45 protein-coding genes (1 of these 45 running past the window's edge) are annotated in these 57,671 nt (G+C 59.1%); 30 read left to right on the top strand and 15 right to left on the bottom strand.

Features of this window, described 5'->3' with window-relative positions:
• From ADM64_RS10320 to ADM64_RS10295, 6 genes are all read left to right on the top strand, one after another.
• Positions 1–1,174 carry the 3' portion of a THUMP-like domain-containing protein gene (locus ADM64_RS10320; RefSeq protein ID WP_049194092.1) on the top strand. 11 nt of this gene lie to the left of the window's left edge, so the window shows 1,174 of its 1,185 coding nt (coding positions 12–1,185); its start codon lies beyond the left edge, outside the window; it ends in the stop codon at positions 1,172–1,174.
• A 337-nt stretch (positions 1,175–1,511) separates the two neighbouring features.
• Positions 1,512–2,297, top strand: a complete 786-nt coding sequence (locus ADM64_RS10315; RefSeq protein ID WP_049194091.1) for an electron transfer flavoprotein subunit beta/FixA family protein — start codon at positions 1,512–1,514, stop codon at positions 2,295–2,297.
• Between the two features lie 54 nt (positions 2,298–2,351).
• Positions 2,352–3,296, top strand: a complete 945-nt coding sequence (locus tag ADM64_RS10310) for an electron transfer flavoprotein subunit alpha/FixB family protein (protein WP_016422471.1) — start codon at positions 2,352–2,354, stop codon at positions 3,294–3,296.
• A 252-nt stretch (positions 3,297–3,548) separates the two neighbouring features.
• Positions 3,549–4,700 carry a cysteine desulfurase family protein gene (locus ADM64_RS10305; RefSeq protein ID WP_049194138.1) on the top strand — a complete coding sequence of 384 codons (1,152 nt, stop codon included), beginning with the start codon at positions 3,549–3,551 and terminating at the stop codon, positions 4,698–4,700.
• A 63-nt stretch (positions 4,701–4,763) separates the two neighbouring features.
• On the top strand, positions 4,764–5,903 hold the full coding sequence (gene mnmA / locus ADM64_RS10300) for a tRNA 2-thiouridine(34) synthase MnmA (RefSeq protein ID WP_048735286.1): 1,140 nt from the start codon (positions 4,764–4,766) through the stop codon (positions 5,901–5,903).
• Positions 5,900–6,952, top strand: a complete 1,053-nt coding sequence (locus ADM64_RS10295) for a methionine synthase (RefSeq protein ID WP_049194090.1) — start codon at positions 5,900–5,902, stop codon at positions 6,950–6,952. The genes mnmA and ADM64_RS10295 overlap by 4 nt, the downstream gene beginning before the upstream one ends.
• A gap of 5 nt (positions 6,953–6,957) precedes the next feature.
• Here ADM64_RS10295 and ADM64_RS10290 read toward each other — a convergent pair whose 3' ends face one another.
• Both ADM64_RS10290 and ADM64_RS10285 read right to left on the bottom strand, forming a co-directional pair.
• Positions 6,958–8,118 (bottom strand): ATP-binding protein, encoded by a 1,161-nt coding sequence (locus tag ADM64_RS10290; protein WP_049190099.1) that lies wholly within the window; start codon positions 8,116–8,118, stop codon positions 6,958–6,960.
• Between the two features lie 139 nt (positions 8,119–8,257).
• A complete protein-coding gene (locus tag ADM64_RS10285) occupies positions 8,258–8,926 on the bottom strand; it encodes a 3'-5' exonuclease (protein ID WP_049194088.1) in 669 nt (222 codons plus the stop codon).
• A 96-nt stretch (positions 8,927–9,022) separates the two neighbouring features.
• Here ADM64_RS10285 and ligA point away from each other — a divergent pair, with 96 nt between their 5' ends.
• Complete coding sequence (ligA, locus tag ADM64_RS10280) at positions 9,023–11,143, top strand: NAD-dependent DNA ligase LigA (RefSeq protein ID WP_152907557.1); 2,121 nt, start codon at positions 9,023–9,025, stop codon at positions 11,141–11,143.
• Between the two features lie 39 nt (positions 11,144–11,182).
• Here ligA and ADM64_RS10275 read toward each other — a convergent pair whose 3' ends face one another.
• On the bottom strand, positions 11,183–13,549 hold the full coding sequence (locus ADM64_RS10275; RefSeq protein WP_049194086.1) for a glycogen/starch/alpha-glucan phosphorylase: 2,367 nt from the start codon (positions 13,547–13,549) through the stop codon (positions 11,183–11,185).
• A gap of 144 nt (positions 13,550–13,693) precedes the next feature.
• Positions 13,694–14,359: an amino acid-binding ACT domain protein gene (locus ADM64_RS10270; RefSeq protein ID WP_048735304.1), complete on the bottom strand. Its 666-nt coding sequence runs from the start codon at positions 14,357–14,359 to the stop codon at positions 13,694–13,696.
• A 227-nt stretch (positions 14,360–14,586) separates the two neighbouring features.
• On the opposite strand from ADM64_RS10270, the gene gatC reads away from it, so the two are divergent.
• From gatC to ADM64_RS10235, 7 genes are all read left to right on the top strand, one after another.
• Positions 14,587–14,880, top strand: a complete 294-nt coding sequence (gene gatC / locus ADM64_RS10265) for an Asp-tRNA(Asn)/Glu-tRNA(Gln) amidotransferase subunit GatC (RefSeq protein WP_049194084.1) — start codon at positions 14,587–14,589, stop codon at positions 14,878–14,880.
• A gap of 15 nt (positions 14,881–14,895) precedes the next feature.
• Complete coding sequence (gatA, locus tag ADM64_RS10260) at positions 14,896–16,410, top strand: Asp-tRNA(Asn)/Glu-tRNA(Gln) amidotransferase subunit GatA (RefSeq protein ID WP_049181171.1); 1,515 nt, start codon at positions 14,896–14,898, stop codon at positions 16,408–16,410.
• Between the two features lie 115 nt (positions 16,411–16,525).
• Positions 16,526–17,593 carry a FecCD family ABC transporter permease gene (locus ADM64_RS10255; protein ID WP_080985638.1) on the top strand — a complete coding sequence of 356 codons (1,068 nt, stop codon included), beginning with the start codon at positions 16,526–16,528 and terminating at the stop codon, positions 17,591–17,593.
• Complete coding sequence (locus ADM64_RS10250) at positions 17,594–18,394, top strand: ABC transporter ATP-binding protein (RefSeq protein ID WP_049194082.1); 801 nt, start codon at positions 17,594–17,596, stop codon at positions 18,392–18,394.
• Between the two features lie 10 nt (positions 18,395–18,404).
• Positions 18,405–19,529, top strand: coding sequence for an ABC transporter substrate-binding protein (locus ADM64_RS10245; RefSeq protein ID WP_049172092.1), 1,125 nt, complete (start codon positions 18,405–18,407; stop codon positions 19,527–19,529).
• A gap of 53 nt (positions 19,530–19,582) precedes the next feature.
• On the top strand, positions 19,583–20,614 hold the full coding sequence (locus ADM64_RS10240) for an ATP-dependent 6-phosphofructokinase (protein WP_038628534.1): 1,032 nt from the start codon (positions 19,583–19,585) through the stop codon (positions 20,612–20,614).
• Positions 20,615–20,771: 157 nt separating this feature from the next.
• Positions 20,772–22,235: a membrane protein gene (locus ADM64_RS10235; RefSeq protein WP_049172094.1), complete on the top strand. Its 1,464-nt coding sequence runs from the start codon at positions 20,772–20,774 to the stop codon at positions 22,233–22,235.
• 9 nt (positions 22,236–22,244) lie between these two features.
• Here the strand turns inward: ADM64_RS10235 and ADM64_RS10230 are convergent, their stop codons facing one another.
• Positions 22,245–23,078 carry a class I SAM-dependent methyltransferase gene (locus ADM64_RS10230; RefSeq protein ID WP_049194081.1) on the bottom strand — a complete coding sequence of 278 codons (834 nt, stop codon included), beginning with the start codon at positions 23,076–23,078 and terminating at the stop codon, positions 22,245–22,247.
• A gap of 53 nt (positions 23,079–23,131) precedes the next feature.
• On the opposite strand from ADM64_RS10230, the gene gatB reads away from it, so the two are divergent.
• Positions 23,132–24,640, top strand: a complete 1,509-nt coding sequence (gatB, locus tag ADM64_RS10225) for an Asp-tRNA(Asn)/Glu-tRNA(Gln) amidotransferase subunit GatB (protein WP_016422487.1) — start codon at positions 23,132–23,134, stop codon at positions 24,638–24,640.
• A 12-nt stretch (positions 24,641–24,652) separates the two neighbouring features.
• On the opposite strand, the gene ADM64_RS10220 is transcribed toward gatB, so the two are convergent.
• On the bottom strand, positions 24,653–25,729 hold the full coding sequence (locus ADM64_RS10220) for a glucose dehydrogenase (RefSeq protein ID WP_224783716.1): 1,077 nt from the start codon (positions 25,727–25,729) through the stop codon (positions 24,653–24,655).
• 76 nt (positions 25,730–25,805) lie between these two features.
• Here ADM64_RS10220 and ADM64_RS10215 point away from each other — a divergent pair, with 76 nt between their 5' ends.
• Together ADM64_RS10215 and ADM64_RS10210 are read left to right on the top strand one after the other, a co-directional pair.
• Positions 25,806–27,209, top strand: coding sequence for a DoxX family membrane protein (locus ADM64_RS10215; RefSeq protein ID WP_224784247.1), 1,404 nt, complete (start codon positions 25,806–25,808; stop codon positions 27,207–27,209).
• A 75-nt stretch (positions 27,210–27,284) separates the two neighbouring features.
• Complete coding sequence (locus tag ADM64_RS10210) at positions 27,285–28,169, top strand: hypothetical protein (RefSeq protein WP_224784246.1); 885 nt, start codon at positions 27,285–27,287, stop codon at positions 28,167–28,169.
• Between the two features lie 15 nt (positions 28,170–28,184).
• Here ADM64_RS10210 and ilvD read toward each other — a convergent pair whose 3' ends face one another.
• The 3 genes from ilvD to ADM64_RS10195 all read right to left on the bottom strand — a co-directional run bounded on the left by ilvD (position 28,185) and on the right by ADM64_RS10195 (position 32,425).
• Entirely contained in the window at positions 28,185–30,029 is a 1,845-nt protein-coding gene (gene ilvD / locus ADM64_RS10205; RefSeq protein ID WP_049194077.1) for a dihydroxy-acid dehydratase, read from the bottom strand.
• 134 nt (positions 30,030–30,163) lie between these two features.
• Entirely contained in the window at positions 30,164–30,712 is a 549-nt protein-coding gene (locus ADM64_RS10200; protein WP_049194076.1) for a PH domain-containing protein, read from the bottom strand.
• 57 nt (positions 30,713–30,769) lie between these two features.
• Positions 30,770–32,425: a mechanosensitive ion channel family protein gene (locus ADM64_RS10195; RefSeq protein ID WP_049194136.1), complete on the bottom strand. Its 1,656-nt coding sequence runs from the start codon at positions 32,423–32,425 to the stop codon at positions 30,770–30,772.
• A 360-nt stretch (positions 32,426–32,785) separates the two neighbouring features.
• Between ADM64_RS10195 and ADM64_RS10190 the strand changes: the two genes are divergently transcribed.
• From ADM64_RS10190 to serA, 5 genes are all read left to right on the top strand, one after another.
• On the top strand, positions 32,786–34,696 hold the full coding sequence (locus tag ADM64_RS10190) for an acetolactate synthase large subunit (protein WP_049190120.1): 1,911 nt from the start codon (positions 32,786–32,788) through the stop codon (positions 34,694–34,696).
• Positions 34,697–34,730: 34 nt separating this feature from the next.
• On the top strand, positions 34,731–35,234 hold the full coding sequence (ilvN, locus tag ADM64_RS10185) for an acetolactate synthase small subunit (protein WP_048735338.1): 504 nt from the start codon (positions 34,731–34,733) through the stop codon (positions 35,232–35,234).
• 53 nt (positions 35,235–35,287) lie between these two features.
• Complete coding sequence (ilvC, locus tag ADM64_RS10180; protein WP_049194075.1) at positions 35,288–36,304, top strand: ketol-acid reductoisomerase; 1,017 nt, start codon at positions 35,288–35,290, stop codon at positions 36,302–36,304.
• Between the two features lie 281 nt (positions 36,305–36,585).
• Positions 36,586–38,310 carry a hypothetical protein gene (locus ADM64_RS10175; protein ID WP_049194074.1) on the top strand — a complete coding sequence of 575 codons (1,725 nt, stop codon included), beginning with the start codon at positions 36,586–36,588 and terminating at the stop codon, positions 38,308–38,310.
• Between the two features lie 238 nt (positions 38,311–38,548).
• Entirely contained in the window at positions 38,549–40,144 is a 1,596-nt protein-coding gene (gene serA, locus ADM64_RS10170; protein WP_049194134.1) for a phosphoglycerate dehydrogenase, read from the top strand.
• 121 nt (positions 40,145–40,265) lie between these two features.
• On the opposite strand, the gene ADM64_RS10165 is transcribed toward serA, so the two are convergent.
• A complete protein-coding gene (locus tag ADM64_RS10165; protein WP_049172105.1) occupies positions 40,266–41,768 on the bottom strand; it encodes an acetyl-CoA hydrolase/transferase family protein in 1,503 nt (500 codons plus the stop codon).
• Between the two features lie 151 nt (positions 41,769–41,919).
• The gene (locus ADM64_RS10160; protein ID WP_049172106.1) at positions 41,920–42,996 is read right to left on the bottom strand and encodes a GTP-binding protein; all 1,077 of its coding nucleotides are present in this window, start codon (positions 42,994–42,996) and stop codon (positions 41,920–41,922) included.
• A gap of 289 nt (positions 42,997–43,285) precedes the next feature.
• On the opposite strand from ADM64_RS10160, the gene ADM64_RS10155 reads away from it, so the two are divergent.
• From ADM64_RS10155 to ADM64_RS10145, 3 genes are all read left to right on the top strand, one after another.
• Entirely contained in the window at positions 43,286–44,800 is a 1,515-nt protein-coding gene (locus ADM64_RS10155; protein WP_049194073.1) for an acetyl-CoA hydrolase/transferase family protein, read from the top strand.
• Positions 44,801–45,001: 201 nt separating this feature from the next.
• Positions 45,002–46,531, top strand: coding sequence for an HNH endonuclease signature motif containing protein (locus ADM64_RS10150; protein WP_049194072.1), 1,530 nt, complete (start codon positions 45,002–45,004; stop codon positions 46,529–46,531).
• A 68-nt stretch (positions 46,532–46,599) separates the two neighbouring features.
• Complete coding sequence (locus tag ADM64_RS10145) at positions 46,600–47,616, top strand: 3-isopropylmalate dehydrogenase (RefSeq protein WP_141744336.1); 1,017 nt, start codon at positions 46,600–46,602, stop codon at positions 47,614–47,616.
• A gap of 28 nt (positions 47,617–47,644) precedes the next feature.
• Here the strand turns inward: ADM64_RS10145 and ADM64_RS10140 are convergent, their stop codons facing one another.
• Positions 47,645–48,298, bottom strand: coding sequence for a DUF664 domain-containing protein (locus tag ADM64_RS10140; protein WP_049172112.1), 654 nt, complete (start codon positions 48,296–48,298; stop codon positions 47,645–47,647).
• A 61-nt stretch (positions 48,299–48,359) separates the two neighbouring features.
• On the opposite strand from ADM64_RS10140, the gene ADM64_RS10135 reads away from it, so the two are divergent.
• The 3 genes from ADM64_RS10135 (at position 48,360) to ADM64_RS10125 (ending at position 51,683) form a co-directional block, all read left to right on the top strand.
• The gene (locus tag ADM64_RS10135) at positions 48,360–50,234 is read left to right on the top strand and encodes a DUF294 nucleotidyltransferase-like domain-containing protein (protein ID WP_049172113.1); all 1,875 of its coding nucleotides are present in this window, start codon (positions 48,360–48,362) and stop codon (positions 50,232–50,234) included.
• 7 nt (positions 50,235–50,241) lie between these two features.
• Positions 50,242–50,829 carry a 3'-5' exonuclease gene (locus tag ADM64_RS10130; RefSeq protein ID WP_048735364.1) on the top strand — a complete coding sequence of 196 codons (588 nt, stop codon included), beginning with the start codon at positions 50,242–50,244 and terminating at the stop codon, positions 50,827–50,829.
• Positions 50,830–50,894: 65 nt separating this feature from the next.
• Positions 50,895–51,683, top strand: coding sequence for a fumarylacetoacetate hydrolase family protein (locus ADM64_RS10125; RefSeq protein ID WP_049194071.1), 789 nt, complete (start codon positions 50,895–50,897; stop codon positions 51,681–51,683).
• Between the two features lie 12 nt (positions 51,684–51,695).
• Here the strand turns inward: ADM64_RS10125 and ADM64_RS10120 are convergent, their stop codons facing one another.
• Positions 51,696–52,928: an isochorismate synthase gene (locus ADM64_RS10120; protein WP_049194070.1), complete on the bottom strand. Its 1,233-nt coding sequence runs from the start codon at positions 52,926–52,928 to the stop codon at positions 51,696–51,698.
• A gap of 56 nt (positions 52,929–52,984) precedes the next feature.
• Complete coding sequence (locus ADM64_RS10115) at positions 52,985–53,707, bottom strand: SDR family oxidoreductase (RefSeq protein ID WP_049194133.1); 723 nt, start codon at positions 53,705–53,707, stop codon at positions 52,985–52,987.
• Between ADM64_RS10115 and ADM64_RS10110 the strand changes: the two genes are divergently transcribed.
• Positions 53,706–54,419 (top strand): TIM barrel protein, encoded by a 714-nt coding sequence (locus ADM64_RS10110; RefSeq protein WP_241486364.1) that lies wholly within the window; start codon positions 53,706–53,708, stop codon positions 54,417–54,419. The two genes, ADM64_RS10115 and ADM64_RS10110, sit on opposite strands and share 2 nt — an antisense overlap.
• A gap of 56 nt (positions 54,420–54,475) precedes the next feature.
• Entirely contained in the window at positions 54,476–55,963 is a 1,488-nt protein-coding gene (gene gltX / locus ADM64_RS10105) for a glutamate--tRNA ligase (RefSeq protein WP_048735378.1), read from the top strand.
• Here the strand turns inward: gltX and ADM64_RS10100 are convergent.
• Positions 55,947–57,356, bottom strand: a complete 1,410-nt coding sequence (locus tag ADM64_RS10100) for a hypothetical protein (protein ID WP_241482129.1) — start codon at positions 57,354–57,356, stop codon at positions 55,947–55,949. The genes gltX and ADM64_RS10100 overlap by 17 nt on opposite strands.
• Between the last annotated feature and the right edge of the window lie 315 nt (positions 57,357–57,671).

The following is a 57,671-nucleotide window of genomic DNA, read 5'->3' as shown; positions in this document are numbered from 1 at the left end:
CGCTGCAGAGGTGGCCGCTGTTGCTGCTCACCCGAAGTGGCTAGATGAGGCCGACCAGCTCGCGCTCACTAAAAAGTCTCTGATTGCAGACTCCGCGCATCTACGCCAACACTGTGGCGAGTTTGGTCGCGCGGTCATTGAGGTCGCGGCAGCTCGGCGTTCGGCGGTCAGCAAACTGCCAGGGGACTGGATCTTCTCTTCCGAAGCAGCGCAACAGGCCACGCCCTTTGTCGTCGCGATGGCTCGCGCCCGTAGGCTTGCGCATCTCGGTGTCGAAGCAGTGGCCGATGTGACCTGCTCCATCGGTACTGAAGTGGCAGCAATTGACCACCTGGGCCTGACCGTTGTCGGGTCTGATCTCGACCTTGCACGGCTGGCCATGGCGCGGCATAACGTCGGCAAGAACATTTTCGCGCAGGCCGATGCTTTGCAACCGGCCTTTGACGCACCCGTCATTGTCGCTGACCCTGCACGCCGCTCCGGGGGCCGCAGGATCACCAACCCGGAGGACTTGCTCCCGTCGCTGCCGGCGCTCATAGCCGCCTGGCCCGACAAAGAACTAGCTATCAAATGTGCGCCGGGCCTCGACTTCAGCGAGTGGAGCGGGGAAGTGGCTGTCACTTCGGTGGACGGTGCGGTCAAGGAGGCGTGTCTATATACGCCGGGGCTGGCCGGAGTTACCGATGGGCAATCCGTAACGCGATCGGCGATGGTTATCCAGACCGTCGATAAGCACAGGCCGTTAGAGTTGTCGGCGGTGGACGTGCAGACCTACGACGACACCATGCCTGACGACGTCGATGTGCGCGCTGCCGGCCGGTACATCATTGATCCGGATGGGGCGATTGTGCGCGCCGGGCTGGTGCGGCATTTTGCGGCGGCGCATGGGCTCTGGCAGCTCGATGAGCGGATTGCGCACGTCAGTGGCGATGTTTTGCCGCAGGGGATTGCCGGGTTCGAAGTTATTGAGCAAGTGGGGTTGAAGCAGGTTCGCAAGGCACTGGCAGCGTTGGATTGCGGATCGGTGGAGATTCTCGTGCGCGGGGTAGACGCCAACCCCGACGCGTTGCGCAAGCAGTGGAAACTTAAGGGCTCCAGGGCATTGGCGGTGGTTGTCACGCGCATCGGACGGAGCGCGACGGCGTTTATCTGTCAGCCCCGGGAGATCGGTTAAGGACCGCTTTACGACGGAAAACTGGTGGGGGTAGCCCGTTGGGGATCGGTGTTTGCTGTCGGCGAATACTGCGGAGATAGCTGCAGTTGATTGCGTACTATTAACGTCTGACATGCGGAAATAGCATGTTGGCGGGCGGGCTGTGCTCGTGGTGTAGAAAAAAATTTAAAAAAATAACGACATTGTTATCTGGATCACCTTCGCATTGGCGATAGGTTCTGTTATCTTCAACACAGACGACCTAGAGCGTGGCCTGGTTCACTTTATTGTGAGGCGGCTTGCGAAGTAAGGTCAGATAAACGTTCACCAGTAATCAACCAGTAAGGACGACAGAAAAATGCCGAACATCGTGGTTCTGGTCAAGCAGGTTCCGGACACCTGGTCCGAGCGTAAGCTCACCGATGACAAGTTTGTCCTCGATCGTGAGTCTGCAGACGCAGTTCTCGACGAAATTAATGAGAACGCTGTTGAGGCTGCCCTGCAGCTGAAGGAAGAGCACGGCGGAAACGTTACCGTCGCAACTGTTGGCCCGGATCGTGCCATCGAGGCACTGCGCAAGGCTCTGTCCATGGGTGCAGACGACGCCGTCATTCTTTCGGACGACGCACTTGAAGGTTCCGACGCTGTTCAGACCGCATGGGCTCTGTCCAACGTCATTGACACCCTCGAAGATGTTGACCTCATCGTCACCGGTAACGCCTCCACCGACGGTGGCACCGCTTCCGTCCCGGCTATCCTCGGTGTCTACCGCGACCTTCCGGTTCTGACTCACCTGCGTTCCGTCGCTATCGACGGTGACTCCATCACCGGTGAGCGCGAGGTCGAAGACGGCATCTACCAGCTCAAGGCATCCCTGCCGGCAGTCGTTTCCGTCACTGAGAAGGCTAATAGCCCGCGCTTCGCATCCTTCAAGGGCATCATGGCCGCTAAGAAGAAGCCGGTCACCGAGCTGACTCTGGACGATGTTGCTGCTGAGGCAGAGCAGGTTGGTCTCGAAAACGCTGCTACCGGTGTCACTGGCTCCACTCCGAAGCCGGCTAAGACCGCTGGTGAGCGCATTAACGATGAGGGAGACGGCGGCGCCAAGCTGGCCGAGTACCTCAAGGCCCAGAAGTTCATCTAAGGCGCTTGACGCGAATAGAAGACAAATAGAGATACAAGTAGGAGAAAGATCACTATGACCGACGTCCTCGTTCTCGTCGAGCACGCAAATGGCGAGCTGAAGAACACCACCGCTGAACTGCTGACCGCTGCTTCCGCATTCGGCACCCCGGCCGCAGTTGTCGTGGGTACCCCGGGTACCGCTGCTGGCTTCGCAGACACCCTGGCCTCCTACGGCGCTGGCGAGATTCTCGCTGCTGAGTCCGACGATGCCGACAAGTACCTGATCACCCCTGAGGTTGACGTTCTCGTCGGCCTGGCCTCCGAGCGTGAGGTTCCGGTGCTGGTTTCCGCTTCCGCAACCGGCAAGGAAATCGCTGGCCGCGTCGCTGCGCTGACCGGTTCCGGTCTGCTGTCCGACGTTGTTGCTATCAACGATGACGCTTCCGTTAAGTACTCCATCTTCGGTGGCGAGTACATCGTCGACGGTGTCGGCTACGGCGCATCCCCGGTCTACGCTCTGCGTCCGGGCTCCGTTGACCCGGAGGAGAAGTCCGGTTCCGCTGACGTTACCGAGATTGCATTCCCAGAGATCGGCAACAACGCTGTCGAGATCGTTTCCTTCGCACCGGCTGAGGGCGGCGACCGTCCGGAGCTGACCGAGGCTAAGCTGGTTGTTTCCGGTGGCCGCGGTGTCGCATCCGAGGATGGCTTCAAGAACGTTGTTGAGCCGCTGGCAGACGTTCTCGGCGCAGCTGTTGGTGCTTCCCGTGCTGCTGTTGACGCTGGCTACTACCCGGGTCAGTTCCAGGTTGGCCAGACCGGTAAGACCGTTTCCCCGGACCTCTACGTTGCTCTGGGTATTTCCGGTGCTATCCAGCACAAGGCAGGTATGCAGACCTCCAAGACCATCGTTGTGGTCAACAAGGACGAAGAGGCTCCGCTGTTCGAGATTGCTGACTTCGGTGTCGTCGGTGACCTGTTCGACGTTGTCCCGCAGGCTATCGAGAACCTGAAGTAATACGCACTTGCCTTAAGGCTGCTAGTTGCGTAAGGCTGCTGGCCGAGAGTCAACTCGGCTAGCAACTACCCGCTCGGGGTGGGCACAGATTTCCTGTCTGTTCCCGCCCCGAGCATTTTTTGGTCCTACTCATCTGTTCGTGCAGACAGTGAGGTTTAACTATGGCGGATAGTGAGCATAAGGCGCACGCAGCGTTATACTGCCTGCATGCTTAATGACCACATCGTTGCCGCTCCGGACGAGAAGAGTGAAATGAAGTCTGCTGCGAAGACCCGTTACTTTGTGGATCATGCCGCGACTACACCATTGCGCCCAGAAGCGCGCACGGCAATGGTCGAGAACCTAGGTCTGGCCAACCCCTCGGGGCAGTACGCCACCGCACGCATTGCGAAAAAGGTTCTGGAAGAGTCCCGAGAAGAAATTGCAGAGCTGCTCAGTGCCGATCCCATCGAGGTAGTTTTTACTTCCGGTGGAACTGAGGCCGACAATCTAGCGATTTCAGGCCTGTACTTCAAGGCCTCTGGCTCGGACATTGTGGTTCCACCAATCGAGCACGATGCAGTGTTGAAGACATGCCACCATCTGGAAAAGGAACACTGGGCCAAGATTGTTGAGGCTCCTGTAGGTGCTGATGGTCGCGTTGACATGGTGCAGTTCCCGGAGATGAGTCGGCAGAACACCGCGCTGGTGACGTGCATGTGGGCGAACAATGAGACCGGCACCATCCAGCCGGTGGAGGAGATTGCCAAGCGGGCGAAGGATGCTCGCGTGCCTTTCCATATCGATGCTGTGCAGGCAGCCGGACATCTGCCCATTGATTTCCACGCAAGTGGCGCCACTACAATGGCCATCTCCGCGCACAAGTTCGGCGGTCCCCGTGGGATTGGGGCGCTGCTTGTTCGTCGTGAAGCGAAACTTACCCCGCATAACAACGGCGGCGGGCAGGAACGCGGACTGCGTTCGGGCACGCAGGACGTGGCGTCGGCGGCGGGCATGGCGGCAGGACTGCGCGCGGCGGTGGACACGATGGCGGCGGACGATGAGCGAATCCGCGGTCTGACGCAGCAGCTCATCAGGGCAATCATGCACATCGACGGTGCGATTATCCACACCAGCGAGCTCGCTTTGCCGGGGCATGTCTACGCCAGCTTCCCGGGCGCGGAGGCCGATAGTTTGATCATGCTGTTCGATGCGGCGGGAATTGACTGTTCTACGGGATCGGCATGTAGCGCGGGCGTTAATCGTCCCTCGCACGTGCTGATGGCGATGGGCGTTTCGGAGCCGGAAGCGCGGTCGTCGATTCGTTTTACGCTGGGGTACACCTCGACGCAGGCGGATGTCGACGCCGTCATTTCGGCGCTGCCGGAAACGGTCGAGCGGGCGCGGCGTGCTGGCATGGCTTAGTTTTTGCCCCGTGGTGGTACGGTGACACGTGCACAAAATCTAGAGGGGAAAGGTTGCAACGCAATGCGAGTTCTTGCAGCAATGAGCGGTGGTGTGGATTCGTCCGTGGCTGCGGCGCGTGCATTGGCCGCAGGTCACGAGGTCGTCGGCGTGCACTTGGCGCTGTCGAAAGATCCGCAGTCCGTTCGCGCCGGATCCCGCGGCTGCTGTTCGCTAGAGGACTCCGGCGATGCCCGCCGCGTCTGCGATGAGCTGGGCATTCCTTTCTACGTCTGGGATTTCTCCGAGCGCTTCAAGGAAGAGGTCATGGATGACTTCTACGACTCCTACGAGCGCGGCGAGACGCCGAACCCATGCCTGCGCTGCAATGAACGCATCAAGTTCGCCGCTCTACTAGAGCGCGGCATCGCGCTCGGCTTCGACGCTGTGGTCACGGGGCACTACGCTTTGCTTGGCGACGACGGCCTGTTGCGCCGCGGCCGCGATGCGAAGAAGGACCAGTCCTATGTCCTGGGCGTGCTGGATCGCGAGCAGCTGCAGCGCTCGATGTTCCCGGTAGGAAACACCGAGAAGCCAGAGATTCGTGAAGAAGCCCGCGGGATGGGACTAGGCACTGCCAACAAGCCGGACTCTTACGACATCTGCTTCATCCCGGATGGCAATACCAAGGCGTTCCTGGGCGCGAAGATTGGCCGTCGCCCGGGCACCATTGTGGATAAGGAAACTGGCGACACCGTCGCTGAGCACGACGGTGTCTACGGTTTCACCATTGGTCAGCGCAAGGGGATTGGCCTGGCGGGGCCGATGCCGGATGGCAAGCCGCGCTATGTCACCGGCATTGATGCAGAGACCGGCACGGTGACAATCGGCACGGCTGCGGACTTGAATGTCAACGTGCTCGAGGCCGACCGTGCCATCTGGCTGGCCAACCCGGATGAGGTACTCGCTGCCTCGGAGGCCGGCAAGCTGCAGGTGCAGGTGCGTGCGCACGGTCGCCCCATCGACTGCCGCATTGAAGTGCTGGCAGGACCTGACGATGACGTCACCGGACGCGGTGGCGCCTTCCGGCTGCACCTGAGCGATCCGCTTCGTGGTGTCGCGCCTGGTCAGGCCGCTGTTTTGTACCACACTGACACTGCGGGCGACTACGTGCTGGGCTCCGGCACGATTGTCTCGACCGCCCGTGAAGAGGACTTGTCGTGACCTCCTTTGTCGGCCTTGGCCCGATGCCGGGCCGCAATCCACACGAGGCGGCAGAGATTGTCATTGGCGAATGCCTGGAAGGTCACCTCACGCTACCGACGTTGCCCGCCCGTGGGTTCGGCGCCGATGCCGTCGGTCGCACGGCCGCCCTCATGGCTGACCTCGTCGTCGACAGGGGAGCGCGCTCCTGGAAAGTCGCCGACCGTCGTGGTCGCGCGAGTGCCTTGGCCACTGATTATCTCCACCGAGACATCGACGCGTGCGAGGAAGCGTGGGGACGCACCCCGCAGAAGATTCGCCTGACCGCTCTCGGCCCATGGACGATGGCAACTTCGGTGGAAAATGCCGCAGGCCATCTCATCGCCGTTGACCGCGGCGCCGTGAAGTACTTCGCGCAGTCGCTGGCCGCGGGATTGGCTTCCCACATCGCCGATGTCCGTCGGCGTTTCGACAGCGACATCGAGGTACTTCTGGCAGAACCCGCACTCGACGCAGTCGCACAGGGCAAAATCAAGGCCCCGTCCATGCTGATGGGCAACGCGGGCTATCTCCCCGCCCAGGGGCACCGCGAGATTGCGGAGATCTTCCTCGAGGTCACGGGGCCGCTGCGTGACGACGACATCGAAGTGACCATCGCGCTGTCGAGCCCCGATGGCCTGGCTGTTCAGGCCTTGGCGGATTCCGGTGCGGCCGGAGTGTGGCTACCTCGCAAAGAACTGACAACCACGCAGCAACTGGATTTTGCGGCTGCCGTGGTCGGTGCCGATATGTCCCTGGAGCTGGGTATTGTGCCAGTGACGGTCACGGAGCGAGAAGAGCACACGGGCGTCCCGGTGGCGACACCGGCTCGAGCACTCGCTGAGCAAGCAGCGCTGTTCTGGGATGAGCTGGGCTATTCGCGCCTACAGATTGCTGAGAGCCTGAATCTGGCGCCGATGGGCGGCTTTGCTGCCAGCTCCAATGGAGAAGCACAGGCGCAACTCGGCGCAGGCCGTAATGCCACGGAGCTTCTTCGTCGGGCAGCCGGTGACTTGGCTCGCGACGAATAGCGACCTTATTCCACCAGCGTATTGAGGTAATCGGCGAAGTAGGGAAGTGTGAATTCCACGTATCCCGTCGACGCTGACACAATCAGCTCGCGGTAAATCAGGTCATGGCGAAGCTGTGAGATGCCAGAGAGTTTGCGTCCCATGGTCTCTGCGATGGCGCTCGTGGCCACGGGCTTTCCATTGGGGGAGAGGCTCGCCATCGCTTTGAGAAAATCAATCTGGCGAGGTGGTACTTTTCGCAGGCTGGGCGCATGAACTTGCAGCCCGATGCGGCGGATTGATTCCGCTGCCGCATCCGAGACATGCTGAGCGGTAATGGTGTCCGAGTGGGCCAACCTGGCCTTAGCCCAAGCGACTGAGCCAATGGTCTGTATGAGATACGGGTAGCCGTGGCTGAGTTCAGCGGCCAGCTCGACGGCATCCTCAGTCATCGCACGTTCGCCGAGTTCTGCAGTTCTGCGAATGATGTCCTTGGTGGTCTCCACGTCCAATCGGCCCAGAGACACGCGCTCGGCACGGCGTAAGAATGTTGCGCCCTCTAGCTGGAGCAAGTCTTCGATACCGCTGGGCAGCCCGGCTGCGACAAAGGCAATCTCCGCATCGTCGCGATTTAGGTCCTGGATTGCATGGGCAATTTCGTTGAGCTGTGCGGGGTCTGCACTTTGAACCTCGTCGAGAGTGAGCAAGATGCCGGATCCCTGTGGCATGAGGAGAGCCGAGAGATCCTGAAGTTGGCTGAGCAGATTCCTGCCGGGCTCGGGCTGAGAAGTGCTGACTTCCGTCTTAAACCCGCCAATGCCGGCGATGGACAGGCCGGTGAGGTGACGGCCCTTGCCCGTCGGTGCACTGTCAATGGCACTGAAAGTGCGCGGAATGGTGACATCGGTGAGTTCAGAAATCATTTCAGAGCCGATGTGAGCACGCAGCACAATCCATCCCAGTTGCTTTGCTGCGGCTTCAAACTCGTTGAGAAGTACCGTCTTACCGATTCCGCGGGTACCGGAAATTAGCGCGGTTCGCCAGGGATTACCGGGGCCTTCCGCCAGAGCCAGCTCAAACGAGTCCAGCTCGACATCGCGCCCACCGATGATGGCCGGGGATCGGCCGAATGTGGGGTGGAAAGGATTGCGTGGGATGGAGATGGCCTTGTCGCCGCGAGTGGTCACGCATCAATCATAGCAATGGATAATCCACATCGGCTTGGATAACTTGGATATTCCGCCGAATTTTGGATATTCGATTTCCATTGGATAATCACAAAACTCTGGATATTGGGAGAGCCGGGGAGGGTGAGGGGGCCGCTGCTCAGTCCATCGGCCACCCGAAGGTGAAGTCCGACGTATCCTTACCTTTTTCGGTCAGGTACTGCTGCAGGTTCTTCTTGTACTGGTAGTACGCGACGGCCTGCAGCTCCATCAGCTCTTCTCCCGATTTTTCGGTTAGCTCCCGGTAGTGGCGCGCCATCACCCATGCGATGCGCGCAGCCGCCAGAGCATCTTCGGTGGCATCATGTGCCCCGTCCAGGCGCACCTGATAATGGCGGGAGACATCAGTCAATGTGCGTTTTTCACGACGTTCCGGATCAAAATAGTGGTCCAGCACAAAGGGGTCGACGACGAGGCCGTCAACGGTAAAACTGGGATCCTGCGAGCGCAGTACCGTCAGATCATAAGCCGCGTTATAGGCCACTACGGTCAGACCATCGCGCCAGGCAGCTCGAAGGCCGGCAATGGTATCCGCTAGCACTTCATCGTGCGGGCGCCCCTCCGCGCGAGCTTTTTCAGTGGTGATGCCATGCACATCAGACGCAGCTTGCGGAATTTCGACACCGGGATTAGCGAGCATGATGGTGGAATCTTTGCCCTGCTCAGTCAGTCGGACCAGTGCGGAAGTGACAATCTTGCAGGTGCGAGGATCCGTGCCGGTAGTCTCCAGATCAAACGCGAGCATGCGTCGCGGATCGAAATTATGCATGTCTCAACTGTAGCGGAGAGTGCGGATTCGCTGAGGGGCAGGAACAAGGTCAAGAGAATTTCCGTGTCCCCCGGCGCATCCGGGCAATGACATAGAATGAGCGACGTGACTTCCTCGACCGATGAGAACTCCGACCTGTCAACCTCCGATTTGTCTTCGTTTTCCAGCGCCCCCGCCTCCGAGCCGGCGCCGGCGGACGTCCGGGAGAAGTGGCAAGATCTAGCAACTCGCATTCGTGAAAACGCTGCGCTGTACTACACCGCGCAGCCGGTTATCTCCGATGCTGAGTACGACGAGATGTTCCGTCAACTGCAGCGGTTAGAGGAGCAGTGGCCCGATCTGGTGGTGCCGGACAGCCCCACCCAGCAGGTCGGTGCGCAGGTCGACACGCCTGCCGACGGGGAAGTGTTCGAGCCTGTTGAGCACCTCGAACGCCTCTACAGCTTGGACAATGTTTTCGATGAGCAGGAGTTGCGCGGCTGGCTGGCCCGCACCCCGGCCAGCACGTATCTGACCGAGCTGAAAATCGATGGCCTGTCTATCGACCTGGTCTATGAGAAGGGCCGCCTTGTCCGGGCGGCCACCCGCGGAGACGGCCGCGTGGGGGAGAACGTCACCGCCAATGCGCGCACTATCGAAGATATTCCGCATGAAATCAGTGGCGAGAACATTCCCGACGTGCTCGAGGTGCGTGGTGAGGTCTTTATCTCGTTGGAAGAGTTCGAACGCATCAATGCTGATCGCGTCGACGCAGGCCAGAAGCCGTTTGCCAACCCCCGTAACGCCGCCGCCGGTTCCCTGCGACAGAAGGATGTTGCAGAAGTGGCGAAGCGTCGCTTGTCCATGATTTGCCATGGAATTGGTCATATCGAGGGCTGGCGTCCACAGTCTCAGCACGAGGCCTATCGTGCCTTGGACGAGTGGGGTTTCCACGTGTCGCCGTATACAAAGCAGGTTCATTCCGCGGATGACGTCGTCAAGCAGATGCAGTACTGGGGCGAGCACCGTCACGATGCCATCCACGAGATGGACGGGCTTGTGGTCAAGGTTGACTCCCTTTCCGAGCAGCGCGCGCTGGGCGCGACCTCGCGGGCGCCGCGCTGGGCGATTGCCTACAAGTATCCGCCGGAAGAGGTCACGACTGATCTGCTGGACATTAGAGTCTCCATTGGACGAACTGGTCGTGCGACGCCATATGCCGTGATGAAGCCGGTTTTCGTGGCCGGGTCAACTGTCGAGATGGCGACGCTACACAACCCTTCTGAAGTGCACCGAAAGGGTGTGCTTATCGGGGACCGTGTGACTATCCGCAAGGCCGGTGACGTGATTCCAGAGGTGCTCGGTCCCGTGGCCGATCTCCGAGATGGTAGCGAGCGAAAGTATATTTATCCGACTCTCTGCCCGGAGTGCGGTACTCGTTTGGCTCCGGCAAAGGACAGCGATGCCGATTGGCGTTGCCCCAATACCCGCTACTGCCCAGGTCAGCTGCGTCGTCGAATTGAATTCCTCGCCTCCCGCTCCGGGTTTGATATCGAAAACCTGGGGGAGAGGGGCGCTGCCGATTTGATTCATCGCGGCGTGCTTGACGACGAGTCCCGCCTCTTCGACCTCACCGAGGAAGATTTGCTCGGCACTGAGGTCTACACTACGGCTTCGCGGAAAACCCTGAACGCCAATGGTAAGAAACTGTTGGCCAACATCGAGGCAGCTAAGGATAAAGAGCTGTGGCGCGTATTGGTCAGCCTGTCCATTCGTCATGTGGGCCCAACAGTGGCGCGGACCTTGGCACAGAAGTTCGGCTCGATGGAGGCGCTGCGCGCTGCGAGCCGCGAGGAGATTTCGGCCATCGATGGCATTGGCGAGATCATCGGCGATTCCGTGGCTGACTGGTTCGAGGTGGACTGGCACCGCGAGGTTGTCGAGCGCTGGGAAGCTGCCGGTGTGCGTATGGCCGATGAGGTCGCCGATCGTCCAGATCAGGTGCTAGAGGGATTGACCGTGGTAGTCACCGGCTCTTTGGAGGACTTCACTCGCGACAGCGCGAAGGAAGCCATTATCTCCCGTGGCGGTAAGGCCGCAGGGTCGGTGTCGAAGAAGACCGACTACGTGGTGGTTGGCGAAAACGCCGGTTCCAAGGCCACAAAGGCCGAGGAGCTGGGCTTGCCCATCCTCGACGAGGATGGGTTCAAGCGGTTGCTGGAAACCGGGCAGGCCTAGCTGGGGCTTGGCCCAGCCAGGATTTGGTCCAGCCGGGGCCTAAATCTTGGTCTCTTCCAGCTTCCAGACCTCATTGGCGTAATCGCGGATGGTGCGGTCGGAGGAGAAGCGGCCCGAACGGATGATGTTCAGGAAGCACTTCTTGGCCCATGCCAGCTCGTCGCGGTAGTCTTCCGCCATGCGGTCGCGGGTCTCGCGGTAGTCAGCGAAGTCGCCGAGGACGTAGTAAACATCGGCCGGCTCGTACCCGTTGGACTCCAGCAGCGAGAAGTGCAGGTCGTGGAACATTCCGCTGCCACCGTCAGAAAAAGTTCCGTCGACAAGCGAATCGACAGCGCGCTTGAGCCCCGGCACCGTTTCGTAAGTGCCACGCGGGCTGTAGGTGCGGCGCAGCTCCGGCAGTTCCTCTTCCAGCGCACCGAAGATGTAGGCGTTCTCTTCGCCGGCGGCGTCGACGATTTCGACGTTTGCGCCGTCCATGGTGCCCAACGTCAGTGCGCCGTTCATCATGAATTTCATGTTCGAGGTACCCGAAGCCTCCTTACCGGCAGTGGAAATCTGCTCGGAGACGTCGGTGGCCGGGATGATGTGCTCTGCCGGGGTGACGTTGTAATTCTCAACGAAAGCGACCTGCAGGCGACCGTCCATGTCCGGATCGTTATTGACCTTGTCCGCGATAGCGTTGATGAACTTAATGATGGCCTTCGCGCGAACGTAGCCTGGGGCGGCCTTGGCACCGAAGATGAACACGCGCGGTGGCACGTCCAGCGCTGGGTCTTCCTTGATGCGGTAGTAGAGATCGAGGATGTAGAGCGCGTTGAGAAGCTGGCGCTTGTACTCGTGCAGACGCTTAATCTGGGTATCGAAGATGGCGTCCGGGTTCACCGAAATACCCTGGCGGTGCTCCAGCCAGGTGGCGAAGTCCTTCTTGTTCTCGTGCTTGATGTCGAGAATCTCACGCAACACGGCCTCGTCGTCAGCAAACTTTTCGAGCTCAGCGAGCTTGTCCAAGTCAGTGACCCAGGCGTCCGAACCCGACAGGCGAGTCAGCAGTGCCGACAGGCGCGGGTTGCACTGGTTGAGCCAGCGGCGCGGGGTGACGCCATTGGTCTTGTTGTTGAAGCGCTCCGGCCAGATATCGTGCCAGTCCTTCAACGTTTCGCGCTTAATGATCTCCGTGTGCAGGGCAGCAACACCGTTGATGGAGTACGCGGCGTAGCAGGCGATCCACGCCATGTGGATGCGACCGTGAGAAATCGGCGCCATGTAGTCAATCTTGCCCTGGTCGAAGCCGCGCTCCGCCAGGTCTTCGCGGAAGCGGCGGTCAATCTCGCGGGTGATCTCCAGAACGCGGCCGAAGAGACGGTCAAAAATGGAGTATTCCCAGGTCTCCAACGCTTCTGCCAGAACGGTGTGGTTGGTGTAGGCGAAGGTGTTGGACACGACGTTCCAGGCGTCGTCCCAGCTCATATCGTGCTCATCCAGGAGCAGACGCATCAGCTCTGGGATAGCGAGCACCGGGTGGGTGTCATTGAGCTGAATGGAGTTGTACTTGTGGAAATCGCGCAGGTCCTCGCCGTGATTCTCGATGTAAGAATCGATCATCGTCTGCAGCGAAGCGGAGACGAAGAAGTACTGCTGGCGGACACGCAGGACCTTGCCGTCATAGGTCGAGTCATTCGGGTAGAGCACGCGGCACAGGTCATGGACGCGCTCCCGTTCGACAATGGCGTCGGTGAAGCGCTGCGAGTTGAAGGCGTCATAGTCGAACTCACGCATCGGCTCCGAGTGCCACAGGCGCAGCGTGCCGACGTTATCGGTGCCGTAGCCGGTAATTGGCATGTCATATGGAACAGCGCGCACCACCAAGTCATCAAAGGTGACAATCTTGGACAGTTCCTCGCGACGAATGACGAAGGGGTAGCCCTCTTCCATCCACGGGTCCGGGTGCTCATCCTGGAAGCCATCTTCGAAGGTCTGCTTGAACAGACCGTAGCGGTAGAGGATGCCATAACCGGTCACCGGCAGATTCTGCGTGGCACAGGAATCCAGGAAGCAGGCGGCCAGACGACCCAGGCCACCGTTACCGAGAGCGGCGTCATGTTCGGCCTCGAGCACGTCTGTCAGATTCTTGCCGTACTTTTTCACGGCAGCAGAGGCCTCATCCACCAGACCTGCATTGAGCAGGTTATTCAGCAGGGCGCGACCCATGAGGAACTCGGCGGAGAAGTAGTGCTGCTGGCGGGTAGCAGCGTATGCCTCTGTGGTGCGCTGCCAGTTGTCCGCTAGGTTATCGACAACAACCCGTGACAGACCGGACCAGAATTCCATCTCAGTGGACGACTGGGGGACACGGCCGGACTCGGCACGAATGTGGGATCCGACGAGGTCACTCAAGTTCGACATCAAAGAAGCTCCTTATTGACTGGTATCATTTCCAGACTTTACCGCTAAGCGTGAATCACTGCGCTCCATAGGGGAGGAGCCTTAGGGTAAGAGCTTCGAGCGGAAGGGAGCTGCCCTCAGAAGAGGGCAGCCCATTAGCCGCTGCTAGTCGATAATCGCGCCGACAATCGTGCCAATCCGTCCCAAGTGCTCAACCTCACTTGGTAGGAAGTCCGGCCCGCCGGGCCGGCCAATAACGAGAACGAGGCCCTTGCCCATCGGAGTGGCGGCAATGGAGGAGTCCATAACTGTCCAGTCCTCCGGCAGCCACGTTTCTTCGTCCGGATCGAGGTTTCGCGGCGAGTCAATTGGGGCTTCCGGCAGAGTCCGGCCGTTATCCTCTGGAGCAGCGGTAGAGGAAGCGCGACGTACCCAGCGGCCATCGCTCTGTTCGCCGAGGACGATAGCCCAGCCGGCAGTCATAGTCTGAGGCAGGCCGTCGACGACATCTCCGAGGGCACGATCTAAGTTTTTCGTGTGCTGCGAGAACTTGGCCAGCAGTGCAATCTGTCCGCGGCGGTCGACCGAGCCGGAGAAAGGCCTAATTGAATCGACTTCCACTCCGCTAATGGACTGAGCCGCTGTAATCAGTGTGTCTGGGAGCAGGCCCATGGGCAGGTCAACCACGATGTCGTCAACAACAACGCCATTAGCGCCGTAATCTACGACATCGACACTGCGAATATCACCTTCTACTTCGCCCAGGGCAGCCGCGACGTAGCCAAGTGCGCCTGGTTCGTCGGGAAGCTGGATGCGAAGGAGGTAACTCATGGCTGTGTGCACAACCTTTCGAATAATTGATAGTGATTGTTGCGGTGTAACTATAGAAGTAGTGATTTAGGCTACAGGGTAAACCTTTGAAATGTAAGACCCTGCGGACAACTGCTTGGCGACAACGACTACTGTTGGCAAGTACAGCCCGCTCGCGCGGTTCAAAATCAGTTTCAACTAAACTTCTGTGCACTAGCTTCGTACGAAGAAATGAAAGGGGTACTAGCGTGCCAGCTATCTCACGCGATGAGGTCGCCCGCCTAGCGCGATTGTCCCGTCTGGCTCTGACTGACGCGGAACTCGACGAGTTCGCCGGTCAGATCGACGGCATTATTAACCACGTCCAGGCCGTTCAAAAGGTGGCTGCGGATGACGTTGAACCGATGAGTCACCCCTCTTCGCTGTCCGGTGTGATGCGCGAGGACGTCGTCAAGCCGACGCTGACTGCGGAGCAGGCGCTGGACCAGGCGCCGTCGCAGGACCGCCAGCGCTTTGAAGTTCCCCAGATTCTTGGCGAGTAGGAGTACGTGGAAGAAATGACTGCAGCTAACCCGAATCTGCATGCCGCTGTTGCTGAGGACCCGATTCTGGGGCTGAGCGCTTTCGAGCTCGCACAGAAGATTCACGCTCGTGAGCTGACCTCGGTAGAGGTCACCCAGGCGTTCCTCGACCGTATCGCGGCAATTGATGAGGACATTCACGCATTCCTGCACGTCGGTGCCGAAGAGGCCCTGGCTGCAGCTCGCAAGGTCGATGAGTCGCTGGATGCTGGCGAGGAGCCGGCCTCCGCGCTGGCCGGTGTTCCGCTGGCGCTGAAGGATGTCTTCACTACCACCGATGCGCCGACCACCTGCGCTTCCAAGATGCTCGAGGGCTACATGAGCCCTTACGACGCAACGGTTACTGCCAAGCTGCGTGCAGCTGGCATCCCAATCCTGGGTAAGACCAACATGGATGAGTTCGCCATGGGCTCGTCGACTGAAAACTCCGCTTACGGCCCGACTCACAACCCGTGGGATGTTGAGCGCACCGCAGGCGGTTCCGGTGGTGGCTCTTCTGCAGCCCTGGCCTCCGGTATGGCTCCGCTGGCTATCGGTACTGACACCGGTGGCTCGATTCGTCAGCCAGCAGCTCTGACCGCAACGGTCGGTGTGAAGCCGACCTATGGCACGGTATCCCGCTACGGCCTGGTCGCTTGTGCCTCCTCGTTGGACCAGGGTGGCCCGACCGCGCGTACCGTTTTGGACACCGCGCTGCTGCACGAAATCATTGCTGGTCACGACGAGAATGACTCGACTTCCACGGAGCAGCCGATTGCCGATGTGGTTGCTGCTGCCAAGGAAGGTGCTACCGGTGACCTCACGGGGGTTAAGGTCGGCATCGTCAAGCAGTTCGACCGCACCGAGGGTTACCAGGCCGGCGTACTGGACAGCTTCCACGAGGCCGTCGACAAGCTTAAGGAAGCTGGCGCAGAGGTGGTCGAGGTCGATTGCCCGAACTTCGACCACGCACTGAGCGCGTACTACCTGATTCTGCCGTGTGAGGTCAGCTCCAACCTGGCTCGTTTCGACGGCATGCGTTACGGCCAGCGTGTTGGTGATGACGGTTCGCACTCGGCCGATGAGGTCATGGCTATGACCCGTGCCGCTGGTTTCGGCGATGAGGTTAAGCGACGCATCATCATTGGTACCTACGCGCTATCGGTCGGTTACTACGATGCCTACTACATCCAGGCACAGCGCGTCCGTACCCTGATTCAGCAGGACTTCGAGCGGGCCTTCGAACAGGTGGATGTCCTGATCTCGCCGACCACTCCGACCACTGCGTTTAAGTTGGGCGAGAAGGTTGACGACCCGCTGAGCATGTACATGTTCGACCTGTGTACTCTGCCGCTCAACCTGGCCGGCATGTGTGGCATGTCCGTGCCGTCGGGCCTGGCTGAAGACACGGGTCTGCCGGTAGGCCTGCAGATTATGGCTCCGCGCCACGGTGACGATCGTCTGTACAAGGTCGGCGCTGCCTACGAAAAGGTTCGCGGCTCGATTGCATAAAAGCGCTCAATAAGCGTTAGTCGGTTTTCTGCAACCGTCGTTTTCTCACTGAAGTGGGAGAGCGGCGGTTGTTGTCGTGTCACGGGAAGTTTCATACATGCGCAGGAACGCAAACATGGAGAGAGTCAGAATTAAAAACCCACCACGATTTATGCCTTGGATCTATGGGCTGGTCATTGTCATAGCCATTGCCGTCAGTCTGGTCGCTGCGGTGGTCTTCGGCTCGGCGGATATCACCTGGTCCACCACGACACAGGTCATTTCGCATCACATCTTCGGCACTGAGCTCGATGAATCTGTGCCCGCCAGTTCGGACACCATCGTCTGGAATCTCCGCGCTCCCCGGGGAATTCTCGCAGCGATTGTAGGGGCGGGGCTAGCTGTCTCCGGTGTGGCTATGCAGACATTGGTCCGTAACCCGTTGGCAGACCCATATCTGCTAGGTATTTCCGCCGGCGCCGGTGCCGGTGCGACCGCGGTGATTATCTTTGGTGCTTTCTCCGGTAGCCCCATCGCGCCGCTGACATTCGGTGCACTCCTCGGTGCAGTAATGGCCACCCTCGCGGTCGGTGCTTTCGCCACTGCAGGCGGTGGGCTGACTCCGCTGCGTTTGGTGCTCTCCGGCGTTGTGCTCTCCGCTGCGTTTTCCGCGCTGAGTAGCTTCATGGTCTTCGCTGGGCCAGACCCGAGGGCCGCGCAGTCCGTGATGTTTTGGATGCTGGGCTCTGTTGCCGGTGCGACATGGCTGAAGACGCTCTTCCCGCTCATTGTCCTCATCGCAGTACTGTTGTTTTTCCTGGTCAAAGCCCGTCATCTGGATGCGCTGGCAACTGGTGAGAGCACCGCAGCGGCCGTAGGTATTGATGTTTCTCGGCTACGCACACAGGTATTTGTGCTCCAGGCTGTCCTCGTTGGCACGCTCGTTGCGGTCTCTGGCGGCATCGGGTTTGTCGGCCTGGTGATTCCACACTTGACCCGCATCTTGGTAGGGGCCACGCACCGCGTTGTCCTACCGGTTGCTGCCCTCATGGGTGGACTGTTTCTCATCTGGGTGGACATCATCGCGCGCGTAGTGGGCGGAAGCCAGGAAATGCCGCTGGGAGTAGTCACGGGATTGGTTGGCGCACCACTTTTCCTCTACCTCATGAGCCGCTCGCACTACAGCTACGGAGGTGCTGAGTAAATGAGCGCTCTACAAAAATCTGTACTCGCCGCTAAAGATGTGCGCTGTGATATCGCTGGGCGCACGATTGTCAGCGGAGTCAACCTCAACTTCGGTGCAGAACCCATGACCGCCATCATTGGTGTTAACGGCGCGGGTAAATCCACGTTGCTGCGTGCGCTCGGTGGAATCACGAAACCGGCCACGGGCGAGGTCGAGATTAACGGCAAATCGATGAGCTCAATCAGCTCGAAGCACCGCGCCCGCGATTTGGCTTTCGTCGCGCAAAACGAGGTTCCACCCGCCGAAATGCGCGTGCGCGACTTTGTCTCCCTGGGGCGCTTGCCCTACCAGCGCCTTTTTGGTGGCAACACTGCCGAGGACAATTCCCACGTCGACCGTGCGCTGGAGCTCGTAGGTCTGGAAACGGTCGCGCAACGCCTGTGTGGGCAACTCTCGGGTGGGCAACGTCGTCGCGTGTGTCTGGCGCGTGCCATCGCCCAGGACTCGCCAATCATGCTTCTCGACGAGCCCACTAACCACCTCGACGTGCGCCATCAACAATCCGTCCTCCGCCTGGCCCGCTCCAGCGGAGCGTGTGTCATTGCCGCGATCCACGACTTGGATCTGGTGATGAACCACTTCGACCGCGTCATCGTGGTCGCGGACGGCGGTATCGCGGCCGACGGCATTCCCGCAGAAGTGCTTACCCGCGACTTTGTCGCCCAAATCTTTCAGGTTGAATCCTGTCAGCTCAATTCCCCCGCTGGCCGCCGCCACCTCGCAATCGATAGCGAGCTGGATGCTGCCACCATCAACTAGGAGTACTCCCTTGAATAACGCACATGCTTTCCGACGTCCCCTTCGTGCCTCAGCAGCTGGTATCGCTGTGGCTGCTCTGGCATTCGGAGCCGCCGCCTGTGGCTCTGATGAGGGAACGCAGGCCTCGTCGTCAGGCCTTACCCTCACCAACTGCGGTGAAGAAGTCAGCTACCCGGGTGTAGCTAAAAAGCTGCTGATTAATGACGGCAATATTGCTTCGCTGGCGCTGGCTGTCGGTGCTGCGGATGAGATCACAGCGGTGAGCTCTATGGCCTCGCATCTGCCGGTGTTGACCGCAGCTTATGGCGATGCAATTGCGCAGAAGCCAGAAGTTGCGAAGGAATACCCGAATCTGGAGCAGGTCATTGCGGCCGAACCGGATGTGATGCTGGCGGGCTGGGGCTATGGCTTTAGTGAAGACAAGGGCATTACCCCGGAATCGCTTTCCGAGCACGGTATCGGTGCCTACACCCTGACGGAATCTTGCCGTACTGGTGACGCAGCCTCGGCGGGCAAGGAAGGCAGTGGCGACCCGGGGCATACTCGTGGTCTGGTGGATCCGTGGGAAGCTGTCAAAATTGATTTGAAGAATATCGCTACCTTGACCGGACACGACGGTGAGGGCGACAAGGTTATTGCAGATATTGATAACCGACTGCAAGCCCTGGATGCCGCGCCAAAGGGAGATAAGAAGCCAGTGGGCTTCCTCTTTGATTCTGTCGGTGAAGCACCAATTACCTCGGGTTCCTTTGGCGCACCGCAGGGCATCCTGGAAAAGGCCGGTGCAATCAATGCGACCGAGTCGATTAAGGACACTTGGACTACGACCTCCTGGGAGCATGTCGCGGAGATGAATCCTGACTTCATCGCGCTTGTGGACTACCCAGGTCAGACCTTCGAAGAGAAAATCAAGGTTTTGCGCACGAATCCGGCAACGAAGGATCTCGAGGCGGTCAAGGAGAACCGCTTTATTAACCTGCCGATTGCATTGTGGACGGAGTCTCCGCTGAACGTCGATGCCGCAGAGTACGTGCGCAAGGCGCTCGAGGAATATGGTCTTGTGCCGGCGTCGGAGGTGACGACGAAGATGGAGCTACCGTCTGAGCTACCAGGGCAGGAGTACCTGCAGAAGTAGTTTCGACCAAGGCCGTCAAGCACGAACTGACTAACGCGACTAAGGTGGGCATCATGCGAATTGCGACCCTTACCTCCGGTGGAGATTGTCCCGGTCTGAATGCCGTTATCCGTGCAATTGTCCGTACCAGCTCGAGCGAGTACGGCTCAACCGTCGTCGGTTTTGAGGACGGTTGGATTGGTCTTATGGAAGACCGTAGGGTCCAGCTTTACGACGATGAGCGGATTGACCGTATGCTGCTGCGTGGCGGCACGATGCTGGGCACCGGCCGCGTGCATCCGGACATTCTCATGTCTAACCTCGACCGCATCAAGGAAAATCTCTCTGATGCGGGCATCGATGCCCTGATCCCAATCGGTGGCGAAGGTACGCTGAAGGCCGGCAAGTGGCTTTCGGACAATGGGGTGCCGGTCGTCGGTGTTCCGAAGACTATTGATAATGACGTCAACGGTACGGACTACACCTTCGGTTTCGACACGGCTGTGGCTGTTGCCACCGACGCGGTTGACCGTCTGCACACCACTGCGGAATCCCACCAGCGCGTCATGATTGTTGAGGTCATGGGTCGACACGTGGGCTGGATCGCTTTGCATGCGGGTATGGCCGGCGGTGCTCACCACATTGTCATTCCGGAAAAGCCATTCGACATCAACGAGATTGTGAAGTCGATGGAGCGCCGTTTCCAGATGGGTGAGAAGTACGGCATTATCGTCGTCGCTGAGGGCGCCACCCCGAAGCCGGGCACCATGGAGTACGAAGAGGGCGGTGTCGACCAGTTCGGCCACCAAACCTTCAACGGCATTGGTCAGGTTATTGGTGCGGAGATTAAGAAGCGCACCGGGTACGACGTTCGCACCACGGTGCTGGGTCACATTCAGCGTGGCGGTACGCCGACTGCGTACGACCGCGTGCTTGCTACCCGCTACGGTGTCCACGCCACCCGAGCAGTACACGAGGGGGACTTCGGCAAGATCGTCGCTCTGCACGGTGAGAACATCGAGCGTATCGACATCGACGATGCGGTTGCTGAGTTGAAGGTTGTGCCGGATGGCCGTTACCGCGCAGCTGCTGCGCTGTTTGGTTAAACGCGTCGGTTAAGCACGCGTTGCTAAACATTTAGGCACATCTTCGTAACAAAATAGGCATACTGCCCGAGCTGGTGTATCAATCACCAGCTCGGGCAGTATGCTTTGTAAGGTTCCGGTTTTTGAAAAATAGACTTATATTTAGGATTTTCTCGTTATGTGGAAAAGAGCCACAACAATCGCGATGGCCTTTGTCGGCCTAACTGTCGGTGCCGGATTCGCATCCGGCCAGGAAATGATGCAGTACTTCGTGGCATTTGGCACTAACGGCTTGTGGGGCGTGGTACTTGCCTCCGTCGTGATGATTGCCAGTGGCCTGGCAGTGCTGTCAATTGCCAGCTACTTGCAGGCTGATGAGCACTCCGAGGTCTTCGACGTAATCACCCGCAGTTGGGTTTCGAAGATTTTGGATATCGCCGTGATGATCACGCTGTTCTGTACCGGCTTCGTCATGTTCGCCGGTGCCGGTGCGAACTTGAACCAGCAGTTCGGACTTGAGGTGTGGATTGGCGCCGTCATCATGGTTGCCCTGACTTTGGGTGTAGGCATGCTGGATGCCGACAAGGTCAGCCGCGTGATTGGCATGATCACTCCATTCATTATCGTGTTCCTGCTTGGAGCCGGTATCTACACTTTGTTCACCACCGACACGTCGATGTCGGAGGCCGCGCAGTACACCAATGAACTGTCGACATCGCTGCCACACTGGTCTATTTCTGCCCTGAACTATGTCGGTTTCTGTGTGATGGTGGCCGTATCGATGTCGATTGTCATCGGCGGTAGCTACCTGAACCCGCGTGAAGCTGGCATCGGTGGTCTCATGGGCGGGAGCATCTATGCAGGTCTGCTGACGCTGGTGACCTTTGCCCTCTTCTTCAAGGTCAAGGATGTTGGCCACGAAGATATGCCGACCCTGGCAATCGTCAATGACATCCACCCGGTCCTGGGTACCGTGATGGCAATCATCATCTACGCCATGATTTTCAACACGGCCATTGGCATGTTCTACGCGCTGGGCCGCCGCCTAACACGCAATACCCCGCAGCGTTTCCGCCTGGTATTCATCGTGACGGTGCTGATTGGTTTTGGCCTAAGTTTCTTTGGGTTCAAGGCCCTGGTTGGCTCCATCTACCCGGCCCTTGGCTACGTCGGTATCGCTCTTATCGTGATTCTGTGTGGTGCGTACCTGGCTGGACGTAACAAGCTGATGGAGGAGTCGAAGCGTCGCGGCCGTATCCGTAAGCTCGCACGCCGGAAGATGCACCCGAACAAGAAGTTCACCACCGCCGATCAGAAGAAGCTCGACCGCGCTTTGGCCAACTCCAACATTTCCAACGTCGATCTTCAGGAGAGCGTCCGCGACGACATCGTCGAGGAACTGGTCAGCGACGATAATGTTGAATTCACCGAGGATGACGCCGAGCGCATCGTAGAAAAGGATAATGAGCGCCTGGAGAAACTTTCCGAAATCGAGGAAGCCTCCGATGATGACAATCCTCGCGAGACCGCGAGGGACTCCTTCCCAGGCGAGGCCACAGCCACTGCGCCGAAGAAGCTTGCCGGACAGACTAAGAATGCATTCAAGCGCGTGGCTCACCCTAAGCCGAAGAAAGAAAAGTAACTAGCGCGACTAGGCAGCTCGAAAATAGAAGGCATCGCACCGGTAGGGAAGGGCGATGCCTTCTTCGTATGTGTGCCCCAAGTGTTCGTGGAGATACCAATGCAAGTTCGCCTCCACCTTGGCGCGAGTGGCGGGCTTGGAACGAAGCCAATAGGAACGGGTTCGTGCCAGCAGCACGATGTCCTCGATGGTCAGTGTCTGCTCCCAGGCCAGACGCACCTCATCGACTAGCTCCAGCTCCGGGCCAACCTCGGGGTAGAAGCCGGGACGCAACACGTCGCCGGCGTGCATTATGCGGCTGAGCCGATGCACCCACGGTACGGAAACATCCAAGGTGTTCCACACCAACATAGCCACGCTATCCGCGCGTAGCACCCGAGTGAGTTCTTTACTTGCAGCTGTCGGGTCCACCCAGTGCCATGTCTGCGCACATGTTGCTACATCGACGCTGTTGGACTCCAGTCCCGTGCGCTCCGCAGTGCCTTCCAGGCATTCCGCCGCTGGCACATTGTGCATCAGTGCTTGCCGCATCGCGGTGGAGGGATCGAGTGCCAGCAGGGTGGCATCGCGGTAGACGTCGGCAAGCGAGGCGGTGAGCTTCCCAGTGCCGGCGCCGATATCGGCGACTACCTGTGGGTGCGGTGCGAGACGGGTAAGCGCTTCGATGACGGTTGGAGGATATCCGGGGCGCACGCGGTGGTAGCCCGTGGCTCCGTCGGCGCTTTCCTGCAGGTCGTTGTCGAAAGTAGCGCCTGCGCGGTGGCGGTCAGCGGCGTCGCGGAACGTTGGCGTATCGCGTGCTGACGTCGGTGGAATCGGTGGGTGTTCGTTAACTCCGGGCACGACTTATACCCTAGGGCACGCCTGCGGGGCCATCGCTAGTAGACTCTACAAACATGACCGCTGCATACGCTGATGACTTGATGGACTTTGATGAGGTCCTCGAACGTTTTGACCCGGTAATGGGCATGGAGGTTCACGTCGAGCTCTCGACGAATACCAAGATGTTCTCCTCCTCCTCGGCGCACTTTGGTGCCGAGCCGAATAGCAACGTCGATCCCTGCAGCCTCGGCCTACCTGGCGCGCTGCCTGTGGTTAACCGTCAGGGCGTTGAGTGGGCCATCAAGATTGGCCTGGCGCTGAACTGCGAGATTGCTGAGTCCTCCCGCTTCGCGCGCAAGAACTACTTCTACCCGGACCAGCCGAAGAACTACCAGATTTCGCAGTACGACGAACCAATCGCCTACGACGGATATCTTGACGTTCAGCTTGACGACGGCACGGAGTTCCGTGTCGAAATCGAGCGCGCTCACATGGAAGAAGACACCGGCAAGCTGACGCACTTGGGCGGTGCCGATGGTCGTATTCACGGCGCCACGCGTTCGCTGGTGGACTGCAACCGCGCAGGTATTCCGCTGATTGAGATCGTTACTAAGCCAATTCTCGGTGCAGGGGAGCGTGCCCCAGAGGTTGCTCGTGCGTACGTTTCTGCGCTGCGTGACCTGGTGAAGTCCCTCGGTGTCTCCGATGCCCGCATGGACCAGGGCTCGATGCGTGTGGACTCCAACGTTTCCCTGCGCCCAATCGGCCAGGAGGAGTTCGGCACTCGTACCGAGACTAAGAACATCAACTCCCTGAAGTCGGTTGAACAGGCTGTTCGCTACGAGATGCAGCGCCAGGCTGCTGCGATTACTAATGGCGAGGAGATCGTTCAGGAAACCCGCCACTACCAGGAGACCGACGGCACGACCTCCAAGGGCCGCCCGAAGGAATCGCAGTCGGATTACCGCTACTTCAACGACCCGGATCTGCCACCTGTGATTGCGCCGCGTGAGTGGGTGGAGGAAATCCGCGCAACTCTGCCGGAGCTGCCGTGGGTGCGTCGTGCCCGTATTCAGGAAGAGTGGGGTCTGAAGGACGAGGAAATGCGCGACCTGGTTAACGCCGGCGCTCTCGACCTGATTGTCGACACCGTTGAGGCTGGTGCCGGCCCGGCTGAGGCTCGTTCCTGGTGGGTCGCTTACCTGGCGCAGAAGGCCAACGAGGCAGGCGTGGAGCTGGCTGAGCTCGCGATTACCCCGGCACAGGTTGCACGTGTGATTGCACTGATTGAAGAGGGCAAGCTGACCAACAAGCTGGCCCGTAAGGCCGTTGACGGCGTGCTCGCAGGCGAGGGCGATGTTGATGAGGTCGTTGCTGCCCGTGGCCTGGAGGTCGTTCGCGACGACGGTGCTATTGAGAAGGCCGTCGACGATGCACTGGCTGCTAACCCGGACATCGTCGAGAAGTACCGAGCTGGCAACAAGAAGGTCGTCGGTGCCATCGTGGGGCAGGTCATGAAGGCCACCCGCGGCAAGGCAGACCCGGCTCAGGTCAACCAGCTGATTGCGAAGAAGCTGAGCTAGCCTCCCTGAAAGCTAATCCGGGGAACCGCCGGCGGCACCATCGCTCGGCAGTCTGACGACGCGCTCGTCGGACTCCGACGGTTGTGCCCCGGCGGTTTTGTTGGTCGTGGCACCCCAAACTTCAATACCCTGATTTGCTGCGACAGCCGCTACATACGAGATGTGGCCGAAGTCGCCGTCGACAAGCACTTCAGGGGAACCCTTGACCTCCCACGCCGCGTCGGGCCCACTTGACTTCGGACCCACCGGCATGGAGATGACCTTCTGCGCGTCTGGGATGGCAATGACCACGCGGTCACCCATCACTGCGCATCCACCGATGGAATCGTTCAGGTCCACACCGCCGAGGGGATTAATCACAGGGCCGGTGAGCTGAACCAGCTGTGGGGTGCCGTCGAGAATGGCGGTTGCCAACGGCGGCATTCCGTCCGGACCATGGCAGAACTGCTGAAACTCAATGCCTGGATCTCCCACGAGCAATTTGCGCGGGGACAGGGTGTCCGAAGTTCGGTCAAAATAGATTCCGAGAATGCCGGGCTCGCTGAGGTCCGGAAGTTCGCGCACATCAGCGGTGCTGCCCTCCACGAGGGTGACGCGCGCAATGGTGTCGTCGTTACGCAAAACAAAGACCTGACGGTCCTCTTCAACCGAGGGACTGGGCAGCAGTTGTTTTGCAGGGGCGCCGAGCCGTGCGACCTCACGCGGTGTCTTACCCGGTGCGACAACGGTGAGTGCACCGTCGTCGGTGGCGACGAGAGCCTCCCCAGGGCCGGTTGAGGCTAGCGCGGTGGTAAGCGGTAGGCAGGCCGCGAGAGTGACATCGTCGAGGTCGCAGGGACCTTTGTCTTTGGCTTTGCTTTCCGTGGTTGGGACCGGGGTAGAGGGCAAATCAGGGGAGGAAAACTTCGGCATGGCAATGCCTGTCGGTTCCGACTTGTCTTCAGTAAACGGTGACTCAAGCGCGCTCGAGGCACTCATGCAGCCGGAAAGAGAGACCATCCCGACGACACCAGCGGCGAGCGCAGCACGACGACGCCGCCCGCGAGCGCGAGCCTGTGCACTGCTGGTGTGGACGAGGTGGAATCCCATAGGCATACACAATACAGCCTCGTTTCCCGGCCACGCCTGCGACCAAAAGTGAGGCAGTAGTTTTAATGTGGACGATGTGAGCGACTCAGAGAAGTACCCGAACGACCGCGCCCTCGAGAATGTGGAGGACGGATTCGATGACGATCTCGACGTCCCGACCTACCGCAAGCTCGCTGAGCCAATGAACGAAGAAACAAACCGTGACGACAGCGACAACACCGCAACGCAGATTTTTCCGGGTGTGCCGGAAAAGCGCGTAGAGGAGGAGTCGGAGGCGGAGGTAGACCAAGAAAACCTGCCGCCGGAAGCCGAGACCGATAGCGGTGCTGAAGCCGAGGTGGAAACCGAGTCTGAAACAGAAACAGTGACTGAGCCGAGCCCCGAGCCGGAGCCTGAAGTTCAGGAAGCCCCGAAGAAGCGCTACGACGCCTACGCCGCTGCAGGCCGCACGGCACCTCAGGTGATTAGCCCTGCCGGTAAGCCTTCGCCGCGGGATGAACAGGCCGAAACTGAATTGGCACCCGCGGCCGATAAAGAGTCGGAGGTAGCCCCGGAGTCGGAGGCGACCGAAATCTTTGAGCAGCCGGCCCGTAGCGAGCGCGTTGATTCAGATGAGGATTTCAGTCAGCCGACGCAGGCCTTCTCGGCTTCTGAAGCGGCAGCAGCGTCCGCAGCGGGAGCTACTGCAAATAAGTCGGAAGCACAGCCAGTATTCGACGATGAGGCGGAGCCGACCTATGACTCTTCACGCAATTCCGCTGCTGAGACTCAGTATTTCGATGAATCGGATTTCGCTGAACCGGCTGCGTCCCGCGATACCGCTGGTGCAGCTGGCGCCGCTGGTGTTGCAGGAGCAGGCGTAGGAGCCGCCGGGGCAACTGCTGCTACGACTACCGCCGCTGCTGACGACGATGAAGACACGGACTTCTACGACGACAACGAACCGGAGTTCCGTCGCGGTACCACTGACTTCGGCCTCCTGCTGCTGCGTCTTGGATTGGGCGCGCTACTGCTGGTCCATGGTCTGACAACGCTGCTCGGCTGGGGCAACTCCGGTGGCACCACTGCGCTGGAGACACAGTTTAGCCAGAACAACTTTGCCCTCGGCCCTGTAATGGCCACTGCCATCCCAACGGTTCAGCTCATCGCGGGTGCCCTGCTCATCTTAGGGCTTGCGACACCGCTGGCCGCAGCATTGGCGCTGGCATTGTCCGCCTACCTCAGCATGTTTGATGTGGCTACCTCTGCCAATGGCGTGAATATCGTCGGCCAGGATTCCAGCAACCTCCAACTACAGCTGTTGATGACCGCCATGGCGCTTGGCTTGCAGTTCACCGGCCCGGGCCGCATCGGCATCGACTTCGGACGCGGCTGGGCTCGTCGACCACTGGCATCGTCGTGGATCTTCGGAATTCTGTCCATCGCCGCAGCAATTGGCCTGTGGTGGCTGACGACCGGCACGCTGCCGTTTGTTGGCTAAGGCGGCTCGCAGCTGCACAAACAGTCGAGCGACCTAAACTAGGTTCTCGGTTAGGGCCGGGGTACAATGCCCCCTATGCCAAAGTCGAGACACGTACTAAAGACCACCCTCGCGGTGGTCTTTTTCATGTCTTCGATAGGCGCTACAACGTCGATTCACTCACCTTCGACAGCCGCTGCCGGCGAGCACAATGAGGTTGCAGCCTCCGTCTCGTCGGCAAGCGTCTGGCCGACACATCAGGTGAGTCTGCCACGCATGAACCTCAACGCCGGAGGGTTGATTGAGACTGACCCGCGCACGCAAATGGCGGTGAGCTACGAGCCGGTGGGCGTGGGGTACAGCAGCCAGGCATCGCAACGCCCGCTGCCGGCGCTATCCCTGATTAAGTTGTATATCGGTCAGTATGTGCTCGAACACGGCACTGCCGACGATGCCGAGCGCGTCGAAAAGATGATTTCGCGTTCCGACGACGATTTGGCCGCCGACTTTTACCGGAAGTACCCGGAATCGGTCGATTCCATTGCGACCGAGTACGGCCTGTTCAACACTTCCGGCGGAGAAAAGTGGGGAGTATCGAGGACCACCGCGGAAGATGTGGTGTCTTTTATTTCCCAGCTTCGTCTGAAGCATCCTAATTCTGAGGTGCTCGAGGCGATGCGACACTGGTCGCCGATTGCTGCCGATGGCTATCGACAGAATTTTGGTCTTGCCGGCCTGCCCGGTTCTGAAGGCGCGAAGATGGGCTGGTCCAACCGGCGTTCGTGGCACTCTTCCGTTGTTTTTGGCCCCGGATATGTAATGGCGGCCATTACCGAGGGTGGCAAAAATGCACACACCGAGGACGTCGCTGAGGGGATTGCCGACGTCGAGTGCCGGGATTTGGTGAAGCCCACGCGGAAGACTGGGCGCAAAGCTACCCTAGAAACGCCAAAGGCCCGTGCGGTAAGCACAGGCCTTTAAGCGGGTTTGATCTAGCTAGTCGACAATGCGGACCGCGCCCTTATCCGCACTGGACGCCATCTTGGCGTATGCGCGCAGCGCCTTGGACACCTTGCGCGGACGCGGCTTGTGCGGAGTAAACGGCTTGTCGCGCTTGAGCTCCTCATCGCGGCGAGCGGCCAGCTCCTCGTCGGACACCTGAATTTCGAGGCGTCGTTCAGCGACATCGATGTACACCGGGTCGCCGTTGCGGACGAGACCGATTGCACCGCCGGCAGCGGCCTCCGGGGAAACGTGGCCGATAGACAGTCCGGAGGAACCGCCGGAGAAGCGACCATCGGTGACCAGTGCACAGACCTTACCCAGGCCAGCGCCCTTGATGAATGCGGTCGGGTGCAGCATCTCCTGCATGCCCGGGCCGCCGGAAGGACCCTCGTAGATGACAAAGAGAACTTCGCCCGGCTGCAAGGTGCGGTTCAAGATGACCGAGACAGCCTCTTCCTGGCTCTCTACGACGCGAGCGGTGCCTTCGAAGTGGAACTGATCCTCGCCGATACCGGCGGTCTTCAGGATAGCGCCGTCCTCGGCGATGTTGCCGCGCAGGACACACAGACCGCCTTCCTTCGTGTAGGCGTGGTCGAAGTCGCGGATGCAGCCATTTTCGGAGTCCGTATCCAGGCTCTCCCAACGGTTGGATGTGGAGAACGGCTCGGTGGTGCGCACGCCGCCAGGGGCTGCGTGGAACAGTTCAATCGCTTCGTCAGTGGCCTTGCCGCCGCGGATATCCCAGTTGTCCAGGTGCTCCTCCAGAGATGGGGAGTGAACGGAGCGGACATTCATTTGCAGCAGGCCCGCGCGGCGCAGTTCGCCGAGGATGGCTGGAATACCACCGGCGCGGTGGACGTCCTCCATGTAGTAGTCCGAGTTCGGTGCCACCTTGGACAGACAAGGCACGCGGCGCGAAATCGCGTCGATGTCAGAGAGATTGAAGTCGATCTCGCCCTCCTGGGCGGCAGCGAGAATATGCAGCACCGTGTTGGTGGAACCGCCCATGGCAACGTCGAGCGTCATTGCGTTGACAAAGGCGTCGCGGTTGGCGATGTTGCGCGGCAGCACGGACTCGTCACCATCGTGGTAGTAGCTCTTCGCCAGGTCCACAATCAGTTCACCGGCGCGGGTGAACAAATCGCGACGCGCCTGCTGAGTTGCCAGGGTAGAACCGTTACCCGGCAGGGACAGGCCGAGGGCCTCGGTCAGGCAGTTCATCGAGTTTGCAGTGAACATGCCCGAGCACGATCCGCAGGTCGGGCATGCCGAGCGCTCAATGTCGAGCAGATTCTTGTCATCGACCTTGTCGTTCGCGGATGCAGAAATAGCCGAGACGAGGTCAGAGCCGGGCTTGACGACGCCATCGATAACAACCGAAGATCCCGATTCCATCGGCCCACCGGAAACGAAGACCACCGGGATGTTCAGACGCAGAGCCGCATTGAGCATGCCAGGCGTGATCTTGTCACAGTTGGAAATACAGACCAATGCGTCAGCGGTGTGAGCGTTGACCATGTACTCCACAGAGTCAGCAATAATCTCACGGGACGGCAGCGAGTAGAGCATGCCGTCGTGACCCATCGCAATTCCGTCGTCGACAGCAATGGTGTTGAACTCACGGGGGACGCCACCGGCTGCGGTTACAGCTTCTGCGACGATGTCGCCAACGTCCTTCAGGTGCACGTGACCCGGAACGAACTGAGTGTAAGAGTTTGCAATTGCGATAATCGGCTTGCCGAAGTCGTTATCGGTCATGCCAGTTGCGCGCCATAGCGAACGCGCACCTGCAGCATTACGGCCGGCAGTGGTGACTTTAGAGCGAAGGGGAATCATGGGGGCTGCCCTTCCTAGATAGGGTGCAAGGTAATTAATTATCCATATTAATCACAAAAAGCCCCTAATGTCTCATTTCGTGGTCACTAGTGTCCGCATAATGAGATTTAGGGGCTTTGTGGACTGCTTATATGTTACTCGGCAGTGGTGTCACTTTTAGGCTTGGCACCTTTGGCTTTAGCGCTTTTAGCCTTGGCATCAGCCTCAACCTCACTGACCTTCTTCATTACCGAGTAGCCATCGCGGTCGAAAACCTCGACCTTGTCATTTTCCGCCATACGAGCCGAAGCGATCGGATCTGGAATCAGACCGCCAGTGGCTTCCTTCAACTCCGGCAGCGAATTAAAAGAGATGGCCGGCAGGGCGATGCGCTCATCTGACTTGGTTACCGCAAAGGCGCGGCCGCCCTTGTTGAAGAAGATGCCCGCAAAATCGCTCCAGGGCACCGAACGGCGCTTGGACAATAGGTACACCGCAGTGATGCCGCGTGGCCCTACGGTGGTGCGTACTCGGAAAATCCAAAGCGTATAAATCAACGGTGCCAGGAAGGTAATGGCCAGCCACGGGGCAAAACCGGTGGCAATTACACACAGCACGAGCATGAACGCAACGATGAACAGATGCGTCTTCTGTGGGCGAAATCGCTGCGTCGCAATTTTTGGCTGTGGAGTCGAGTCAGTCATGGCCTTTGATTGTAGCGGGTAGTTCGGATTCGCCAATGCACGGTGGGCGGTTGCGCGTTATTGCGTATCAGCGGAGTTCGGTTCCGCGTTGTTAGTGGAGTCTGTCGACTGTGATCCGCCAGAGCTCTCGTTGTCGGTGTTGCTCTGGTCAGAGTCCGGCTCGGTGGAGGTGGCGGTCGAAGGTGCGCGGTTCTGCGTGCTCTGAGGCTGCTGTGAAGTCTCGGACGGCTGATTCTGTGATGTCTGAGTCTGCTGTGAAGTCTCGGTGGGCTGCACACTCTGTGTGGTACTAGTCGGCTGGTTCGATGACTGCGGAGCTGACGACTCTTCCGAGTCCTCTTCCTGTGTCGTTACCCGATCGCTCCACCTGCTCGGTGCCAGCCATCCGGACGGACCATCCTCGGTCTCGACCGTCAGCAGATTCAAAACGCCGAGGACAATTAGGGTTGCCAAGAGCATGATTGTCGAAACGCGAGCACGTCCACCTGCAGAGAGGATTCGCTGGATCTTCTGGCGCGTCGTGAGCGTCTTCCAGTCAGGGTGGCTAACCAGCTTGCGGATGGCGTTGTTGCTTCCGCTGTCCTCCTGCTCGCGTCGAGCATCATCGAGGTCAGCACCCGCATGCGGCAGGTCGGATCGCTCGTTCCCGTCTTGCTTATCGACGGTCTGAGTTTCCATCAGTTTGGTTTCTGCGGTATCCGGCTGGGCAGTAGCGTCCGCTACCGCTTCGACAACTTCGGTTGGAGCGCTGTCGCCGTCGTCAAGCTGTTGTTTTTGCCCCTGCTTGGCATCGGCCTGCCTGAGCTGTTCGATCATCGTGTCATCGCGGACATGACCGGTGATTTCTTCGGCGGGAGCAAACGGGGTCTGTTGGGCGCGCTCGCCGTAGTCATTCCACCAAGTGTCGATGACGGCGGCGCGGATGGCGCGTTCGATGAGCCATTGGTCGCCCGGTTTGCAATCGACAATCAGGCGCATAGTGACGGTCCACGGCAGGCCCATAACCGTTGGCGGATTGAGTTCTGTGGAGGACTGCAATTTGATCTCAGAGAGAACTGCGTCCTTGACGGAGTTCAGTGCGATGGCACGCTTGGCGGCGGCGACAGTGCGCTCTTCCAAATCCTTAATGGAGCCACCGGCGGTCATCGGTACGGGAACTTCAACAACAGCACGGGACCACTGTGAGGAGTAGTTGATACACATGCGTGCCTCGGAGTTCGGCACGATGATTTCCTCGCCGTTTAGGGTTCGGATGGTGGTGGCGCGCAATGTCATATTGACCACGTCACCCTGCACGGTGCCCGAAGGGGCATGGAACTCAACCCAGTCGCCAATGCCGTACTGCTTCTCGGCGATGATGAACAGTCCGCCAAGGAAGTCGGCGATGACTCCCTGTGCGCCAAAACCAACAGCGGCGGAAACAACCGTCGCGGGGATAGCGGCGGCGGTCAGTGAGATTCCGAATTTCGACAGAATCGCGATGATTAAGACGAAGTATGCAATGACTTCGACGATGTAAACCACAGCGCCAATCAGTGCGCGCCGTCCCTTGGACTGCTCCTCTGAAGAGGAGATGTTTCCGTCCGCAATTGCCAGAACGAAACGTCGGATACGGGGAACAAGAATTAGCAGAATGGCCAGACATGCGATGGCAAGGCCGTTATTGGCCACCCATTGCCATGTCCGTAACAACATGTATTGCAAGAATTCCATGCCATCCACCGTAGGTCGTTCGCCTTAATATGCGCTGAGTTTAAAGGTAAAGAATTATGCATAAAGACGAGCTTTGGACTTGGGGCTTGCGGGGCTCGGGCGTGTAGGGCTCGGGTGTGCAGGCTTGGGTGTCCCCGGGGTCGTGGTCGGGGAGTTTCTGGGTAGAGTGATTCCCAAAGTTGGGGCGGGGTTCTCGTTGGAATCGGGTGGGTGCTCGGGGTGTGATACGGATGGCGTGTCCAATTGACGGGATTGACTTCTCACTATGTGGACGTTAGGGTTGTAGCCAACGCCACATTCGTAGCTTCTTTGCGTGAATGTGTGTTGAGTAGTTGCCCACCATGATCCAGGAGCGAAATCGTGAACGCGCACGAGCAGCACACCCCATCGCCCGCCCAATTCGCGGCTAAGGCGCGCACCAGCGCCCCCGAGCGAATTTCTGGTGCACAAGCCATTGTCCGGTCCCTTGAAGAGCTCGGCGTCGAGGTAGCCTTCGGTATTCCCGGTGGTGCAGTGCTTCCGCTCTACGATCCGATTTATGACTCGGAGAAGCTTCGCCACGTCCTGGTGCGCCACGAGCAGGGTGCTGGTCACGCAGCCACCGGCTATGCGCAGGTTTCCGGCAAGGTCGGCGTGTGTATTGCCACCTCCGGTCCGGGTGCTACTAACCTGGTCACTCCACTTGCGGATGCTCAGATGGACTCGGTACCGGTCGTTGCCATCACCGGCCAGGTCGGTCGCCCGCTGCTGGGAACCGATGCGTTCCAGGAGGCTGACATTCGCGGCGTGACCATGCCGATTACGAAGCACAACTTCATGGTCACCGAGGCGGAGGACATCCCGCGCGCGCTTGCCGAGGCCTTCCATTTGGCATCCTCTGGTCGTCCGGGGCCGGTTCTGGTGGACGTCCCGAAGGACCTCCAGAACATGATGATTGACTTCACCTGGCCGCCGGAGATTAACCTGCCGGGTTACCGCCCGGTGACAACTCCGCACCAGCGTCAGATTGACGAAGCCGCTGAGATGATTGCTGCGGCAAAGCGTCCGGTGCTCTACATCGGTGGTGGCGTCATCAAAGCCGATGCTTCCAAGGAGCTGGTCGAGTTCGCCGAGCAGACTGGGGTTCCGGTCGTGACCACGCTGATGGCTCGCGGCGCATTCCCGGACTCGCACCCGCTGCACATGGGTATGCCGGGCATGCACGGCAAGGTGTCAGCCGTCGCTGCTCTGCAGAAGTCCGACCTGCTCATCACTATTGGCGCGCGTTTCGACGACCGTGTTACCGGTGATCTGAATTCCTTCGCGCCGAACGCGAAGGTAATCCACGCCGACATTGACCCGGCAGAGATTGGCAAGCTCCGCGAAGTTGATGTTCCCATCGTCGGCGATGCCCGCGAGGTCCTTGCCGCACTTAGCGAGTCCTACACCAAGCTCGGTCTTAGTCGCCCGCAGATTGCCGACTGGCTGAAGCTTCTCGACGGTCTCCGCGACGAGTTCCCCCTCGGGTGGGAAGAGCCCGCTGATGGTGCAATCGCTCCGCAGTTTGTAATTCAGACTCTGTCCGACATCGTTGGTCCAGAGGCCATCTATGCCGCTGGCGTCGGCCAGCACCAGATGTGGGCAGCGCAGTTCGTCCAGTACGAGAACCCGCGCACCTGGCTTAACTCCGGTGGTGCCGGCACGATGGGCTACTCAATCCCGGCTGCGATGGGTGCCAAGGCGGCTGCTCCAGAAAAGGAAGTCTGGGCCATCGACGGTGATGGTTGCTTCCAGATGACCAATCAAGAGCTGACCACCTGTGCAATGGAAGGTTTTCCCATCAAGGTTGCCTTGATTAACAACGGTAATCTGGGCATGGTTCGTCAGTGGCAGACGCTGTTCTACGATCAGCGCTACTCCAACACCAAGCTGCGCCCGGAGGATAACTCCTACCTGCCGGACTTCGTCCAGCTCTCCGAGGGGCTTGGCTGCGTGGCGATCCGCGTGACCAAGAAGGAAGATGTCGCGGCGGCGATTAAGAAGGCACGCGAGATTAATGACCGACCGGTGGTTATTGACTTCATTGTCGGTGAGGATGCTCAGGTGTGGCCGATGGTGGCAGCTGGCAAGTCCAATGATGAGGTCGAATACGCCCGCGGTCTGCGCCCGCTGTTCAACGATGAGAATTCAGCAGCTGAGGCCCCGGCTGACATCCACGGCACTGTTGTGGACAACGCCGAGGACGCCGCGAAGCAGCCCGACGCTAACCACCCGTCCATGAAGACCCGCTAATCGGGATCCGAAGCAACAGGAAGTGAGTCCCAAAATGGCTGAACTGCACACTCTATCCGTGTTGACCCTCGATGAGCCGGGTATTCTGGTCCGCATTGCGGGCATGTTCACCCGTCGAGGTTTCAGCATCCAGTCGATTACCTCGGGTGAAACTGAGACCGAGGGAGTCAACCGCATCACCGTCGTGGTTGAGACGGAGACGCTGCCGATCGAACAGATCACTAAGCAGCTGAACAAGCTGGTGCCCGTGCTGAAAGTGGTCCGCCAGCCCCCAGAGACCATGGTGTCGCGCGGACTGCTGATGGTGAAGGTTTCCTGCGACAACACCAATCGTCCGCAGGTAGTCGATGCCGCCAATCTCTTCCGTGCCCGTGTGGTGGACGTTTCTCAAGAGTCTGTCATCATTGAGGCGACGGGTGAGCGCTCGAAGCTTGTAGCCCTGCTGGAGGTCCTCGAGCCGTTTGGTATCCGTGAGCTCATTCAGTCCGGTACCGTCGCAATGGCACGTGGGCCGAAGCCGATGCTCCAGGCCCGCTAACAACTAAACGCTAAGATTTTTAACGAATCCGATTCGAAAAGAGGCTAACTTTAATGGCTATTGAACTGCTGTACGACGACGATGCTGATCTGTCCATCATCCAGGGGCGTAAGGTTGCCATCCTGGGCTACGGTTCCCAGGGCCACGCTCACGCTCAGAACCTGCGCGAGTCCGGTGTCGAGGTTGTTATCGGTCTGCGTGAAGGCTCCAAGTCCGCTGTGAAGGCTCGGGAAGCTGGCTTCGAGGTTAAGTCCAACGCAGATGCCGCTGCATGGGCAGACGTCATTATGGTGCTGGTTCCGGACACCACCCAGGCAAGGGTTTACAGCGAGGACATCGAGCCGAACTTGAAGGACGGCGACGCGCTGTTCTTCGGCCACGGTCTGAACATCCACTTCGACCTCATCAAGCCGGCTGACAACATCACCGTCGGTATGGTTGCTCCGAAGGGCCCGGGTCACCTGGTTCGTCGTCAGTTCGTCGATGGCAAGGGCGTTCCGTGCCTGATTGCCGTTGACCAGGACCCGAAGGGCGAGGGCCGCGACCTGGCTCTGTCCTACGCTGCAGCTATCGGTGGCGCCCGCGCTGGCGTTATCCCGACCACCTTCGAGGCAGAGACTGTGACCGACCTCTTCGGTGAGCAGGCTGTTCTCTGTGGTGGCACCGAGGAACTGGTCAAGGTCGGTTTCGAGGTTCTGGTTGAAGCTGGCTACGAGCCGGAGATGGCATACTTCGAGTGCCTGCACGAGCTGAAGCTGATTGTTGACCTGATGTTCGAGGGCGGTATTGCCAACATGAACTACTCGGTCTCCGACACCGCTGAGTTCGGTGGCTACCTGTCTGGCCCGCGCGTTATTACCGCTGATACCAAGCAGCACATGCGCGAGATTCTGTCTGACATTCAGGACGGCACCTTCACCAAGCGCCTGATTGCCAACGTCGAGGGCGGCAACAAGGAGCTCGAGGACCTGCGCGCTTCCTACAACAACCACCAGATTGAAGAGGTCGGCTCCAAGCTGCGCGACCTGATGAGCTGGGTTAAGGTCGACGCTCGCGCTGAGACTGCCTAAGTTTGTTGCTTAAGCGAATCCCTCGCTTGTTCGCGAAGTAGGGCTTCATCACTGAGCTTCACCGCCGTGATGAGGCCCTTTTCGTATCTCTCTCACTAGTATTCTTTCACTGAACCGTGTGGGGTAGACGTGTGGAATAAACGTCTGAGCCAAAAGCAACTACTGCCAAACGGGTGTAGCCCCAGTCCTATCCGGGGTTCTAATCTGGGTTGAAAGGTCTCCCTCAACAAAGACGTTCGATAGTCTAATCGTTGAAATCAAATCATTTCACGGAGGTAAATGTGCGAGTATCCGCAATGACGCGGCGCGTGACGGCAACCGTTGCCCTGACGGTCAGCCTGGCGTTGGGGTCAAGCGCCTTGGTCGCGTGTGGAAATTCCGACAGCGCTGTTTCCACGAAGAAGGTGGACGCTGAATCGACGGTGCTTAGCGACGACATCGCAGCGTCGGAAAGCCTGATCGACAGTTCGGAAGCGGTTGTCGTTTCCTCGGCAGGCTCTGCTGAGCAGCGTAGGGCGGCAGGCATCGCGGTTGCTGCTGGTCTGCCGATGCTAGTGGCTGGTTCTGCCGAAGATGCGGAAGATGACAGTACCGCCAAGAGCCCGAAGAAGGATGCTCGTGGCCGTGATACCGGCGCCGATATCGCCGATGTGGAAAAAGAGATTGACCGCCTGGGCGCAAAGACAGTCCTTACTGTGGGGGCAGTTGACCTGACTGGGGAAGAGGGCCGTCAGATCATTGCGGATCCGGGTACGACCGATGGCCTTAAGGAGCTCGTCGGTACCGAGTTTAAGGTTCTCAAGGAGACGGAGTCGAAGCCGACTCGCGCTGTCGTTGAGATGGATCCGGAGAAGCCAACTGTCGTCGAGGGCGATGCAACGAAGGATGGGGCAGCCAACCAGGAGGCTCAGGATCGCGCCAGCGATGGGCAGGACGACAAGGGACAGGAGAGCGTCACCCTGCCGAAGGGATCTCCGAAGGAGGTCAAGGACACATTGGCACTGGCCGCACCGGGTACCGGTTTGGCCTCCATTGCTACGGCCCGTGCCGCTGGCCTGAAGGTCAGTTGGTTGCCGGTGGGCGACGCGCGTGCTACCTCTGAGTCGATTTCCGCTGCTCGCGACGGCGAGTCCCTGATTGCTCTGGGTAAGGTTTTCGGCGATAAGGACAAGTTTGATCAGTCCATCGAGCTTGCCAAAGATGACAAGGTTAAGGAGCTGCCAGGTGGAGGCACACTGCTGTTCCCCGGTCGTCATCTGATTGCAACGTATGGTCACCCAGGTGTCGCTCCATTGGGCGTGATGGGCGAGGATGATCCGGAGGATGCCGTCGCACGTGCGAAGGACTACGTCAAGCAGTACGAGAAGTTCGCTGATGACCCGGTACTGCCGGCCTTCGAGATTATCGCTTCGGTCGCGCAGGCTGACCCGGGTCCACGCGGTGACTACTCCGAGCCAGCTCCGGTTGAGACTCTGAAGCCGTACGTCGAGGCCATGACCAAGGCCGGCGGCTACGTCATCATCGACCTGCAGCCGGGTAGTGCAGACTTCCTGGACCAGGCCAAGTTCTACGAAGAACTGCTGAAGATGCCAAACGTCGGTCTGGCGCTGGACCCGGAGTGGAAGATGGAACCGGGGCAGGTTCCGGCGACTCAGGTTGGTCACGTTAAGGCTGAAGAAGTCAACCGCGTTGCTGATTGGCTGGCTGAGCTGACTCGTAAGAACAACCTTCCGCAGAAGATGCTGATGCTGCACCAGTTCCAGCTACAGATGATTCGCGACCGTGAGACGCTGGATCTGTCGCACCCGGAGCTCGCATTCGTTCTGCATGCCGACGGCCATGGCACCGCGCAGGAGAAGTTTGAGACCTGGAACGTCATGTTGCAGGATTTGCAGCCGGAGATTTTCGAGGCGTGGAAGAACTTCATCGACGAGGATCAGCCGATGTTTACTCCTGAGGAGACCATGAACATCGAGCCGCGTCCGTGGTTGGTTACGTACCAGTAGGTTATAGACCAGCAGAAATAAAAATATAACGCGAAATATTTGCCGACTTGAATGTCGGGGGCAACGGCGCTTACTCCCTAAACAAAGGGTAGTAAGCGCCGTTTTGCTTAGGTAAGTCCCCCCGTGTCTCACCCCCAGAGTTTATGATGAGACGTAATGCGCGTGCACGCTTTAGTAGTTTTCTTAAGTGACACCGCACATACTGCATAAACTTTTCGAGACAAACCAGGAGATGCTTGTGAGCCAGAACGCTCGCCCCGTTGTCCTCATCGCCGACAAGCTGGCACAGTCCACTGTGGACGCATTGGGGGATTCCGTTGAGGTCCGTTGGGTAGATGGCCCGAACCGCGCTGAGCTCCTGGCTGCGGTTGGTGATGCTGACGCACTTCTCGTCCGCTCCGCTACCACCGTGGATCAGGAAGTCCTCGAGGCTGCTCCGAATCTGAAGATCGTCGGTCGCGCCGGCGTTGGCCTGGATAACGTCGACATCGATACCGCTACCAAGCGCGGCGTCATGGTTGTCAACGCTCCGACTTCTAATATTCACTCTGCATGTGAGCACGCAATCGCACTGCTGCTGGCCACCGCTCGCCAGTTGCCGGCTGCGGACGCGTCCCTGCGTGAGGGAGAGTGGAAGCGCTCTTCCTTCAAGGGTGTCGAAATCTTCGGCAAGACCGTCGGTATCGTCGGTTTCGGTCACATCGGCCAGCTGTTTGCGCAGCGTCTCGCTGCTTTCGAGACCAACATCATTGCGTACGATCCGTACGCGAACCCGGCTCGTGCTGCTCAGCTCGGTGTTGAGCTGGTTGAGCTGGAAGACCTGATGGCTCGCGCTGATTTCGTGACCATCCACCTGCCGAAGACCAAGGAAACCGCTGGCATGTTCGATGCTGAGCTCCTGGGCAAGGCCAAGAAGGGCCAGATCATCATCAACGCTGCCCGCGGCGGTCTCGTCGACGAGCAGGCGCTTGCCGACGCGATCAAGGCAGGCAACATCCGCGGTGCTGGCTTCGACGTATACGCGACCGAGCCGTGCACGGATTCCCCGCTGTTTGGTCTGCCGGAAACTGTTTGTGCTCCGCACCTGGGTGCCTCCACCGTTGAGGCTCAGGACCGTGCGGGTACCGATGTCGCTAAGTCCGTGCTGCTGGCACTGGCTGGCGAGTTCGTCCCGGATGCTGTCAACGTTTCCGGTGGCGCTGTCGGTGAAGAGGTGGCCCTGTGGCTCGAGCTGGCTCGTGAGCTGGGGCTGGTTGCTGGCGGTCTGCTCGAGGGCGCTCCGGCCGCTGTTGAGGTCACCGCTCGCGGTGAGCTGCACACTGAGGACGTTAACGTTCTGGGTATGGCAGCAATCCGTGGACTGTTCTCCCTCATGGTGGAAGAGCCGGTCACTTTCGTCAACGCTCCGCGTATCGCAGAAGAGCGTGGTGTGACCTTCACTGTCGAGACCGAGCCGGAGTCCGTCTCCCACCGCTCCGTTCTCGAAGTCAAGGTCATCGGTGCTGATGGCTCCACCGCTACCGTCGTTGGTGCTCTCACTGGCCTGAACCGCGTCGAGAAGATTGTCCGTATCAATGGCCGCGGCATCGACATGCGTGCTCAGGGCCGTAACCTCTTCCTGCTGTACAAGGACGTTCCGGGCGCTCTGGGTTGCGTTGCTACCACCCTGGGTGAGTCCGGCATCAACATCGAGGCTGCTGCTCTGTCTCCGCAGGAAGCAGATCAGACTGCCATCCTGGTGCTGCGCGTTTCCAAGGAGGTTCCGGAGGAGCTCGTCGAAAAGATTACCGAGGAGATCTCCGCTACCCACGCTCTGCAGCTTGAGCTGGACTAGTTCTGAGCGCCTAGACGTTTTAGAGCTAGTCTCTAGCGCAGCTTCTACTGCATGAAAAATCCCCTCCGCATGGAGGGGATTTTTGTTTCCCAGCTGATCTATGCAGCCGTAGCCCTACTGCCTAGCCCTTCATCGAGCCCTTCTCAATCATGTTGACGTGGAAGTCGAAAGCAGTACGCAGATCGTGCGGGGTAGACATGCCCGGAGCGGTCTTCAGCGCGCGCTCGTAGTACTCCTCCAGCAGTGGCTGGTACTCCGGGTGTGCAACGGAAATCAACTTCGCCACGCGGTCACGTGGTGCCAGGCCACGCAGGTCAGCGAATCCACGCTCGGTGATGATGACCATGGCGTCGTGCTCGGTGTGGTCAATGTGCGAAGCGAACGGAACGATAGTCGAAATCGCACCGTCCTTCGCCAGCGACGGCGAGATGAACGAAGAAACGAAGGCGTTACGGGTGAAGTCACCGGAACCACCGATGCCGTTCATCATTCGGGAGCCGTTGATGTGGGTGGAGTTGACGTTGCCGTAGATGTCGGCCTCAATCATGCCGTTGGTGGCGATCAGGCCGACGCGACGGACAACCTCCGGGTGGTTAGAAATCTGCTGCGGGCGCAGAATGATGTTCTCGCGGTAGCGAGCAGCCTCGTTGTTCATACGCTCGGCAGCTTCCGGAGACAGGGAGAAGGAGGTAGCCGAAGCGACGGTCATCTTACCTGCGTCAATCAGGTCAATCATGCCGTCCTGAATAACCTCGGTGTAGGCCTTGATGTTCTCAAACTTGGAGTCCAACAGACCCGCCATCACGGCGTTCGGAACGTTACCGACGCCCGACTGCATGATGTACTGGTCGTAAGCCAGGCGACCCGCGCGAACTTCGCCCTCGAGGAAGTCGAGGAAGTGGCCGGCAATGGCCTTCGAGGTCTCATCCAACGGCTTGAACGGGGAGTTGCGGTCCGGCGCGTTGGTCTCGACAACTGCGACAACCTTGTCCAGGTTGATGTCGATGTAAGGGGTGCCAATGCGGTCACCCGGAGCGTTGATCGGCACCGGCGTGCGGTTAGGCAGGTGCTGAATGCGGTAGATGTCGTGCATGCCCTCGAGTTCCTCGGACTGCCACGAGTTGACCTCAATGATGATCTTGTCAGCGTTGTCCATCCACTCGACGTTGTTGCCAACGCTTGACGACGGAACGAGGTGTCCATCTTCCGTAATACGAGTGACCTCAACAATTGCGGCGTCAATCGGCAGGAAGCCCTGCTCGATGTACAGCGCGGAGTGGGAGAGATGGATGTCCTGGTACTTCGCCTTGCCCGAGTTGATGGACTTACGCAGTGCCGGATCGCCCTGGTACGGCATGCGGTAGCGGATGATGTCAGCTTCTGCCATCACGCCGTCACAGTCCGGGGCAGTGGAAGCGCCAGTGTAGATGTCGACAGCGAACTCTTCACCCTTGGCGTGAAGTTCCTTGCCACGGTTTGCCAGCGCAGTCGGCAGGGCCTTCGGGTAGCCAGCACCGGTGAAGCCAGAGATGCCGAGGGCATCACCATGATTGATAAACTGTGCAGCCTCGTCGGCGGTCATTACCTTGCCGCGCAAACCGGCATGTGCGATGCGATCAGACATGTCATCTCCTAGATAGACTGTTCGACTTTAGTTTTGTCGCCTAACCTAGCATGCGCTAACAGTGTGTTGCCACACCCGCAGGTTGAGAAGTGATTTATGACACTCTGATCGCTTCAGCGGGTCGTTTATCGGCGCTCTTCCAGGGGCTTTGTTACAGCAATTCCCGCACTTCTTCGTCAGTCAGCATGGCATCCTCGAATGCCTGCAGTGTGGCCTCTGGGTTAAATTTCACACCGATGAGTACGACCTCATTGGATGGTGGGACATCGGTCTGCGCCCACATGACGGCAGGGGTGATTTTCAGGTTCGGCCCCGCCTGACTCCACACGTGGGCGACTTCGAGGCGGTCGGAAATCCAGCAGTGCCCCTTGGATCGTACGAGCCCCTTTGTGCCGCGGAGAGCCTTAATCAGTCGTTCGCGGTCGAAGGGGCGGTTGCCTCGGAAAACAACCGAAGAAATGCCGTATTCTTCAGTCTCCGGCGTGTGGGGATTCGCAAGTTCTTCTGCATATCCGTGGAAAGTGGCCGCGGTACCTTCGTCGTAAAGCGATGCGTCGAGAATGGCAGAGGTGGCGATTTCGCCGTTAGTCACGCGGACGATGCGTGCGCGGGGGTTCATGGCGCGGATTGTTTCCTCGGTGCCGCCGGTGAGCTTTTCGCCGGCGAGGTCGGATTTGGTGATGAGGATGAGATCGGCGAATTCCACCTGGTCGACAAGGAGGTCAGCGACCGTGCGTTCGTCGTCAGGCAGTGCGCGTCCCTGGCGGAGACTGTCGAGGAATGTAGAGGCGTCGACGAGCGTGACCATCGTGTCGATGGGGGCGATGTCGGCGAGACGGCGGCCGTCGTCGAATTCCCACTCGAAGGTAGCGGCGACTGGCATGGGTTCGGAGATACCGGTGGATTCGATGACGATGTGTTCGAATTTGCCGCTGCGCGCGAGCTTGCCGACGTTTTCCACGAGGTCATCTCGCAGCGTGCAGCAGATGCAGCCGTTGGACATTTCGATGAAACGGTCCTCGCCGCGCTCGAGATATGTGCCCTGCTCGATGAGGGCGGCGTCGACGTTGACTTCCGAGAAGTCGTTGACGATGACCGCGATTTTGCGCCCCTGTGAGTTTGCCAGGAGGTTGTTCAGGAGGGTGGTCTTGCCGGCGCCCAGGAATCCGGACAGGACGGTGACGGGAGTGGTCTCGGTGGTGCTATCAGAAAATTCGGTAGAAGTCACCCGACAAGATTAACGTACTGAAAATGATTATCAATAACTACTGTGTGAATTGGGCTAGGCAAGGGGTTGTAAATGTGTCGTATGGCTGATTGTTGGCCAGTTGTGACGTAGGGCATAAAACGGTGTTGTAGTCGGTTTTAGTGTCGCGTGAAGTGTGCCTAAAATGGGGGCGCTTTCGGGCATCTGAATGAATGTCGCTAACCGCTTCGTTGATAGGGTTGGGGGTGTGCTTTGGTGTTCGAAGCACTACCCCCGATAGTCGCGTTGGGGGATATAGAAAGGTGAATTCATGTCAGATCGTATTGCCCATGCTGGTCTCAAATCCAAGGTGATGACCGCGCAGGAGGCGGCGCAGTTCATCAACCACGGAGACATGGTGGGCTTTGCCGGATTTACCGGTGCTGGCTACCCGAAGGTTGTCCCGCCGGCTCTCGCTGAGCGCATCGAGGCCGCTCACGAGCGTGGCGACGAGTTTAAGATTAAGGTCTTGACCGGCGCGTCTACCGCTCCGGAACTTGATGGTGCGCTGGCGAAGGCCAATGGTGTTGAGTGGCGTATGCCGTACCAGTCCGACCCGGGAATGCGTAACCGTATCAATGCAGGCGATGCCTTCTATAGTGATATTCACCTGTCGCACTCTGGCCCGATGACTGAGCAGGGCTTCTTTGGTCCGGTCAATGTTGCTGTGGTCGAAGCTGTTCGCATTAAGGCCGATGGATCCCTGATTCTTTCCTCTTCGGTTGGTAACAGCATTTCTTACTTGAATGCTGCAGAGAAGATCATTATTGAGGTCAACTCCTGGCAGTCCGAGGATCTCGAGGGTATGCACGACATCTACAGTGTTGGGCTGCCTCCGAACCGTAAGGAGATTCCGATTGTGAACCCGGGGGACCGCATCGGCACTCCGGATGTTCAGATCGATGTCGATAAGGTTGTCGCTGTCGTCGAGACGAACGCCGAGGACCGTAACTCGCCGTTCAAGCCGCTGGACGATGACTCTAAGGCCATTGCCGGCTACCTGCTCGACTTCCTCGATGGGGAGGTCAAGGCCGGTCGTCTGCCGGAGAACCTGCTGCCGATGCAGTCGGGTGTCGGTAACATTCCGAACGCTGTGCTCGCAGGCCTGCTCGACTCCAAGTATGAGAACCTGACCTCCTTCACTGAGGTTATCCAGGACGGCATGGTCGACCTGATGGATGCTGGCAAGCTGACCGTGGCTTCCGGTACCGCATTCTCGCTGTCCCCGGAGTACGCAGCTCGTATGAATGAGAATGCTGCTGACTACCGCGAGAAGATTGTTCTGCGTCCGCAGGACATCTCCAACAACCCGGGTCTGGTCCGCCGCATGGGGCTGATTACCACCAACGGCATGATTGAGGCTGACATCTACGGCAACGTCAACTCCACTCACGTGGCTGGCTCCCGCATGATGAACGGCATTGGCGGTTCTGGTGACTTCACCCGAAACGCCTACATCTCTACGTTTGTGTCCCCGTCGCTGGCTAAGAATGGCGACATTTCCGCAATCGTGCCGATGGTCTCTCACGTTGACCACACTGAGCATGACGTGATGGTCATCATCACTGAGCAGGGTCTGGCTGACCTCCGTGGGCTGGCGCCGCGTCAGCGTTCCCGTGTTGTCATTGAGAAGTGTGCGCACCCGATGTACAAGGAGGCGCTGCTCGAATACGTTGAGCGTGCTGAGAGGGTCACCCCGTACCTGCATACTCCGCATGACCTGGGTACTTCTTACGACTTCCACCGTCGTTTCCTCGAAAACGGTTCCATGAAGCCGGTCGACTAGGTTTCTAGTGCGGTTCCCGCTTTACGACGAAGTTTGCGTCGTAGGGCGGGATTTTCTTTCGGCTTTAGTTCGAAATAGTGTTCGAATAATGTGGAGATTTTTGGGGTGCGCAGCGGTTTGAATCCGGGGTGGGGGATATGGTGTGGGCGAATTGATAAAGAACTGTTCGTTAGGGGACCTCGTTAGGGAGGGGACAGTGCAATGTCAGAGTTGGAATCGTGTGGGGAATTTCGGTTCAGCCATGAGGTGAGGGCTCATTCGCTCGCTGAAGTGATGCGCGAGATTAATCGTCTGGAGATGGTTATCGCTCAGCGGGTCGCACCACCAGATGATGGCGATGTCGAAGCTCATTTGGCTTATTGGTCGGTGGTGCTTGGAATCTCACGCGCCGAAGTGAACAAATATATGGAAATTGGCTACATGCTTGGACGTATGCCGCAACTAGCGGAAATGTGTCAGGAGCGCGGGCATTTGTCGATGAGGCATTTAGCAATGCTTGGTAAACATACCCGACCTGTAGCCGATGACAAGGTTGACGCAGTGGAGTCGGGTCTCGTGGACGTCGTTAAGCCTAGGCGCGACGGGGAGGCACTCCGTGGCGTGCGTGCGATGGCAACGCGGGTGCAGCGAGTGATTGGTGAGTGTGCTCCGGAAGTGCGGCCACGTGATGTGGATGTCGCTGGGTTGCAGGCTGATAGGGTCCTGGCCCGGAATGTGGAGGCGACCGTAGATGCTGCAATTGATGCGGCGGCATACCAGGTCGAGGCGGATGGAGGGTCGGCGGATAATCCCGTGGAGTCGGAGGAGGTACGGGAGGTTCAAGCTGCGGCTCTCGACTACTTCGGCGATCGTATGACGGCTAAGGAGTTTATCGCAGTTGATGAACATGGTGACGCTGGAGTTACGACACTGACTACTGTCCTCGAGCGGCATCATGCAGTGGAAGCCCTTGCAATTATCGACGCAGTGGCTAAGAAGATGAAAGTGAGTCGCGCGGCAGCTTTCATGCATGCGTTACGCGGTACTTGTGAGGTGGAGGTGAATCTGGAACTCTTCCGAGTGCTCTCTCCCGGGGAGGATGGCGAACCGGAAAACACTCCAGTGTGGCTCGCTGGCGCAGGTTGGCTTTCTTCGCTGGTGGCCGAGTCTTGGCTGAAGCGGGTATCGACATTGCGGGTGCTGGGGGATAGTGCGGTTGAGGGGTATCGGCCCTCCGAGTCTCAGCGTGCATTCGTGCGTGCCCGTGACGGTGTGTGTAGTTTTCCTGGATGCGATGTCCCCGCGGAAAAGTGCGATATCGACCATATTGTGGAATTTGATCACAGCCTTTCCGGTGGTGAGCGGCAAAAGGAAGGGGTCACGCACACAGATAATCTCCATTGTCTCTGTCGAAGGCACCACAACCTCAAAACTGCCGGTATGTGGCGAGTTGTTCGAGGTGATGATGGGATCGAAGCTTGGACGTTCCTCTCTTGTGATGAAGGGCCGTTTGCGCAGTCGGAAAAAGAGCACACTGGGCATGGTCGTTACACCTTTGCCTCGCAGACTGAAAAGAAGACCGCTGCGCTGGCTGAGCACAATGAGAAACGTCGCAAATTGCATGACAATCTCCGCGGCCTAGTGGATAAGGTGCGGCGGGATATGGAAAAGGAGAGAGCAGTAGGCGGGGTGGATTGTGAAAACGATGGAGATGGTAAAAATCGCGCAGACAGTGACGGGGGTGAGCGCTAGGTTCTGCTACACTCATTTGTGTCCATATAGTGAGAAGGGTATCTCAAAAAATGACTGAGGCAGGAAAGCTGAAGATCGCCGTCATCCCGGGTGATGGCATCGGCACGGAAGTTACGGCAGAGGCACTGAAGGTGCTCAAGGCTGCTATCGGCGAGTTCGACACCACCGAGTACGACCTCGGCTCGCGTCGCTACTTGCGCAATGGCGAACTGCTTACCGACGCCGATCTCGACTCCCTGCGTGAGCACGACGCTATTCTGCTCGGTGCCATCGGTGACCCGGCGAACGTACCTCCGGGTGTTCTCGAGCGCGGCCTGCTGCTGAAAATGCGCTTCGCGCTGGATCACCATGTCAACCTGCGTCCTTCCAAGCTCTTCCCGGGTGTCGAGTCACCGCTGAAGAACCCGGGCGAAATTGATTTCGTGGTCGTCCGCGAGGGAACCGAAGGTGCCTACACAGGTAACGGCGGTGCAATTCGCGTTGGCACGCCACACGAGGTTGCCAACGAGACCTCCGTCAATACCCGCTTCGGTGCTGAGCGCGTCGTCCGCTATGCCTTCGAGCTGGCTATGACCCGTCGTAAGAAGCTGACCCTTGTCCACAAGACCAATGTGTTGGTGCACGGTGGCGGTATGTGGCAGCGCACGGTCGATGAGGTCGCTAAGGAATACCCAGAGGTAGATGTCGATTACTCGCATATCGACGCTGCGACGATCTACCTCGTCACTAATCCTTCGCGTTTCGACGTCATCGTCACCGACAACCTCTTTGGCGACATCATTACTGATGAGGCTGGTGCAGTGTCGGGCGGTATCGGCCTGGCGGCGTCCGGCAACATTGACGCCTCCAATGCCAACCCGTCCATGTTCGAGCCCGTTCACGGCTCCGCGCCAGACATTGCTGGCAAGGGGATCGCGGACCCGACGGCAGCCATTCTGTCGGGTGCCATGATGCTGCGCCACCTGGGTCGTGAGGAAGACGCCCAGCGCATCGAGGCTGCTGTGGAAGCTGACATGGCTACTCGCGGTAGTGGCCCGATCAAGACCGCTGAGGTTGGCGACCGCATTGCTGCTGCTTTGAAGTAGCGCAGTAAAAAATAGGGGGGGGAGAGGGCTAGGCAATCACAGTTTTGCCATCGACGGTAGTGATGTGAGTCTTACCGTCGGCGGTGTGCTCGATGAAGTCCGACGCATGTCCGACCTGGCGAAGTACATCGATGATGGTGTCAAGGGGGTATGGGGATGAGCTTCCTGCGCCGTTATCGGAATCATCCCCTCCCAGTCCTGCCACTAGCGCATCCCTCGTAATCTCCGCATGTCCCAGGTGCTGAGCCGCCTCGTGGAAGACATGCACAATCACGCCTTCGATGCTGCCGCACCACCAACGGTCCTTATCGGTAGGAATAACAGCAGGAGCACCAGCGCGGTCCACGCCTTGCAACTCCACCAGCGCGGATTCAATGGCCGCGCGGTCACGGTGGTAAATCTCCAGCCCTTCCGAAACACTGCAATGAGCAGAAAACTCCCCATCGCGATCACGGACATAATCACGCCCAAGGCAGACGCGCTCGAGCCAGTACCTCGCGGATCCGGTCACATGTCGTAACAGCACGGCCAGGGAGTTAATGGCTGGGATGGGGAGGGTTGCGTTGAAGGTGTCGTCGTCAAGCGTCGCGACGAGTGCCGCGAGCTTGTCCATCCTGCCGAGGATGTGGGCGTCGAGCGGCCATTCGGGATTTATTGAAGCGCTGTGTGTGGAATTGGTCATAAGGTCGAGTATTCCCGCAAATCAGTCCTATTGGGAGCAAAAATAGGGGATAATTGACCCCATGACCGTCGAGCTTGCGGAAATCGCAGACTTCCTCAGCCATACTCGCCCCTTTTCGGACCTCAACGATGAAGAGCGCGCGACTATCCCACCGCTTTTGACCATGCGCTATGCCCGTCGTGGAACGGAGATTATCCGGGCGGGTGCGGATAACAACAGCTGTTTCATTATTCGCTCCGGCATGGTGGATCTCTTTGACCCAGCTGGCACGCTGTTGGACAGGCGAGATGTGGGAGATCATTTCGGCTATTCGACGCTGCTGAGCAGTGACCCTTCGCTATACACGATGACGGCAGTGGAGGACTGCGTATTCCTAGTGATCTCCAAGGAGGTTTTTGACCAGCTCAATGAGCAGTTCGTAGAGGTCCGGCGCTATTACGGCGGTGAGAACGCGCGCATTCGCGCAGTGGCATCGAAGCTGCGGAGTACTGCGGCATCGGAGTCATTGCGCACACGGGTTGCGGATCTGATGGAAACATCGCTGGTGACCTGCAGTGCTGATGCGACAGTACAAGAGGCGGCGCAGATTATGACGGAGCGGAATGTCTCCAGTTTGCTCGTAATGGAGTCTGCAGGCGCCAACCAGAGCCCGCTCGTCGGCATCATCACTGACCGTGACCTCCGTCGTCGAGTGCTGGCAGAGGCGAAGCCCGCGGCGACGCTTGTAAGCGAAGTGATGACCGGGAACCCGGAAACCATCAGTCCCGACCTGCTGGTTTTTGAGGCCATGCTGCTGATGGCTGAGCGCGGTTACCATCATCTGCCGGTGCACGACGGGACGAGAGTGGTCGGCATGATTGTCATTGGTGACCTGCTGCGCAGTCTGCACACCGATCCCGTGTACGCGACGGCGACGCTGGCGCGGAAGAGCGATATCTCGGAGATTGCGGAGATTGCTCAGAACGCGCGGCGGATTGTCGGCCGGTTTATTGACCGAGGTGATTCGGGGGAGGAGGTCGCCAAGCTGCTGACTGCCGTGGCCGATGCTGTCACCCGACGCCTGGTTGCGCTGGCGGAGGAAAAGCTTGGGCCGCCACCAGTCAGCTACGCCTTTGCGGTACTGGGTTCGCATGGGCGCGGGGAGATGGGGCTCGCGTCCGATCAGGACAATGCGCTTGTTCTCGCCGACGACTACGACGCCGACGCTCATGCTGACTATTTCGCCGCGCTTAGCGACGAGATTTGCACCAACCTCGACCGAGTCGGTTATCCGCTCTGTCCAGGGGACATGATGGCCAGCAATCCTGCGTGGAGGATGACCAAGTCGCAGTGGCTGCGCACGTTCCACGGGTGGATTACGGCACCGGAGGCAGAGGCCCTGTTACATGCACAGACCTTCTTCGACATGCGTGGGGTAGCGGGCGACGTGCAACTGGTAGAGAGCCTTCGTGCGGCCTACCTGCCGCTGGCTCAGGGGTCGCAGCGCCTGCATGCGCACTTGGCCAAGCTCGCGGCCTGGCGGGAGCCGCCGCTCGGCTTCTTCCGGGGCCTAGTGCTGGAAAAGGGCGGCGATCACGCAGAGACCCTGGACATCAAAAAGGGGGGAACTGCTGCTGTGGTGCAGATGGCGCGTCTATTTACTGTGGCGGCCGGCCTGCCACAGCTGTCGACGCGTGAACGCTTGGCGGCGAGTGCGGGTGCCGGAAGCGTGAGCCGTCAGGGTGCGCAGGATCTGGCGGATGCGTTCGAGTTCCTGTGCACGGTGCAGCTTCATCACCAGCAGGCCCAGTTCAACGCTGGCGAGCAGCCGAATAACCACATCTACCCGAAGCGTCTCTCCAGCCTGGAACGCGAGCACCTGCGCGATGCGTTTGGTGTTATCCGCAAGTTGCAGCAGAGCCTCGGGGCGAAGTATCCCATCCGGGCGATGTCGTGAGCGCGCAATGTTGAAGTTTTTCAAACCCCGCAAGAAACTCTTGGACGCACCTATCCGCGACAATGCTTGGCTCGCGGTCGATGTGGAAACCACCGGTCTGGATCCCTCCAAAGATCAGTTGCTTTCCATCGGTTGGGTTGCCGTCGAAGGCCGCGACATCGTGCTGGAAGAGTCGGGTCACCTTCTCATTCGCCCAGAGCGCGAGGAGGTGAGCGTCGGCGAGTCGGCGACGGTGCATGGGCTTACCGACGACATGGTCGCAACCGGGGTAGAGGCAGAGGTGGCCGTCGGCAAGCTGTTAGAAGCTCTACGGGGACGGAAGCTGCTGGCGCACTACGCGCGGATGGAAGTTGGTTTCCTAGATCCGTTGTGCCGGAAGTACTTCGATGCGCGTTTTGATGTGCCGGTGGCGGACACTATGACACGTGAGTACGACGCGATTCTGCGGGCCAACCGTGAGCCGGTCCGTGATGAGCTGCGGTTGTGGTCACTGTGCGACAAGTACGGCATTCCCCGTTTTAAGGCCCATCACGCGTTCAACGATGCGTTGGCCTGTGCGCTGGTGTGGCTTGCGCAGGAATCCCGCGGAGTTTAGAGCGCAGAGTATAGAGAGTGGGGGTCGTTGCATAATTATCGCAATGTGACGTGTACCCTATTTTTATGCGTATTGCTCGAATCGCCCACCCAGAGGGCATGTGCTTCGCGCTCGTTGAGGGCGAAGGCAGTGAAGTTACTTTGCACGAAATCGAAGGGCACCCTTTCGGTCAGCTGAATAAGACTGGCCGTTCCTGGCCGCTTGCCGACGTACGTCTGCTCGCCCCAATGCTGCCGTCGAAGGTCATCGCTATTGGTCGTAACTACGCTGACCACGTCGCCGAGGTGTTCAAGAAGTCGGCAGAATCGCTGCCGCCGACGATGTTCATTAAGCCGCCGACGGCCGTCATTGGCCCGGAAGCGCCGATTCGCATTCCGGATTTCGCCACCAACGTCGAGTTTGAGGGCGAGCTGGCACTGGTTATTGGTAAGCCGTGCAAGAACGTCAAGAAGGAAAACGCTCACGATGTGATCTTCGGATACACCATCGTCAATGATGTTTCTTCCCGTGACCTGCAGTTTGCCGATGGTCAGTGGGCGCGCGCAAAGGGCATCGATACCTTCTGCCCGCTGGGCCCGTGGATCCAGACGGAGCTGGACTACAACGAGCTTCCAATCAAGGCGCACCTGACTCACGAGGGTGTTACCGAGACTAAGCAGGACTCCAACTCCAACCAGATGATTATGTCCATCCCGGAGGTCATCGAGTTCATCACCGCCTCGATTACGCTGCTGCCGGGTGACGTCATCTGCACCGGCTCCCCGGCCGGTACCGCTGCGATGTTCCCGGGCGACCGCATCGAAATCGAGATTCCGGGTATTGGCAAGCTGGCCAACCCGGTGGAGCGGGCTTAAGCCGCTAGGGGCTTAAGCGCCCTTAACTCCAAAAGCGCGGAGCACAGTGCCCATTTTGGCGCTGGTTTCCGTGACTTCTTCTTCTGGGGCGGAGTGCGACACAATGCCGCCTCCGGCCCATAGTCGTGCCACGGACCCCTCAGTGTCGATTTCGGCACAGCGAATGGAGACCACGAACTCACCATCGCCATTCTCATCGCACCAGCCGACAGCGCCGGAGTAGAAGCCGCGGTCAGTCTCTACGGCCTGAATGACGCCGAAGGCGGATTCCGTCGGCGTGCCACAAATGGCTGGTGTTGGGTGCACCACCAGTGCCAAATCCAGCGCGGACAGCGACGGATCCTTCAATCGACCGCGGATATGCGTGGCCAAGTGCCACATCTCGGCAGTGCTCATCAGCTCGGGGCTGTCCGGAACATCCAGCGAACTGCACAGCGGCGCCAGGTTGTCGGCGATGTCATCGACAACGAAGGCGTGTTCATCCAGGTTCTTGCGCGAGTCCGCTAAACGACGAGCCGACGCCCGGTCCACCTCTTCATTCCGGGATCTCGGCAGCGACCCGGCCAAGGGAAATGCCTCAACGATGTCACCCGTACGGCGGACCAGCATCTCCGGGGAGGAACCGATGAGCAACTTGCCCTCATAATCGGAACCGGCGGGAGAGAGATCCACGACAAAGCCATCGCGGTTGGGGGATCCGTCGATAAGCCGCGATGCGAGTAGGAGCGGGTCAATCGGGGGATCGATTTCGAGTTCCACAGCGCGCGCGAGCACGACCTTTTCCAGCGCCGAGTACTCGATGGTGCGGATTGCTGCGGCGATGCGCTCAGCGTGCTCATCGAGCGGGGGATCGTAAGCGACGATGCTGGCGTGAGGCTTGGGTGCGTTCCAGCGGTAGTGCGCGGGTGGCTCCAGCGGCTGCGAGGAGCGGATGACTTCCCGGGGAACGGTCAGGGCGGCGGGCTTGTCCAAGTCGAAGGGCAGGGCGCCGACCACCATTTTGTGAATGCCCGAGTGCAGTCCCTCGGCTGCGAGCCAGGGGTCGGAAATCTGCTCTTCAATACCTTGCGTGCGGATGGAGCCGTGCGCACGGGAGAGCAAAAAATCAGGAGCGGTGGTTGGGCGGGACGTGTCCCAGCGCGTCGAACGTTTCGGAGTCGCTGCAGGCTCGTTCGACGGGTGAGACTTTTCCTGCTGCTCTTCTTCGTTTCCGCCGCCCAGAGAGGGGTGGTTTTCCATGGACATAGCCCTAACCCGCCTCCTCAATCTAAACCCAGTTGTGCTCCAGTTTAAGGGGCAGGCTAACCCCTGCCCAAAAAGGGCATACCCGCAGCGGTAATCGTAAGCTGATCGATGACGGCACCTGCCGGCAGATTCGCGGCGTAGAGGAAAGTTTCCGCAGCCTGCTTGGCATCGAACATCGGCTCGCTGCCTGTGAACGTCCCCAACAGGTCAGTCTGCGCATTGCCAATATCAATGCGCGTTGCCGTGATGCCATACTCGCGTCCGTCGAGGGCAAGCACGTGGGTCATTCCGGCAAGCGCGCTTTTCGACGTCGCGTACGCCGCCGTGTGTGCTCTCGGCACCTGCGCTGCGATAGAACAATTGACCAGGATTCGGCCGCCCGCTTGCTCTGTCTTCCCCTCGCACCCCGCCTTCATCCGCGAAAAAGCCTCGCGTGCACACGGGTACGAGCCGACCACATTCGTATCGATGACCGCCCGGAAGTCTTCAATGCCGGTCTCTCCGAACTCCGCGGGCGTGCCGGGCAGCCCCGCATTGAGCACTGCAACATCGATGGTTCCCGTAGCCACCTGCGCGTTCTCAAACATCGCACGGACCTGTTCGGGGTCGGTGATGTCACACCTGGAGTAGGTGATGTTGTCCGCTTCGGCGGCAACAGTCTCGAGCGCGTCGATACGCCTGCCGCAGATATGCACGTGCCAGCCATCGGCGGCGAAAGCCAGAGCAATTTCGCGACCAATGCCCGCGCCGCCACCAGTTACTACTACCGTTTTGGTCATGAGCACCATTATTAACTGTTCTACGGCCTACGCACACATGTCCCCGCACGATGCTGTCAACGCCGCGCGTGACGACGGCTACGCGGCCGTGGAATTCTGGTGGCCATTTGACCTCGCAGTGCCCGCACCCGATGAGGTTTCCGCCTTTTGTGACCTCTTTGACGACAGCCTTGGTCTTTATGCCATGAACCTGTGGGGAGGGGACATGACAGCGGGGCAGCGAGGAGTGCTCGATACAGACGGGCTGCCCACGGGGCACCTGGAAGCAGTGAGCCAGATCGCGCGAGCCACGGGGCTGAAATGCTCTAACGTGCTGCTGGGGCGGTCTGGGGAACTGGCGGACCTGCAAGTGCACCGACTGACTGAGATCACTGCCCAGCTGGAGCTCAGCGGTGTCCGCGCGTTGATTGAGCCGCTGTCCGGGATGGACGATTATCCCATTACAGATCCGTGGCAAGCCGAGGAGTTAGCTCAACAGACTGGTGCTGGTGTGCTCGCGGACTTTTACCATTTTGCAGCTAATGGCGTCGACGTGGATGCTTGGCTCACTGAGGTGGAGACTGGAAGAGTGAGCCTGCCGGCGCACGTCCAGATTGCCGATTTCCCAGGCCGCGGCGCGCCGGGCACCGGTGAGGCACCACTGCGCAGCTGGGTTGAGCGGCTGCGCGCCGCCGGATACGCCGGCGAAGTGGCCGGGGAGTGGGCTCTGTAACCCTATGCAAACCCTATGCATGCCTGCAGGTGGGAGGGCGGGTATCGTGGGAAAGCATGTCAGATGTTCGCGTACGCTTTTGCCCGTCGCCAACCGGTACCCCGCACGTTGGCCTCATCCGCACCGCCCTGTTCAACTGGGCATATGCCCGTCACACTGGTGGCAAGCTGGTCTTCCGCATCGAAGATACCGATGCCGCTCGCGACTCCGAAGAGTCTTATCAGGCAATCATCGAGGCCCTGAATTGGCTCGGTATTGACTGGGACGAGGGCATCGATGTCGGCGGTCCGCACGGCCCGTACCGCCAGTCGCAGCGCAAGGACATCTACGCCGATGTATTGCAGCGCCTCATTGACGCCGGTGAAGCGTACGAGGCCTTTTCCACCGCTGAAGAGGTTGAGGAGCGCCACAAGGCCGCCGGCCGTGACCCGAAGCTGGGCTACGACAACTATGACCGCAACCTCACCGAGGAGCAGAAGGAAGCCTTCCGTGCAGAGGGGCGCAATCCGGTGATTCGCCTGCGTATGCCGGACGAGGACATTGTCTTCGATGACCTCGTTCGCGGTCGTATCGAGTTCAAGGCCGGCCTGGTTCCGGACTTCGTTATTGCCCGCTCCAACGGTGAACCGCTCTACACCCTGGTTAACCCGGTTGATGACGCTCTGATGGAGATCACTCACGTCCTGCGTGGTGAGGATCTGCTGCCATCGACCCCGCGCCAGATCGCTCTCTACGAGTCGCTGAAGCGCATCGGTGTCGCCAAGTTCACCCCGGAGTTCGGTCACCTGCCGTTCGTTATGGGCGAGGGTAATAAGAAGCTGTCCAAGCGTGACCCGCAGTCCAATCTCTTCATCCACCGCGATAACGGTTTCATCCGCGAGGGTCTGCTGAACTACCTGGCACTGCTGGGGTGGTCTATGGACGGCGACCAGGACATCTTCACGATGGACGAGATGGTTAAGGCCTTCGATATCCACGATGTGCTGTCCAACCCGGCTCGCTTCGATCAGAAGAAGGCCGACGCTATCAACGCGGACCACATCCGCATGCTCGATCCGAAGGACTTCGAGCAGCGTCTGCGCACGTACCTGGAAAGCCACTTTGACTTCCCGGCCGACTACCCGGCGGATAAGTTCGCTTTCCTGGCAACGCTGCTGCAGACCCGTGTGAAGACGCTTTCCGACGCCTGGGACCTCTCGAAGTTCCTGGTTGTGGAAGAGGACGAGTTCACCTTCGATGAGCGCTCGGCACGCCGTAACTTCAAGGAAGACGCCGTCGCTGTCCTGGAGGCCTCCATTGCAGCTGTGGAGCCGCTCAGCGAAGAGGACTTCGTCACCGAGAAGCTTGAAACTGCACTTCAGAAGGCCCTCATCGAGGACCTGGAGCTGAAGCCACGCAAGGCTTTTGGCCCGGTGCGCGTGGCCGTGACTGGTGCGCAGGTATCGCCGCCGCTGTTCGAGTCCATGGAGCTGCTTGGTCGCAGCCGCAGCCTGGGCCGACTGCGCAAGGCGCTCGAGGTCACTCCTTTTACTGCTGCTCAGTAAAGAGCGCGAGCTGGGCTGAGCGAAGCAGGTTCGTGTAAGAGCCCGCTTCCTTGCCCACCTTCTGCGGGTCGCGGTTCAGCATATTCATGGAGGTTTCGCGGTAATCCTTGACCAGCGACCCCATGTGGTTGTTGAAGAAATCGTGCCAGTCGGTTCCCCAGTGGACCGTGCCGTCCTCGTTTCGCTTGAGCAGTGCGGCAAAGGCGTACACGAGCGGGTAGATGAACCCGTCCGGAATCGCGTAGCCGATGGGCTGGCGGTAGAACTTCGAGTACTTCTGTGGAGTCTTGCCGGTCCGCGGATTCTTCTTATTGGCCTTGTCAACAGCATCAATGCCGCCGAATTTACCGCCGCTCTTGTTGTAGAGATCGGGTAGCTCTGCGTTGATGCGCTCGAAAATATCGATGAAGTCACGCGTGAGGTTCAATGCGCTGCGGACCTTCTCGTTGTAGAGAACGACCTCTTCGGTGCGCTCATTGATGCTTTCAGTGCTGGGCTTAGTGACCTCCGGTGAGCTCATGACATCCTCGAAGCGGTCAAGCAGCTTGGCCTTGCCGGAGTAGAGGCTGGTGGGGGTCGGTGCTTCAATCTGCTTCCCGTCGGCATCCTTCGGCAGGTCAATACAAGACAGCGGAATCCACGCCATAGCGATGACATCGCCCACCTTTAGTCGACCAGTATCGTTGGTGCGCCACTGCACGTTGTCGCTAATTCCCTGAGGCAGGGCATGCTTCAGATCGTCAAAGTAGCCGGCGCGATTGAGCTTTGCTTCCGCCTTGAGCTCCGCATTGTTGTTGCGGGCGGCACAGATATCGAGCAGTGCATCGGAGAAGTCCTGCACAGTGTCCTCGTCCCGAGCGCCGGGCACGAGTACCTCTACCGGAACACGGGCATCGAGCTCGGTGAGGCTTTCGTCGGCAAGCAATTCCTCAATTTCTTCCGTACGCTCCGACCAGACCTCCTTCATTTCGGACCACGTCTTGATTTTGCGGCTAGGTGGTGGAGTGAGCTTGCCCAGAACGAACAGTGCGATAGCCAGCGAGTTGTGACCGCCGTCGAGGATGCCTTCGATGCGACGGTTGCTGAAGGTGAAGCGGTAGAGATTGTCTTCACTGGTGAACTGAGTGGAGGCCAGGAGCACACCCTTGGATTTGTAGGCGAAGAGCTCCGGTGTGGTGTCGATGGTTTCCATGATGGCATCGGTGATGCGGCCGGTGCGGGACACGCGTGGGTTGGCGTCGAGGTTAAGGGCCGAGATGATTTTCGCGAACTGACGGATAGTGACAGTGCCGATGACACGACCGATGGTGCCGTTCATTTGCTCCGTGATGTCGGAGAACTCCAGCTCGAGCGTGATGGGGGCGGTTGTTGCCGTCGTTGTTGGGGAAGTCATGGTGCCTGCCTTTCAGGTCTGGTTTTTGGTGTGTGTCGGCTGTTTGCCAGCCGCTTCACCACGAAGTGTCTCCTGAAGGGCGGATCAGCTTTGAGCTGCGATCGAATGGGCTTTCGATCTGGGACTGCGTTAGTTATATGCACTGCATTAGTTATGCGCACTGCTGAGGTGGGCTGTGGGGAACTCGCGAATTTAAACGAGCCTTTGACCAGGTGATTTGCTCTTGTTAGCGCGAATTGGCTATATTATTCCTCGTTGCGTTCAGCAGCGATGGCCTATGGTGTAATTGGCAACACTACGGTTTCTGGTACCGTC

The organism is Corynebacterium sp. 401_CJEI, from assembly GCF_001076435.1.
In the GTDB taxonomy this organism is placed as follows: Bacteria; Actinomycetota; Actinomycetes; order Mycobacteriales; family Mycobacteriaceae; genus Corynebacterium; species Corynebacterium jeikeium_D.
This window is presented reverse-complemented; position numbering and strand designations above follow the sequence as displayed.

What these genes read in the sequence shown, in the direction of transcription:
- gatB (WP_016422487.1), top strand. Translation starts at nt 23,132, where the DNA reads ATGACCGCTGCATACGCTGATGACTTGATGGACTTTGATGAGGTCCTC.
- ADM64_RS10110 (WP_241486364.1), top strand. Translation starts at nt 53,706, where the DNA reads ATGAGCACCATTATTAACTGTTCTACGGCCTACGCACACATGTCCCCG.
- ADM64_RS10150 (WP_049194072.1), top strand. Translation starts at nt 45,002, where the DNA reads ATGTCAGAGTTGGAATCGTGTGGGGAATTTCGGTTCAGCCATGAGGTG.
- ADM64_RS10120 (WP_049194070.1), bottom strand. Translation starts at nt 52,928, where the DNA reads ATGTCCATGGAAAACCACCCCTCTCTGGGCGGCGGAAACGAAGAAGAG.
- ADM64_RS10140 (WP_049172112.1), bottom strand. Translation starts at nt 48,298, where the DNA reads ATGACCAATTCCACACACAGCGCTTCAATAAATCCCGAATGGCCGCTC.
- ADM64_RS10100 (WP_241482129.1), bottom strand. Translation starts at nt 57,356, where the DNA reads ATGACTTCCCCAACAACGACGGCAACAACCGCCCCCATCACGCTCGAG.
- ADM64_RS10305 (WP_049194138.1), top strand. Translation starts at nt 3,549, where the DNA reads ATGAAGTCTGCTGCGAAGACCCGTTACTTTGTGGATCATGCCGCGACT.
- ilvD (WP_049194077.1), bottom strand. Translation starts at nt 30,029, where the DNA reads ATGATTCCCCTTCGCTCTAAAGTCACCACTGCCGGCCGTAATGCTGCA.
- ADM64_RS10195 (WP_049194136.1), bottom strand. Translation starts at nt 32,425, where the DNA reads ATGGAATTCTTGCAATACATGTTGTTACGGACATGGCAATGGGTGGCC.
- ADM64_RS10130 (WP_048735364.1), top strand. Translation starts at nt 50,242, where the DNA reads ATGTTGAAGTTTTTCAAACCCCGCAAGAAACTCTTGGACGCACCTATC.
- ADM64_RS10310 (WP_016422471.1), top strand. Translation starts at nt 2,352, where the DNA reads ATGACCGACGTCCTCGTTCTCGTCGAGCACGCAAATGGCGAGCTGAAG.
- ADM64_RS10165 (WP_049172105.1), bottom strand. Translation starts at nt 41,768, where the DNA reads ATGTCTGATCGCATCGCACATGCCGGTTTGCGCGGCAAGGTAATGACC.
- ADM64_RS10220 (WP_224783716.1), bottom strand. Translation starts at nt 25,729, where the DNA reads ATGGGATTCCACCTCGTCCACACCAGCAGTGCACAGGCTCGCGCTCGC.
- ADM64_RS10275 (WP_049194086.1), bottom strand. Translation starts at nt 13,549, where the DNA reads ATGTCGAACTTGAGTGACCTCGTCGGATCCCACATTCGTGCCGAGTCC.
- ADM64_RS10240 (WP_038628534.1), top strand. Translation starts at nt 19,583, where the DNA reads ATGCGAATTGCGACCCTTACCTCCGGTGGAGATTGTCCCGGTCTGAAT.
- ADM64_RS10155 (WP_049194073.1), top strand. Translation starts at nt 43,286, where the DNA reads ATGTCAGATCGTATTGCCCATGCTGGTCTCAAATCCAAGGTGATGACC.
- ilvN (WP_048735338.1), top strand. Translation starts at nt 34,731, where the DNA reads ATGGCTGAACTGCACACTCTATCCGTGTTGACCCTCGATGAGCCGGGT.
- ADM64_RS10200 (WP_049194076.1), bottom strand. Translation starts at nt 30,712, where the DNA reads ATGACTGACTCGACTCCACAGCCAAAAATTGCGACGCAGCGATTTCGC.
- ADM64_RS10135 (WP_049172113.1), top strand. Translation starts at nt 48,360, where the DNA reads ATGACCGTCGAGCTTGCGGAAATCGCAGACTTCCTCAGCCATACTCGC.
- ADM64_RS10255 (WP_080985638.1), top strand. Translation starts at nt 16,526, where the DNA reads ATGGAGAGAGTCAGAATTAAAAACCCACCACGATTTATGCCTTGGATC.
- ADM64_RS10210 (WP_224784246.1), top strand. Translation starts at nt 27,285, where the DNA reads ATGCCAAAGTCGAGACACGTACTAAAGACCACCCTCGCGGTGGTCTTT.
- ilvC (WP_049194075.1), top strand. Translation starts at nt 35,288, where the DNA reads ATGGCTATTGAACTGCTGTACGACGACGATGCTGATCTGTCCATCATC.
- ADM64_RS10315 (WP_049194091.1), top strand. Translation starts at nt 1,512, where the DNA reads ATGCCGAACATCGTGGTTCTGGTCAAGCAGGTTCCGGACACCTGGTCC.
- ADM64_RS10270 (WP_048735304.1), bottom strand. Translation starts at nt 14,359, where the DNA reads ATGAGTTACCTCCTTCGCATCCAGCTTCCCGACGAACCAGGCGCACTT.
- ADM64_RS10235 (WP_049172094.1), top strand. Translation starts at nt 20,772, where the DNA reads ATGTGGAAAAGAGCCACAACAATCGCGATGGCCTTTGTCGGCCTAACT.
- ADM64_RS10250 (WP_049194082.1), top strand. Translation starts at nt 17,594, where the DNA reads ATGAGCGCTCTACAAAAATCTGTACTCGCCGCTAAAGATGTGCGCTGT.
- gltX (WP_048735378.1), top strand. Translation starts at nt 54,476, where the DNA reads ATGTCAGATGTTCGCGTACGCTTTTGCCCGTCGCCAACCGGTACCCCG.
- ADM64_RS10285 (WP_049194088.1), bottom strand. Translation starts at nt 8,926, where the DNA reads ATGCATAATTTCGATCCGCGACGCATGCTCGCGTTTGATCTGGAGACT.
- mnmA (WP_048735286.1), top strand. Translation starts at nt 4,764, where the DNA reads ATGCGAGTTCTTGCAGCAATGAGCGGTGGTGTGGATTCGTCCGTGGCT.
- ADM64_RS10115 (WP_049194133.1), bottom strand. Translation starts at nt 53,707, where the DNA reads ATGACCAAAACGGTAGTAGTAACTGGTGGCGGCGCGGGCATTGGTCGC.
- gatA (WP_049181171.1), top strand. Translation starts at nt 14,896, where the DNA reads ATGACTGCAGCTAACCCGAATCTGCATGCCGCTGTTGCTGAGGACCCG.
- ligA (WP_152907557.1), top strand. Translation starts at nt 9,023, where the DNA reads ATGAGCGACGTGACTTCCTCGACCGATGAGAACTCCGACCTGTCAACC.
- ADM64_RS10125 (WP_049194071.1), top strand. Translation starts at nt 50,895, where the DNA reads ATGCGTATTGCTCGAATCGCCCACCCAGAGGGCATGTGCTTCGCGCTC.